Origin of the sequence: Chlorobaculum thiosulfatiphilum (genome assembly GCF_006265165.1) — a bacterium.
Classification (GTDB): Bacteria; Bacteroidota; Chlorobiia; order Chlorobiales; family Chlorobiaceae; genus Chlorobaculum; species Chlorobaculum thiosulfatiphilum.
The window spans coordinates 1-41,421 of sequence record NZ_VDCH01000022.1 but is presented as its reverse complement, the minus strand read 5'-3'; the positions used below and the strand labels follow the sequence as shown (position 1 = coordinate 41,421).

Below are 41,421 nucleotides of genomic sequence, written 5' to 3'. Positions count from 1 at the left end.
TTCTTTCTGGTCATAGTTTTGCTCCTTGTTTCATGAGTGGAATCTATGACCGTTTACACACTTTATCTCACTGACCCATTTCAGGCATTTTTCAAACTCTAACCGTTTGACGATTCACTCATAACGAGTCCACATTTTTGGAATTTGTACACCCCAATCCTCTTCAGAAAACTGATAACTATGCATCTGACAACTCTCCAGCTCACCAGTGCAACTCCTCGGAACAGTTTTCTATCGGAGTTTCCATCCCCTCCTTGATCGACTCGCGCATACTTGGAATCGACAGCAGATGCAGCATCTCCTGTATCGAGTTCCCGTCCTCTTCGGAACTCAGAATGCCATTCGACTACGCTTCGCTGACGGTCATTGTTGTCATCGTTACCTCCGTTTCATATCATGAAACTACGCAATCACGTACGCCCAATCAAGACGAGTTTAAACCAAATTCCCGCTATTACCCGATTCACGGACGGCCTGAAGCTCGAAGGCATTGCCTGCGTAAAAACTTCGGCCGCGAACAAGCGCCCAAAAGCCCGCTATCGGATATGCAAGAAGGAAAAAGGGGCCAAACCGTTCATATTGCTTCACATGCACCTGCTCGTGCGAACGCAAGGTAGCGAGCATTTCGTAACTCTGGCCGATAATGACATGGCCAAGCGTGATCGCCCCGAACGGGCATTTGTGTACCCAACGTGGCACCTGGGCCTGACCGTTGCGAATACCAACTTCGAGGGTGTGATCAACCCTGCGAACATTGCCTCCGAACGCAATGATAATCAAGCCGGGAAAAAGCGCAAGCACTGTACAGGGAAAAGCCCACGCAATCATCGCCAAGCGCGCAAAGCGTGTGCCAATACCGAAAATCGAGAGAATCTGCTTCATTACTCCCCTCCTTTTCCAGGCGAAACGTTTCCCTACTCAAACGCAAGGCGCTTAAGCAAAAATCCCGTCCATCGGCACAATCGGCAGCGGCGTCTGGCGGAGCGACTCTTTTGCGGCGATGGCGTTGGCGGCTTGCCTGCCCGTGAAGGCGGCGGCTTCCATCAGGAAAACCGGGGCGTTGGTGTTGACCCAGTCGCCCGCGAGATAGAGATTGGCGTAAGGCGTTTCGACGCCGGGACGTTTGGCGTGGTCGCCGGGGGCCCAGCGGGTGAAGTTCGACTGCATCATGAAGAGTTCGTGCCGGATCGTCGCCTGGCGGGTTTCCGGGAACATGGCGTGCAGCTCGCGCAGCATCGCGGCACGAATCTCCGGCTCGGGGCGAACGTCTTGCGGCGCGACGGCGTAGGCGTGCAGCTCCGCGACGCAGCCGCCGGTGCGCTTCGCCCAACTGATGAAGGGCTGCTGGAAGCTCGAATAAAAGGTGATCGAGTCGGTGTAGGTGTAGCCCGACACGGTGTAAAAGGGGTACGCCGCCGAAGGAACCGGCCGGTCGAGCCAGACACGCCACACCACGTAGGGATCGGCCTCGCCAAGCGCGGCCACGCGCCCGGCGAAGTCGCCGTTGCCGGGCTGGCTGCCCGCGATCAGCTCGCGAGCGCCGCGAACGTCCGAGGCCAGCACGCAGTAGTCGCACGGCAACTCCTCGTCGGCGACGACCACCGGCGATGAGCCGGCCGACGCCTGCTCGACGACGAGCATCTCGCCCTCTTCCCTCACGTTCAGCCTCGCGAGCGGCGCTTTCGGCGGGCCGCTGACCGGCACTCCGTCGGCGTCGAAGCGCCCGGCGTGGCAGGGGCAGAAGAGGCCCTCCGTGCCTGCCTCCGGGCCGACCGGGCAACCCATGTGGGTGCAGCGGCCATCGAAGGCGACCCACGCCGAATTCCGCCGCGCCACCACAACGGGAATGCCGCCGTCCGCCATGTGCTGCTTCCATCCCGATTCGGGCACGTCGCTCTTCGGAATCGACGCCACCACCACGCCGCCACCGGCTCCCACGCCAGCGAGACGCACCGCCGTGACTTTGCCGCCCTGCATCGCGAGGTTCCGCGCCTTTTGCCCTTTAAGCACCCGTACGCCCATCGCTTTCAGCTTGCGCTCCAGCGGATCGATGAGGGCGGTCATGCAGTCGCGCGTGGTGATTTTAAACGACAATCCCTCCGGGCTGCCCATGAAGTAGAAGTGAAAATAGCGCATCGCCTCGGCGGCGGAGAGCACCTCCATGCGGTTCATCGTGGCGTCGGAGAAGGGGTGCAGCACCGTGTCGATGAAAGCCGGAAGCACATCGCCCCGGCGGCAGTAGGTCATAAAATCGATGCTGTCCCAGTCGCGGAAGGTGCGGTCGTACTGGTAGCGGAACATGCTGATCACCGGCCACAGACCGGGAAACTCCTTCAGGAACGAGGCAATGTCGAGCCGTTTGGATTGTTCCACCACCGAGACGATGTTGAGCGGAAACCACTTGGACGTCTGGCCAAATACCTCGACCTGCTTGTCGCTGAAGATGATCGGATAGCCTGGCGAGGCGGTGAACATCTCGCTGCCGATGCCCGCTGAGGCGAACATTTCGTTCAGGTTGTAGTACTGGTCGAAAAAGCCGTGAAAACCGTGCTCCACCGGAAAGCGCTCGCCGAGCGCGTCGATCGGCCAGCCGGTCAGCTTGCCGCCGAGCGACGGAGAGGCCTCGACCAGCGTCACCTCGAAGTTCCGGCGGGCCAGTTCGAGCGCCGAGCTGATTCCGGCCAGGCCGCCGCCAATCACGACGGCCTTTTTCGGCGTCGTCAGCGTTTCGGGCAGCTCCGCGTTGTTCTTGCCGGAGGTGTCGAAAAACTCCTTGCGGGGTTGATAATAGCCGACAAAACCGGCGGTTGCGGCTGTCAGAGCGCCTGCCCCGATACCGGCGCGTTTGAGGAGATGCTGAAAAAATTCGCGTCGCTGCATGGAGAAATTGGTGGCGGTTCGAGTCGTTTCGGAACAACTACGTGAAGGTGACTCTTATATTTAAGCATAAATGCAGGCTAACGCAACCGCGAAGAACTCAACGATGCCCGAAACGCCATCCGGCCTGAAAGAGGCGATCCGGCGAAAAGCCCTCGACCTCGGCTTCTGCGCCGCCGGATTCGCCGCCGCCAAGCCGCTTTCCGGGGCGCTGGAGGAGTACCGGCAGATGCTCGCCGAGGGGCGGCATGGCGAGATGGGCTACCTCGAAACCGGCCTCGAAGCTCGCGCCAATCCGGAGCTGCTCCTGCCCGACCTCAAAACCGTGCTCTCCGTCGCCCTGCCGTGGCCAGCGCCCGCAACGGCTGGAGGAATCTCAGGATACGCCGTCATTCCGGACTACCACCGCGTAGTCGGCGAGTTGCTGACAGCGCTGCTCGACTTCATCCGGTCGATCAGCGAGCGACCGGTCAACGCGCGCGCGTGCGTGGACAGCTCGCCGGTACTCGAAAAAGCGTGGGCCGAAGCCGCCGGAATCGGGCGCGCCGGCAGGAACACCCTGCTCATCGCGCCCGGCCACGGCTCGCGCGTGTTCCTCGGCGAACTGCTGCTCGACATCGAACTCGAACCCGACGCGCCGCTCGACTGGAACCCGTGCGGCGACTGCACCGCCTGCCTCGACGCCTGCCCCACCGGAGCGCTCGCGGCCCCCGGCAAGCTCGACGCCCAGCGCTGCATTTCGTACCTCACCATCGAGCTGAAACGCGACTTCACGGAGGAAGAGGCGGCGACGACGGATGGCTGGCTCTACGGTTGCGACCGCTGCATCGACGCCTGCCCGCACAACGCAAGCGCCGAGCCGACGACATACCCCGGCTTCGAACCGAAAGATGAATTGGCAAACCTCAGCGCCGCCGAAATTCTGGCGCTGACCGGCTCGCAATTCCGCAAACTCTTCGCCGGAACCCCGCCCCTGCGCCTCGGCTTGAAGCGCCTGAAACGCAATGCGAGAGCCGCGCTCGAAAGAACCAACAAACAATAGCTCATCATGGACACCACCACCATCCTCTGGATAATCTCCGCAATCATGCTTATCACCGGCTTCGCCGGCCTGCTGCTGCCAGCGCTGCCGGGAGTGCTGCTTATCTTCGCGGGACTTGTTTTCGCTGCCTGGGCGGAAGGCTTTGCCTACGTCGGCTGGGGCACGATCTCGATCCTCGCCGCGCTCACCGTGGCGGCGTATATCATCGATTTCCTCGCCGGACTGCTCGGCGCAAAGCGTTTCGGTGCAGGCAAATACGGCGTGATGGGCGCAGCAATCGGCACCGTCATCGGCCTCCTTTTCAGCCTGCCAGGAATCATCATCGGCCCCTTCCTCGGAGCCGTCATCGGCGAACTCTACGCCAACAAAGACCTCCAATCCGCCAGCACCGCGGGTCTCGGAGTCTGGATCGGCATGGCGATCGGCATCGCCGCCCGTATCGCCGTGGCGTTCGTTATGGTCGGGGTGTTTCTGCTGGCGAGGTTTGTGTGAGGGGAAAGCAGAATGGAATCAATCAACTAAAATATCTCTGTATTTAGCACTTTGCTTACTGTCATTAAGATCAATTACAGCTACAGAATCTGATATATTCTGTTTAAATGCTTTATCCAGAGTAATCAAGTATGCGTTTTCAATTGCTGCAATGCAAGCAAAAATAAGATCAGCTCCTCTAAGACGATCGAATCCCGGCTTCGTGTATAATTCGCGGCTTTTCTGAATCAAAGACTTATCGACATCATATATCACCGCATTTTCATCCATCAAATAAAATTCTCGAAGTATTGACTTGCCCTCCCGATGCATTCGTGAAACCGATGCCGACACCTCAAATATCGCTATACTTGGAAATATGTTTTGATAAGGCCCAGAAATCCAGCCATCTGATAAATCTTTCATCAAGCTATACGCAGGCGAATAACAGTTTATATCTGGATCTTTTATATTTATTATTGCCGATGTATCCCAGACAAATTTTTTAATATTTTTACTCATCTTTCAGTAAAAGCTTTTTTGATTCAGAGAATGAAAAAGAATTATATATTAGCAACTAATTCCTTGAATGTTTATTATATAAAATTCAACACATACCCTTTCCCCATCAGTTCACCGCCCTGTAGGGATAATTTATCCCCATCTATGCCGCGAAAATCTGACCATCTGACGGAAGCTTGTTCAGCGTCAGCGTTTTGAGATTGACCTTCTTGCTCGCATTATCGATGTCAATACCTGTGAGTCGCCCTTCTGCATCGTAGTCCAAAACGATGCCCTCGGAAACTTCGCGGCTCTCGACACTCGGTTGCTCCGAAAGATCGATGTAAAGCGAGTCGGTGTCTGGATAGTAGCTGATTTTCATTCTTTAAATCCACTGCATTCAATTATTATCAACTCGTCACCCGCACATCTGAAACAAGCGGAAAGCGTTCCGGATGTTCTATAATTTCCTCAGTTAAATCAACATCCAAATCAGGCCAATAAAAATGACCAGGCGATTGTTCTTCGACATTGAGAATCGATTTTACCGTTTGATCCCTGAACCACGGGAAATCAGCATAGGAAAGAAACAGCTCTTTCCCGTGAGCAAGAAGCCAAATGCCGTATTGCGATATGTTCGATACCTCAACTTCTGAAATGCTTTCTCCATGCTTTAGCAAGTTCATCGCTATGCGCCTCCACTATTGATTCAATTTGCTTCAACTGAATTCTGGAATATCCATGATTTTTTGCAAGTTCAAGCTCAGGTTCAAGCCAGTATTTCGCCTCGCCGTCTCCCGAAATTACATGCACATGCATTCGGCTCTCTTCACGCGAAAAGAAGAAAAAGCGAAATCCCTGTTCACAAAACACGGTTGGACTCATACTCTCTCCGCCAGCTTTGGATTTCCTGATCACAGAACAATATAATATAACAATCCCCCTATACTCCCGCACCAAAAGCCAAAAAAGGCAGCAGGGACAACGCGCATCGCCCTGTCCCTGCTGCCTTTGCAGCTCTATGTCCTCTCGCCTACCTCAGTGCTTGAAGTGCCGCATCCCGGTGAAGACCATTGCCAGGTTGTTGGCGTCGGCGGCTTCGATGACTTCGTTGTCGCGGATCGAGCCTCCGGGCTGGATAACGGCGGTTACGCCTGCTTCGGCAGCGGCCAGCAAGCCGTCGGCGAACGGGAAGAAGGCGTCCGAGGCGACGACCGATCCCTTCAGGTCAAGGCCCACTTCCGAGGCTTTCCAGCGGGCGATCTTCGAGGAATCGACGCGCGACATCTGGCCTGCGCCCACACCGAAGGTCTGGCGGTTCTTGACGTAGAGGATCGTGTTGGACTTGATGTGCCGACAAATCTTCCAGGCAAACATCAGGTCAGCCAGCTCCTCCGAGGTCGGCTGGCGCTTCGTGACCACCTTCAGCTCTTCGGGGGCGACCATCTTGCTGTCGCGCTCCTGCACGAGCATCCCGAACGGCGTGGACTTGAACTCCCACCCTGCTTTCGGCAGCGGCTGTTTCTGGAGCACCAGACGACGATCCTTCTTCTTCATGAGCAGGTCGAGCACCCCCTCCTCGAAAGCCGGAGCGATGAGGATTTCGGTGAAAATTTCGTTGACCGCGCTCGCCGTCTCCATGTCGAGCGGGCGGTTAAAGGCAATGATGCCGCCGAACGGGGCCTGCGTGTCGGTCGAGAAGGCCTTGCGCCAGGCTTCGCAGAGCGTCGGGGCCTGCGCGACGCCGCACGGGTTGGTGTGCTTGACGATCACCACCGACGGCTCCTCGCCACGGAACTCCTCGACGATGCCGCTTGCCGCCGCAATGTCGAGCATGTTGTTGTACGACAACTCTTTACCGTGCAGCTTCTCGAAAATCGCGCCAAACGAGCGCACACCGTTGCCATCGTCCATTTTGTAGAGTCCGGCGCTCTGGTGCGGGTTCTCGCCGTAGCGCATCCCCAGCTCTTTTTCGAGCCGGACGGTCATCGTGTCACCAGCGCCCTCGATTCCGGCAGCCTTCGCCATGTAGGCTGCGATGGCCGTGTCGTAGCGCGAGGTGAGCGCATAGACCTTGGCGGCGAGCGTCAGGCGCGTGGCCCGCGTGGTCGCGCCGCCGTTCGACTGCATCTCGGCAAGCACGGTCGCGTAGTCGGCGGCATCGGTGAGCACCGTGACCGACTCGTTGTTCTTGGCCGCGCTGCGCAGCATCGACGGGCCGCCGATGTCGATGTTCTCGATGGCCTCCTCGAAGGTCACGTCCGCCTTGGCGATGGTCGCCTCGAAGGGATAGAGGTTCACCGCCACGAGGTCGATGAACCCGATGCCGTTCTCCCGCGCCGCCTGCTGGTGCCCGGGGTTCTGGCGCACGGCGAGCAGGCCGCCGTGGATTTTCGGGTGAAGCGTCTTGACCCTGCCGTCCATGATCTCCGGAAAACCGGTGATGGTGGAGATGGATGCGGCGGCGATACCAGCATCCTGAAGCGATTTCAGCGTACCGCCGGTCGAGAAGATTTCGACACCCATCGACGCCAGTTCGCGGCAGAAATCGACGATGCCGGTTTTGTCGGAAACGGAAACGAGCGCCCGCTTGATGACAGGATCGGACATGAGCAAAGAGTTGGATTTACGTTACGGATCATTTCGGGAAGCGGGAATTTACGAAAATCCGCGAGATAAATTTCCGCCCCCGGTTTCCGGCTTGAAAAACGTTGAGCGCAGGTGCATATTAGAGGAACTTCACGAAATCCTTTGTACGCGATCTGTATGAGTGACAACAAAAAACGACTGGCGGTCTTCTGCTCGGGAACGGGCACCAATTTCAAGGCGCTGTTCCACGCCATCATCGAGCGCGAGCTGCCCGCCGAAATCGTGCTCTGCCTGTCGAACCGCTTGCAGTGCGGCGCGGTGGATTTCGCCAGAGAGTACGGCATCGAAACAATGCTCCTTTCCGAAAAGCAGTTCGCCACGCAAGGCGATTTCGCCCGCGCGATGCTGGATGCGCTCCGGGAGCGCCGGATCGACATGATTTTGCTGGCCGGTTACTTGCGCAAGGTTCCGGACGAAGTGATCGCTGCTTATCCGGACAAGATCGTGAACATCCATCCCTCGCTGCTCCCGCAGTTCGGCGGGCACGGCATGTACGGAATGCGTGTGCACGAAGCGGTGATCGCGTCGGGCGAGAACCGGAGCGGCGCGACGGTGCACTTCGTCAACGAGGAGTACGACAAGGGACGCATCATCATGCAGAACCACGTGCCGGTGCTGGCGGGCGACACGCCCGAAACGCTGGCCAAACGGGTGCTGCGCTGCGAACACCGCCTCTATCCCGACGCGCTCGAAAAACTGCTCGCCGGAGAGTCATGAGCACGGAAACGACCCTCCGCGTCAGCGAAATTTTCCATTCGATCCAGGGCGAGTCCTCACTGGCCGGATGGCCGTGCGCCTTCGTGCGCCTGGCCGGATGCGGCCACGGCTGCCGCTACTGCGACACGGCCTACGCCAAAGAGGCGGGTACGGTGATGACGGTCGAACAGATCGTGCGCCGTGCGCTGGCGTTCGACGCGCCGTGCATCGAAGTGACCGGCGGCGAACCGCTGCTCCAGCCCGGCGCGTTCGAGCTGCTCTCCGAACTTTGCGACCGGCATCCGGTGGTGCTACTCGAAACCGGCGGCTTTCTGCCGGTCGAGCGCGTCGATCCGCGCGTTCACGCGATCATCGACATCAAAGCGCCGTCGTCGGGAGTCGCGGCAGAGAATTGCGCCACGAACTTCGCCCTCGCCCTCGACACGCCGGAACGCTTCGAGTTCAAGATCGTCGTGGCCTCGCGCGAAGATTACGAATGGGCGAAATCGTACATCGCCGGACACGGCCTTCCCGGCAAGTGCTCGATCATTTTCGGCCCGGTCTTCGGCCATCTCGAACCGCGCCTGCTCGCCGAGTGGATTCTGCGCGACCGGCTCCCCGTGCGGATGCAGCTCCAGTTGCACAAGTACATCTGGCAACCCGATGCGCGAGGGGTGTAAGTGACCAGCCTCTCCGTCATCGTGCCGCTCTACAACGAGCAGGAGTCGCTGCCAGAGTTCTGCGACAGCCTGTTCGCGGCGCTCGCGAGTGCTGAACTGAGGCGATGCTTTGAGGCTCCGTTCAGCTTCGAGGTCATCATGGTCGATGACGGTTCGACCGATGGCTCCGACTTGCTGATCGGCGAGTTGATGGCCGGGAGACCGGAACTACGCCTCGTCTCGTTCCGGCGGAATTACGGCAAGACCGAGGCGCTCTCGGCGGGATTCCGCGCGGCGTCGGGCGAAGTGGTGGTGACGATCGACGCCGACATGCAGGACGATCCGACGGAGATCGCGCCGCTCGTGATGAAAATCCGCGAAGGCTACGACCTCGTGAGCGGGTGGAAGCGGGAACGGAACGATCCCGTCAGCAAAACCGTGCCGTCAAAGCTCTTCAACCTGACGACGCGCCTGTTCAGCGGCATTGCGCTGCACGACTTCAACTGCGGCCTGAAAGCTTATAGTCGCGAGCTGGCCTCGGCGCTCGACCTGCACGGCGAGATGCACCGCTACATTCCGGTGCTGGCGCAGTGGAAGGGATTCCGCGTGACGGAAATTCCCGTCCGGCACCACGCCCGTAAATACGGCACGAGCAAATACGGCGTGGCGCGATTTTTTGCCGGGCTGTTCGATTTCCTGTCGGTCATGTTCATCACCCGCTATCTGAAACGCCCGATGCACTTTTTCGGCATGATGAGCCTCGGCAGCTTTTTCTTCGGCTTCTGCATCAGCCTCTACGTCACCATCGAAAAGTATATGTTCGACAAACCGGCTGGCAACCGGCCGATTCTGTTCCTCGGTATCCTGCTGATTATCCTCGGCGTACAGTTCTTCTCGACCGGTCTGGTCGGCGAGCTGCTTTCGACCCGCACGACACGCCAGGGCGGCTGGTCGATCCGCCGGACGGAAAACCTCCCGGACGAGATCATCGACAAACTGAGCGACTGAACTCCCGGCGGCGGATCGCCGTTACGGTATGCTCGATTCACGAAAACCTCCAAACCAGAATAGTATGAAACGGGTCGGCGCCCATGTCAGTATTGCCGGAGGCGTCGAGAACGCCCCGCTGAACGCTCGAAAGATCGGCGCGAAAGCGTTCGCCATGTTCACCCGCAACCAGCGCCAGTGGCACTCCGCGCCGCTCACGGCGGCCTCGATCGAGGCATTCCGGCTCCACTGCGAGGAGGCGGGATTCCTGCCCGGCCACATTCTGCCGCACGACAGCTACCTCATCAACCTCGGCGCTCCCGAAGCCGACAAGCTCGAAAAGTCGCGTCAGGCGTTCATCACCGAGATGCAACGCTCGGAAGCGCTTGGCCTCGCGATGCTGAACTTCCACCCCGGCAGCCACCTCAATCTGACCGGCGAGGATGCGTGTCTCGCGACCATCGCCGAGTCGGTGAACCGCTCGCTCGACGCGACGGCGGGCGTGACGGCGGTGATCGAAAACACGGCGGGGCAAGGCAGTAATCTCGGCTGGCGCTTCGAGCATCTGGCGCGAATCATCGAGCTGGTCGAGGACAAATCGCGCGTCGGCGTCTGCCTCGACACCTGCCACCTCTTCGCCAGCGGCTACGATCTGCGCACGTCCGAAGCGTTCGACGCGACGCTCGCGGAGTTCGACCGCGTAGTGGGAATTTCGTATTTGCGGGGAATGCATCTGAACGACGCCAAGCAGAAGCTCGGCAGCAAGGTTGACCGGCACGAGTGCCTCGGCAAAGGAATGATCGGCATCGACGCCTTCGCCCACATCATGCGCCATCCGGCGCTGGAGGAGATTCCACTGATTCTCGAAACACCCAACGCCGATGGCTGGGCGGAGGAAATCGCAATGCTTTACAGCTTCACGGAAGCGTAAAATCCGGCTCTGTCGGCCTTTTCTTTCAAGCCTTTCGCAGGAACCGCGCAACCGACCAGGCGCTGCCGAAAAAGCCCAGCGCGATGCCGAGCGCGACAAGCGCCGGATAGATCACGGTAGTCGAAGGGTGCAGAATCTGGTAGATCGCCGGTTCGTAGCGCAGAAGCGCCTGCTCGAAGACGAGCCAGAGGCCGAGCGCGGCCAGTCCACCCGACACCAGCCCCTGAATGATTCCCTCGAAGAGGAACGGCGCGCTGATGAACCTGCGGGTCGCGCCAACCAGCCGCATGGTCTTGATCTTGTCGCGGCGGGCGTACATGGCGAGCCGCACGGTGAAGGCGTTCAGAATGATGGTCGCCAGGGCGATCACCCCACCGACTCCGGCAGTGATGAGCGTGAACAGTCGCGCGTTCCGTTCGACGCCTCTCAGATACTCCTTGTTGTAGCGAATGTCGAGTCCTCCGCCGAGCGCCGCAATCTGCTTCTCGATGTGTGCAATGCTGTCCGGAGCGGTGTATCCCTGCTGAACGCTCACCTCGACGGAGCGCGGCAGCGGATTCGTGCCGAGAATGCCCACGACATCCGCACCGAAATCGCTGGCAAACCGTGAAGCAGCTTCGGTGCGCGAAATGAAGCGGGTTCCCGCGACCCCGGCAATCGACTGCATCCGTGCGTTGAGCGAATCGGCCTGAAGGTCGCTGATCCGGTCATCGAGAAAAACCTCCAGCTCCACGCGCGAGCGCACCTCGTGGATCAACTGGTAAAAGCTGAAGGAGACCGTCCCGAACAGCCCGAGCAACAGTAACGAAAAGAACCCGGTGGCGATGGTCACGCTTGCCGGAAGCTTGGCCCGGCCAATCCCCGCAAACCCCTCTTTTATACTGTAAAGCAGACTCATAACGTCAGTGTGTATTCAGCTTCTGAAAATTTTATCTCGAAGATTCAAAAAAAGCTGTTGGAAATCTAACTTTTTTTTCGGATAATTAGGCCATCACGATGGGGCTATAGCTCAGTTGGTAGAGCATTTGCATGGCATGCAAAGGGTCAGGAGTTCGAGTCTCCTTAGCTCCACAAAATATAAAATGAAAGAAGCGCAACCTCCCCCTGCGCTTTTTTCATTTTTGGCTTTTCAGCTCCCACGCTCAGTCGCGCTTCGGCTTCCGGCCGACACCTGAAACGAGAAAGATCATTCCCACAAACAGAGAGGCTCCGAGGCCGGCGGCGATGTTCAGTACGCCCGCTACCGCTACCGTCGCCACGTTCAGCCTGACGGACGCGCCGGTGACCGGAGCCGCCGCAAGATGAGCGCTCGCCGTCAGCACGGTGAACAGAAAGCTGCTCGCAATGCCGCCCGCGAAAGAGACAAAATAGCGCTCGCGCCTCCCCTCTTTGACCGCCTTCTGCCGTTCAAGCTGCTTCTGCGAACCGGGATCGAGCCGGTTCTTCACGGCCATCGCCACGAGCGCGATCACAATCAGCAGCGGCGCGTACAGCAGGTAAACGCTGATGGTTTCAGCGCGATCCGGACGAAAACCGCTGGCATCGAGCCAAGCGGAAGCCTTGCCGAGCATCCAGGTCGAGGTAAAAAAGAAAACGCTTCCCCAAAGCAGGGTGATCAGAATCCAGGTCCATACCGACTGAGGCGCAGACTTTTTTGTTGCAGCTTTCATTATGAGTCGCTTTGAGTGATTTTGCGGTTGATTACATCCATGGACACAAACGGTGCGACCAGCCATTCAATTCCTTACAGAAGAACATCTTAAAAAATAATGCTACGCTTCCGAAAGGAGCGACTCCTGAAAACTGAGGCGGTGAAAAAGCGGAGGCGAACGGTTTTGCCTTTCTGATTGTTTTTAATTCCGACCTTGATATATTAGCTTCACCTGCCTTTCAAAGGCGACGTTATTTTACACAATCTCAAGATTTCAATGATATGTGCGGAGTTTTCGGCGTTTTTAATTCAAAAACTCCCGCCGAAGATACCTTTTACGGTCTCTACTCGCTCCAACACAGAGGGCAGGAAGCCGCCGGTATCGTGGTAGCTGAATACAATAAAGCCAAGAAGAAAACGCTGTTCAAACAGCACAAGGGACCGGGCCTGGTCTCGGAAGTGTTCAGAGATGAGCAAATTTTCGAGAACCTGAGCGGCTACGCAGCCATCGGCCACAACCGCTACTCCACCACCGGTGCCTCGAAATCCAACAACAACATCCAGCCCTTCTCCCTCACCTATCGCTCCGGCAGCCTCGCCATCGCCCATAACGGAAACCTCACCAATTCGAGAGCGCTTCGCAAGGAGCTGACCGAGCAGGGAGTCATTTTCCAGGCATCTTCGGACACCGAAATCATTCCGCATCTGGCGGCCAGAAGCAAGGAAAAGGAGCCGCTCCACCAGATTTACGATGCGTTGCGGCAGGTCGAGGGCGCGTTTTCGATCGTCATTCTGGCCAACAACCAGATGATCGCCGCCCGCGATCCGTACGGCGTCCGCCCGCTGGCTCTCGGCAAGAAGATCGACCCGGCGACCGGCGAGATGGCCTACGTCGTGGCGAGCGAAACCTGCGCGTTCGACATCATCAAGGCCGAGTATATCCGCGACATCGCGCCGGGCGAAATTTTGCTGATCGACCATCTCTCGGTGGAGAACGAAAAGCCGGTCTCGCTTTACCTGCCGCCCGTGGAACGCAAGGCCCGCTGCATTTTCGAGTATGTCTATTTCGCCCGCCCCGACAGCTTCATTTTCCGGAACTCGGTGGACAAGGTGCGCCGGAACCTCGGCAAGAACCTCGCGCGGGAATCGACCGTCGAGCGCAAGGATAAAGAAAAGGAGCTGGCCGTGGTCAGCGTTCCCGACTCCTCGAACACCGCCGCCCTCGGCTTCGTGCGCGAGAGCAACAAGCTCGGCAAACCGGCGCGCTTCGAGCACGGCCTCATCCGCAACCACTACGTCGGGCGCACCTTCATACAGCCGGGCATTCAGAGCCGCGAAATCAAGGTTCGCTCCAAATACAACATCGTGCGCGGCGTCATGCAGGGACGACCGATCATTCTGGTCGATGACTCGATCGTGCGCGGCACGACGGCCAAAATGCTTATCAAGCTGGTGCGCGAGGCCAATCCCGCGGAAATCCATCTGCACATCAGCTCGCCGCCGATCACCAATCCCTGCTTCTACGGCATGGACTTCCCGACCAAGCGCCAGTTGCTCACCCACATGCTGGCCGATGCCGAGCACGAGCTGGGCAACGTCGAAAAAATCAGGGAGTACATCGGCGTGGACTCGCTGAAATATCTCTCCATGCAGGGGCTGCTGAACAGCGTACCAACGTTCGAAGGCGAAGAGTGCAGCTACTGCACCGCCTGCTTCAGCGGAGATTACCCGATCCCGATCACCGACGCCACGACCGACAAGGAGGAGAACGACTGAAGCGCTCCCGGTCTCGTCAGCAGATACATGTCAAAGCCATCCCGGAAGTGTTCGGGATGGCTTTTCTGTTTTTGGCTTGAACGGGGACTCATCAGTGAATGAAAAAAAGCAGCCCTGATCGCCTGTAAGTCAGAGCTGCTTTTTTTGTCAGTCACCTCATCGTTCTCCGACACGCGCCCGGCCGCGCAAAAGCCCGACGGTCATCTCCACTGCCGAAGAGGGCGATCAGGCATCATGGCCGAACAGATCGCGGGTGAATACCTTGCTGGCGACGTCCTCAAGTTCCGCCGTCTTGCGGTTGGCGATAATCACGTCCGACTGCTGCTTGAACGCCTCCAGATCGTTGAGCACCCGCGAGTGGTAAAACACCTCTTCGGTCATCACCGGTTCATAAATGATCACCTCGATGCCCTTGGCCTTGATGCGCTTCATGATACCCTGAATGCTCGACGCCCGGAAATTGTCCGACCCGGCTTTCATGATGAGGCGATAGACGCCGACCACCTTCGGACTCCGCTTGATGATGCTGTCGGCGATGAAATCCTTGCGGGTCGTATTGGACTCGACGATGGCGTGAATCAGGTTCTGCGGCACCTCTCGATAATTGGCAAGCAACTGCTTGGTGTCTTTCGGCAGGCAGTAACCGCCATAGCCGAACGAGGGATTGTTGTAGTGCGAACCGATTCGCGGATCGAGACCCACGCCTTCGATGATGTGGCGCGTATCGAGGTCATGCGTCGCGGCGTAGGTGTCCAGCTCGTTGAAGTAGGCCACCCTCATCGCGAGATAGGTATTGGAAAAGAGCTTGACCGCCTCGGCCTCCGTGCTGTCGGTGAACAATACCGGAATATCCTGTTTGATCGCCCCTTCGCGCAGAAGATTGGCGAAGGTCTCAGCGCGCCTGGAGCGCTCGCCGACGATGATGCGCGACGGATAGAGGTTGTCGTGCAGCGCCTTGCCCTCGCGCAGGAACTCCGGCGAAAAGAGCAGATTGTCGCACCCCATCTCCTGGCGGGTCTTGGCCGTATAGCCCACGGGAATGGTTGACTTGATGACCATCACGGCGTCCGGATTGATCGCCATGACATCGCGGATCACCGACTCGACCGTGCGTGTATTGAAGTAGTTGGTCTCGGGATCATAGTCGGTCGGCGTGGCTATCACCACAAAATCCGCACCGGCATAAGCATCCTCTTTATCGAGCGTCGCTCTGAGATTCAGGGATTTGTGGGCCAGAAAATCCTCGATCTCGGCATCGACAATCGGCGACTTGCGGTTGTTGATAAGCTCGACCTTCTCGGGAACAATGTCGAGCGCGACAACTTCATGATGCTGAGCTAAAAGGCAGGCGATAGACAAACCGACGTAACCGGTTCCGGCAATGGCTATTTTCATAAAAAAAGCGGATAAATATTGTATGTCCTTGGGAATTTCCGTCTTGGCGGCATGGACTCAACGAAGCAGAAAAAACTCACGACAAAACGCATAACCCGTTACGAAACAATCAGTATGCGAAAAATCACTTCACCAGACCACACAAGCTCAGCCTTTGAATATATAAAACGCAAAATAACCGTCAAGATGAGAAAAAGAAATCAGATAGTAAAACAATCAGATAAACGCTTTCGTCTGCCGAGCCAGCAACGCGAAAGGGCCGCCTTTTGAGGCAGCCCTTCTACGCTTAGTCAATGACCCGGAAAGAGAGTCTTCCGCTTTATTTCTTCGTCTGCTTGAACTCGATCCTCACCGAGGTGTGCGGCACGGCTTCGAGGCGCTTCTTGGGGATAGGCTTGCCCGATTTGGTGCAGATGCCGTAGGTTTTGTTGCGAATGCGGTCGAGCGCCTGGTCGATGTAGTGCAAGTATTTTTCGTCACGGGCGATGAACATGAAGCGCTGTTCGCGATCCATGGTTTCGGTGCCGTGATCGGCCATGTGCATCGAGTAGTTCGAGTTGATCGAGTCCTCGACGCTCTCTTCGGACAAGGATGAGCGCAGAATATCGAGGTCACGGAGAACTTCATCACGCCGTTTCAGCAGAATTTGCCTGAAGTGTTCGAGTTCGTCGTCGCTCAGGTAGGTCTTGGTCAATCTCGTCTCCTCCGCAGGCTCGACCGGGGTTTCCTTGACAGGGCTGGTTTTCTTCGACATGATGGTCATGGTTTAGAGGTTCCAACGGTAACCCAGCGGCAAACCGTAAAAAAACACGAAGTGATATAATACGATCATGAACCCGATTTTTCAAGCGACAACCGGCACAATTCATTGTTCACCTGCTCGGCCTCAGCCGGCTGCGAAGCGTCGAGCGGCAGCATCGTGATAGCCGTGGCGAGCGTTTCATCCATAATGTAGCTCTCGCTCTTCCTGGCCGCCGCCAGCAGCTTTTCGCTACCCGCGACCGTCAGCGCGATCCGGTCGGTGATTTCGAGGCCGCTCTCCTTGCGGAGGGTCTGGATGCGGCTCACCAGCTCGCGAGCCAGGCCCAGCATCTCCAGCTCCTCGGTGATCTCGGTGTCGAGCGCCACCATGATGCGGTGCTCCTCGTCCGCCGCCACGAGCCACCCTTCGATGTCCTCGTGCACGATATCGACGTCAGCCCGCTCGATTTTGAAAAGTCGTCCGCCAAGGTCGATCTCGATTTCGCCGACCTCTTCGAGCCGCGCGATCTGCTTGTGACTCATGATCCGAATCTCTTCGGCCAGCACCTTCATCTCCTTACCGAAACGTGGGCCGAGGGTTTTGAAGTTGGGCTTGGCTTTTTTGCTGATGACCGATCCCTCCTCGTCCTCGACATACTCGATCTTCTGGACGTTGACCTCCTCGCGGATGATGTCCGAGACCAGCTCGTAGGCGGCGCGGGAACCGGGTTCGGCGGCGGCGAGCAGGATGCGCCTGAGCGGCTGGCGCACCTTGATGGTGGCCTTTTCGCGCATGGTGCGCACCAGCGAGGTGATGATCTGCGCCTTCTTCATGCGCTCTTCGAGCGCCGAGTCGATGCAGGCTTCGTCCGTCACCGGCCAGTCGGCGAGGTGCACCGATTCGGCCTTCGCGTTTCCGCCGACGCTCTTCAGGTCGAGCCAGATTTTTTCGGCGATGAAGGGCGCGAACGGAGCCATCAGCTTCGAGAGCGTTTCAAGCACCGCGGCGAGAGTCTGGTAGGCCGAGAGCTTGTCCGGCCCCATCTCGCCCTTCCAGAAGCGCTTGCGCGAGCGGCGGATGTACCAGTTCGACAGGTCGTCCACCGTGAAGTCGCCGATCAGGCGGCTCGCGCCGGTGAGGTCGTAGCCCTCCATGCGGCGCGTCACTTCGGCGACCAGCGTGTTGAGGCTGGAGAGCACCCAGCGGTCAAGCTCCGAGCGCTGGGTGAACGGGATGGGCGCGTCGGCATTCGTGAAGCCATCGACGTTGGCGTAGAGCACGAAAAAGTTGTAGCTGTTGATGAAGGCGCGGAAGAACTTGCGCTGCTCCTCCTCGATCTCGGCGGCATTGAAGAGCTTCGGGCGCCACGGCGGGCTGGTGATCATGAGGTACCAGCGGATGGCGTCCGCGCCGTACTGCTCCATCGACTCGAACGGATCGACCACGTTGCCCTTCGATTTGGACATCTTCTGCCCCTTCTTGTCGAGGATGTGGCCGTTGACGACGAGGTTCCGGTAGGCCGGGCGGTCGAAGATGAGCGTGGCGATGGCGTGAAGCGTGTAGAACCAGCCGCGCGTCTGATCGACACCCTCGGCGATGAAGTCCGCCGGGAAGGTCTTCTCGAACAGCTCCTTGTTCTCGAAGGGATAGTGGAGCTGGGCGAAGGGCATCGAACCGCTGTCGAACCAGACGTCGATCAGCTCCGGCGTGCGGTTGAAGCGCTTGCCGTCGCGGATGAAGTAAATGCGATCCACGAAGGGCTTGTGCAGGTCGAGTTCGACGAACCCCTTGTCGAGCGCTTCGCCGAGCACCATCGCCTCGCCGTCGATGTCGATGAAGCCCTCGCGCAGCTCCGCGACCGAGCCGACAGCGAAGAGCTTGCCGGAGGCGGGGCCGTCGCCGATGGCGAAGTCTTCCGCGACCCACACCGGCAGCGGCGTTCCCCAGAAGCGCTCGCGGGAGAGCGCCCAGTCCTTGTTCTCTTCGAGCCAGTTGCCGAAACGCCCCGCGCCGATCTCCGGCGGATTCCAGTTGATCGTCTTGTTCAGCTCCACCATGCGCGGCGCGATCTCGGTGGTGCGGATGTACCACGACTCGCGGGCGTAGTAGATCACCGGCACGTCGTAGCGCCACGAGAAAGGATAGGTGTGCTGGATCGTCTCGCGGCGGTAGAGCTTGCCCTCCTCCTTGAGCCGCTGCATGATCGGCTTGTCGGCATCCTTGAAGAACATCCCCTCGTAGTCCGGAACCTCGGCGGTGAAGCAGCCGTTGCGCGCCACCGGCTGGAGCATCGGAAGCTGGTACTGTTTGGACAGCTCGTAGTCGTCCGCGCCGAAGGCCGGGGCGATGTGCACGATGCCCGTGCCGTCGCCGGTCGAGACGAACTCGCCGCAGGCCACGTACCAGGCGCGGCGTTCGGGCGAGAAGTAGTTGAAGAGCGGCTCGTAGTCGCGCCCTTCGAGATCGCTCCCCTTGCAGCGGCTGATCACCTCCCACGCCGACTCGTCGCCGATCTTCTCGACCAGCACCGACAGGCGCGATTCAGCCAGAATCAGCACCTCGCCGTTCTCGCGGTTGCGGACGCGCACGTAGTCGATGTCGCGGCCAACGGCGAGCGCAACGTTCGAGATGAGCGTCCACGGCGTGGTCGTCCAGACGAGCATGCTCTCCTCCGAATCCTTGAGGCGGAAGCGGACATAGACGCTCGGATCCTGCACCTCCTTGTAGCCAAGCGCCAGCTCGTGCGAACTGAGCACGGTCTCGGACTTCGGATCCTGCGGCACGATCTTGTAATCCTTGTAGATCAAGCCCTTGTCGAAAATGGTCTTCAGCGCCCACCAGACCGACTCGATGTAGTTGTTGTCGCAGGTGATGTAGGGGCTGTCCATATCGACCCAGTAGCCCATCCGCTCGGTGAGTTTGCCCCACCCCTCGCGGTTGTCGTCGATGTGGTGATAGACCAGCGAGCGCGCCTCGCGGTTGAACTCGCCCACGCCATACTCCTCGACATGCGACTTGTTCTTCAGGCCAAGCTTCTTTTCGACCGAAATCTCGACCGGCAGGCCATGCGTGTCCCAGCCAGCCTTGCGCGGCACCTCGAAGCCCTGCATGGCGTGGTAGCGACAGACCACATCCTTGATGGTGCGGCTGAACAGGTGATGCACGCCGGGCTTGCCGTTCACCGTCGGCGGGCCTTCGTAGAAGGAGTAGATGCCCTTGGGCGCATCCTTTTCGAGGCTCTTCCTGAAGATGTTCCGTTCGATCCAGAACTCGCGGATTTGCGCCTCCATGGCGCTGTACGAAAGGCTGGACGGGTACTCGGGATAGGTGTCGGGCATGGCGTAGAGAATGTCAAGCTGGAAAATCATGAGCGGAAGCGGGAAGCGGCCCCTCTTCGCGGAAAAGTCTGAATATACGAGAATCGGCAGGAAAAGAGAAAGGCAGCCCGATCGTGCTGAATCGGGCTGCCTTCAGATACTGTGCGCTGGAAAATCCCGGCGACTGATGGTCACTGCTGCTTATTGCCGCCGGTCGAGTTGCTGATGCCGTCGAGAATCTGTTTGGCCACGACGGTCATCGAATCGAGCGCCGAAGCCACGACCTTGCTCAGAGGTGTCAGCGCTCCGTCGAGCATCGTGCCCAGACCGACGAGAATGGTCGCGAAATCACCTTTCACGACGTCACCGACCTGCTGTCCCTGGTTGGGAGTTCTCATATCTTCAGCCATATGCTACCGGAATTTTTGATTGAAAATCGTCTGTAATGCCGCAAAACCGCAACAGGTCAATGTATCACAATAATCGGTGTCATACAAGGTGGCCGCGGCTTTCCGGGTCTGGGGCCTATAGGACTTATAAGTTCTATAACGCCAAACCTTGCACAGCGCTCACAAGCGCCCGTAGTGATCCTCGAACCGGACGATGTCGTCCTCGCCGAGGTATTCGCCCGACTGCACCTCGATGAGTTCAAGCGGCTCCTGGCCGCGATTTTCGAGCCGGTGACGCGCCTCGACCGGAATGTAGATCGACTCGTTCTCCGCAAGCTCCACCTGCCGCTCATCAAGCGTGACCGCAGCGGTGCCCGTCACCACGATCCAGTGCTCGGCGCGATGACGGTGCATCTGCAACGAGAGCGCCGCGCCGGGCTTGACCGTAATGCGCTTGACCTTGAAGTGCTCGCCCTCATCGACGGTTTCGTACGAACCCCAGGGTCGATAGACCCGCCGGTGAATCATCGGCTCCTGGCGCTTTTGCAACCGGAGCTGCTCGACAATCGCCTTGACCTCCTGCACCCGATCCTTCGAGGCGACGAGCACCGCGTCGGCGGTTTCGACGATCACGTGATCGTCCAGCCCGACCGCCGCCACCAGTCGGCTCGTGGAGTGGATATAGCTGTTCCGCACTCCGTGCGTCAACACGTCGCCCCGCTTGACATTGCCCTCGGCATCGCGCTCATGTACGCCCCACAGCGCCGACCACGCGCCGACATCGTTCCAGCCTGCCTGCATGGGCACAACCACGGCGTTGGAGGTTTTTTCCATGACCGCGTAGTCGATCGAATCTGAAGGGCAAGCCGCGAAAGTTTCGGGATCGAGCCGCAGAAAATCGAGATCGCGCCGGGCTTTTTCGAGGGCGTTCCGACAGGCGGCGAGCATCTCGGGCGAGTTCGCTTCGAGTTCGGCGAGATAGACTTCGGGCTTGAACAGAAACATGCCGCTGTTCCAGAAATAGTCTCCCGACGCCACGTAGCTTTCCGCCCGTTCGAGGGAAGGCTTCTCGACGAATTCGGCGACAGGACGGGCCTCCCCCTTGGAACTGGCAACCGCCCTGATGTACCCATACCTCGTTTCAGGTGCACACGGCACGATGCCGAAAGTCACCAGGCGGCCAGATTCAGCCGCGCTCCGGGCCGACTCGATCGAGGCGGCAAAGGCTTGCCTGTCGAGAATGACATGATCGGCGGGCAGAAGCAGCATGAGAGCGCCGGGATGGCTCCCGGCAATGGTCAGCGCCGCAATAGCGGCGGCTGGCGCGGTATTACGGCCGAAAGGTTCGAGAATGATAGCCCCTTCCGCATCGATCTGCCGGAGCTGCTCGGCCACGAGGAACCGGTGCTCGTCGTTGCAGACGCAGATGAGTGGGCCGGTTTCCGCCACCGCCGAAACGCGTTGCACCGTATCCTGAAACATCGTGTACTGCCCGAAAAGAGGCAGAAGCTGTTTGGGATACATAGCTCTCGACAATGGCCAGAGGCGAACCCCCGAACCTCCGCTCAGAATGACAGGTATGATCATCGACTCAAAACGTACGAGAAGTTATTTACATGCAATATATACATGCAATGTAACTGGCTCTCACCGTCCCGCATACATCTTTTCGTAATAATGCTGATAGGCTCCCGAGGTGACCTCATCGAGCCAGGCTTGATTGCCAAGATACCAATCGACGGTTTTTTCCAGCCCCTCCTCGAAGGTCACCGATGGCACCCAGCCGAGTTCGCGTTGCAGCTTCGAGGCGTTGATGGCGTAGCGCAGGTCGTGGCCCGCCCGGTCAGTGACGTAAGTGATGAGCTTTTCGGACGCTCCCGCCTCGAGACCAAGCTTGCGATCCATGATGCGGCAGAGCGCGCGGATGAGATCGATGTTGGTCCACTCGTTGTGGCCGCCGATGTTGTAGGTCTGGCCGACAGCGCCGCGATGGAAAATCTCGTCGATAGCGCGCGCGTGATCGACCACCCAGAGCCAGTCCCGAACGTTCAGCCCCTTGCCATAAACCGGCAGAGGCTTCTGAAGGCGAATGTTGTTGATGAAGAGCGGAATCAGCTTTTCGGGAAACTGATGCGAGCCGTAGTTGTTCGAGCAGTTGCTGATAACCACCGGCAAGCCATAGGTGTCGTGGAAGGCGCGGACAAAGTGATCGGACGAGGCTTTCGAGGCCGAGTAAGGACTATGCGGATCGTAGGGCGTTGACTCGCTAAACATCCCCTCGCTACCAAGCGAGCCATAGACCTCGTCGGTGGAGACGTGGTAAAAGCGCTTGCCCTCGAACTTGCCGTCCCACGTGGCCCGCGCGGCATTGAGCAGGTTCACCGTGCCGAGCACGTTGGTAATGACGAATTCCACCGGACTTTCGATGGAGCGGTCAACGTGCGACTCCGCGGCAAGATGAATGACCGCATCGAACTTGTGCTCTTTGAACAGGTCGAGCAGAAACGCGCCATCGGCAATGTCGCCCTTCACGAACCGGTAGCTCGGATTCGACTCGATATCGCACAGATTAGCCAGATTACCGGCATAGGTGAGCTTGTCGAGATTGGTGATCGTGTAGCCGGGATAGCGCTCCAGAAAATGCCTGACGACATGAGAGCCGATAAACCCCGCCCCGCCGGTGATGAGAATGTGCATGAAGAGAATGATGAATTATGAATGCTGAATTATGAATTGGTTCATCGTCTTTCGGTCTTCCCGACCCACAAGTCCCAATTGTCCCAACCGTCCCATGACAACCAGATTCACTGAGAGCTACCGCCACTCTCTCGCAGCTCTTCGAGCATCCGCAGCAGGCTGTCGTGCCAGTGCGGGATTTCGAGGCTCCAGGCTTCGCGGATTTTGCGTTTGTTCAGCACGCTGTATGGCGGCCTTGCGGCTGGCGTCGGGTAGTCGCTGGTTTCGATGGGCGATACCATGCACCGAAGCCTTTCGGCGTCCATGATCGCTTTGGCGAAGTCGTACCACGAACAAACGCCTTCGTTCGAGTAGTGAAAAGTTTCGGCATAGCGCCGCGCCGGATCGATCCGGTCGAGGATCGAAACGATGGCTCCGGCCAGATCCGCCGCCCAGGTGGGAGTGCCGACCTGATCGAACACCACGCCGAGCGACTCGCGCTCGCGTCCGAGACGGAGCATGGTCTTCACGAAATTTTGCCCGTGAGCCGAATAGAGCCAGGCGGTGCGGATAATCAGATGCGAGCATCCGCTCGCGCGAATCGCCTCTTCCCCTTCCCATTTGGACTGACCATACACGCCGCACGGCGCGACCGGGTCGTCCTCGCGATAGGGACGGCTGCTCGATCCGTCGAAAACGTAGTCGGTCGAAACGTGCGCCAGAAGCCCGCCGGTTGCCTTCGCCGCAGCAGCAAGCGCCGCCGCGCCGTCGCGATTCACCCTGAACGCCGCTTCCGGCTCGCTCTCGGCCCTGTCCACCGCCGTCCAGGCCGCGCAGTTGACGATGGCGTCGATCCGCCGGTCGCGGCAAAAAGCCTCGACTTGCCCTGCATCAGTGATGTCAAGTTCGGGCAGATCGCTGAAAAACCAGGTGTGAGCACCCGGCTTGTCCTGCATCTCATGCAGCATTCGCAGTTCCGAGCCAAGCTGGCCGCGGCTTCCGGTAACGAGAAGATTCATCGGGTTTTCACGACAGTTTTACAAAACAACATAACGAGTTATGAGGTCAGCTCTACAGGCTCGATTTCATGCAGCATCGGCTGACGTTGATCCTTGTCCGACAGACTCACGTCGGCCTCGGGCAACCGCCAGTCAATACCAATGGCGGGATCGTTCCACCGGACACCGGCGTCATGCGTCGGCGCGTAATAATCGGTGCACTTGTAACTGAACAGCGCCGTCTCGCTCAACACAGCAAAACCGTGCGCGAAGCCGGGCGGAATCCACATCATGCGATGGTTGCTTTCGCTGAGCAGTTGCGCGGTATGCTTGCCGAAGTCCGGCGAGCCTGTCCGGATATCGACCGCCACATCGAGCACTTCGCCCCGAATCACGCGAACAAGCTTGCCCTGCGCATGGGGCGGCTTCTGATAGTGCAGTCCACGAACCACTCCATAACGCGAAAAAGACTCGTTGTCCTGTACAAAACGATAGCTTCCGGCATGACGCTCGAAAATATCCTGCCGGAAAGACTCGAAAAACCAGCCGCGTTCGTCGCCGAACACTTTTGGCTCGAACAGCAAAACATCAGGAATTGAGGTCGGTGTGATCTGCATTGGTTACAAAGCGGCTGATGGATTGATGAAGATGCAATCGCCCGGTTCAGATTCTCCGTTCCAGCAGTTTGAGCAGATACTGCCCATACTGATTTTTGAGGAGCGGCCAGGCAAGGCGTTCGAGATCGGCGTCGCCGATCCAGCCGTTCCGCCAGGCAATCTCCTCGGGACAGGCGATCTTGAGACCCTGCCGTTTTTCGACGGTCTGGATAAAGCTGCCCGCGTCCTGAAACGATTCGTGCGTACCGGTATCGAGCCAGGCGAATCCGCGCCCCATGATCGAGCACGACAGCTCGCCACGTTCGAGAAAGGCCTGATTCACCGAGGTGATCTCGAGCTCTCCTCTCGACGACGGCCTCACTTCGGCGGCGATGCGAACGACATCGTTCGTGTAAAAGTAAAGACCCACGACCGCGTAGTTCGATTTCGGCTTCTCCGGCTTCTCGACGATGGAGAGCACCTGCCCCTCCGGATCGAACTCGACCACGCCGTAACGCTCCGGATCACTCACATAGTAGCCGAAAACCACCGCCTTTCTGCGGCTCTCGACGACGCGCACCGCCTCTTCGAGCATCCCGCTGAAGCCGTAGCCGAAAAAAATGTTGTCGCCGAGCACGAGACAGACATCGTCGTCGCCGATAAAATCGCGTCCGAGAATGAATGCCTGCGCCAGGCCGTCAGGACTTGGCTGGACGGTATAGGAAATCGAGATGCCCCATTCGCTGCCGTCACCAAGAAGCTTGACAAACGATGACTGATCCTCAGGAGTGGTAATGACGAGTATGTCCCTGATACCGGCAAGCATCAAGGTTGTCAGCGGATAGTAGATCATCGGCTTGTCATACACCGGAAGCAGTTGCTTCGATACGCCCCTGGTCACCGGATAGAGGCGGGTTCCGGAGCCGCCCGCGAGAATGATGCCTTTCATGATGGTTGGTGGTCTTTGGTCAACGAATGTTTACGATACGCAGCTTTCCGGGCCGTCAACTCTACGAATATAGATAAAATATCTTCTTTTTTATTCGCGCATTCAGGAAAACTGCTGGCCGAAAATTTGAGCGATATAACCACTTCGCGGACGGCTTTATTCAAGGGTTCCTCCTTAGCCGACTCCTGAAACCAGTGTTTCAGCCGGAACCAATTATTTTGCGTACCTTGCGTAATACCTACGAACCATCCCGAGCCTGACAGGCAAGTCTTATGAGCACCGACATCCGTACTTCCGCGAAAGAGCATTTTTACATCAGCAAAGCGGCCAGAAATCGCTTCCACCTCGACGATCCCGATCTTTTGTTGTTGCCGAATGAACGCCACGAAGCGATGGCGCTGGCCGAGCGGCAGACCGAAGCGCTCAACCAGCGGCGGCGGCTTGTTGAGGGTGAGGACGCCAAACCGCTCCTGCCCGCGCAGTTTCACGGCATGAAGCTGCTGCACGAGCTGCAACACCATATCATCGACAAGGTCTCCGGCTTGCAAACCGGAGCGCTCGCCGCGCTGGAACACGGAACCTCGAACTGGCACGCCATCGAGTATCTTGGCAAGTTCCTCGAACGGTTCCCTACCACGGAGATCTACCACGCGAAAACAACTTCCGAAGCCTGCCTGAAAAGCCGCTCCGGCCGGGCCGACGTGCTCGAAGAGGCGTTCCTCGTGTGGCTCAACAACAGGAATCCGGCGTTGAAGGAGTTTGCCGGACTGATTTCCGACCGCGAGCTGCACGGCGACGAGGCCTACCCGCAGCTCGTCAGGGCGATGCAGGAGGCCATTCGCGCTTCGGGGCCGGTCAGTAACGCGGGCGACCTGGAGGAGCTGCTCCTGAATCCTTCGCGGTACGCGCCCGGCTCGCTGCTCGACCAGCTCCGCTTCATCAGGCTGAACTGGGGAGAGATGCTCTCGGACTCGCCGTGGTGGCCGCTGCTCGACGAGGCGATCGTGCTGATCGAGGACGAGGATCGCTACCTCTTTTTTGAAAACGTGGCCCAGCAAGGGGGCGGACAGGCGCACGGCGCGTTCGGCGAAAAGGAGGCGCACGCGCCCTCGTATGACGACCTCGCCAACGCTCCGGCCCGCTACTCGCACGACTCGTCGTGGATGCCCGAAGTGGTGATGATCGCCAAGAGCACCTACGTCTGGCTCGACCAGCTCTCGCGCCAGTACGGGCGGCGCGTCACGCGATTGCAGGAGATTCCGGACGAGGAGCTCGACCTGCTCGCCGGGCGCGGCTTCACCTCGCTGTGGCTGATCGGCCTCTGGGAGCGCAGCTACGCATCGCGCAAAATCAAGCAGTTGCAGGGCAATCCGGAAGCCAAGGCCTCCGCTTACGCGCTCGAAAGTTACGACATCGCCCAGGAGCTGGGCGGCTACGACGGCTACGTCGATCTGCGCAACCGCGCCATGCAGCGCGGCATCCGGCTCGCCAGCGACATGGTGCCGAACCACACCGGCATCGACTCGGAGCTGGTGCGCAACCGCCCCGAGTGGTTCCTCTCGGCAAACGAACCGCCATACCAGAACTACACCTACAACGGCCCGAACCTCAGCGAAGACAGCCGCTACGGCATCCACATCGAGGACGGCTACTGGAACCGCTCCGACGCAGCGGTCACCTTCAAGCGGGTCGATCACCTGACCGGCGACACCCGCTACGTCTATCACGGCAACGACGGCACCACCATGCCGTGGAACGACACGGCTCAGCTCAACTTCCTCGACCCGCAGGTGCGCGAAGGGGTGATCCAGCAGATTTTGCACGTGGCCCGCATGTTCCCGGTGATCCGCTTCGACGCGGCGATGGTGCTGGCCAAGATGCACATCCAGCGACTCTGGTTCCCGCTGCATGGCCACGCGCCGGGCATCCCGTCGCGCGGGGCATGGTCGATGAGCATGGCCGATTTCGAGGCCGCCATGCCGCAGGAGTTCTGGCGCGAAGTGGTTGACCGCGTAGCGCAGGAGGCGCCCGACACGCTGCTGCTCGCCGAAGCGTTCTGGATGCTCGAAGGCTACTTCGTCCGTACGCTCGGCATGCACCGCGTTTACAACAGCGCCTTCATGCACATGCTCAAAAAGGAGGACAACGCGGGCTACCGGGTGCTCATCAAAAAGACGCTCGAGTTCGACGCGGAGATTCTGAAGCGCTACGTCAACTTCATGAACAATCCGGATGAGGACACGGCCATCGCGCAGTTCGGGCGGGGCGACAAATACTTCGGCGTCTGCATGATGATGCTCACCATGCCCGGCCTGCCGATGATCGGCCACGGGCAGGTGGAGGGCTTCACCGAAAAGTACGGCATGGAGTACGCCAAGGCCTACTACGACGAACAGCCCGACCACGAGCTGGTCGAGCGCCACTACCGCGAAATCTTCCCGGTCATGAAGCAGCGCTCGCTGTTCGCCGAAGTCGCGCATTTCCAGCTCTTCGACCTCTACGCGCCGGATGGACAGGTCAACGAAAACGTCTTCGCCTACACCAACCGGCACGAAGGCAAGCAGAGTCTCTTCATCTACAACAACCGCTACGAAGCTTCGGAGGGATGGATCAGGATTTCCGCCGCGCGGCTCGACAACGGCTCGTTCACGCATACCACGCTTGGCGACGCGCTCGGCTTGCCCGGCGAGCACGACCGTTACGTCATCTTCCGCGACCAGCGGAGCGGCCTGGAGTTCATCCGCTCGTGCGCGCTGGTACGCGAACAGGGCCTCTACGCCTCGCTCGGCGGCTACCAGTACAACATCTTCATGGAGTTCCGCGTCGTCCGCCCATCGAAGCTCAAGCCGTTCGACCGGGTCTCTGAGGAGCTGAACGGACGGGGCGTTGGCTCGATCGAAATCGAGGCGCTCTTGATGAGCCTGCGACCGATCCACCAGATCGTGGAAGCGGCAATCGGCGGCATCATAGGAAAGCCGGAGGCGCAATCAGCCAAACCGGAGCAACTCGCCGCCACGTTCGGCACTACTTGCCAGACAATGCTCGAAGCTGTCGCGGAACGCTTCGGCGAGCTCATGGAAACACCGCTGACCCTGCCTGACGGCATTGCCGACCAGGCGGCGAAGAGCTACCTCAACGCCCTGCGCTTCAAGACGGAGCTTGGAGGAACTGCCGGATCGAACCGGATCAAAGCCGTGCTCGGCATCAATGGAAAGAAGAACGACGCATTCCGACCAATGGCGAGAATCCTCATCGCACTCGAAAGCCTTCAGGAGATGCTGCGAGCCGACGGGCTTCTCGAAAAGCAGCTCATCGATCAGTGGATGCTCGGCGACACGCTTGAAACGGTGATAGCCGACCACCCCTCGTGGCCCGTGAGCGGCGCGGGAGCTGTCGATCTGTTCTCCTGCCTGCTCGCCCGGCGGACAGAGACCGGCAGCGATGAAACTCCGGATGAGCAGCTCATGAACTCGATCAGGGCACTCCACGAATCGGGCGACCGCCACTTCAAAGCCTTCATGCAGGTGCAGCACCTGCACGGCAAGGAGTGGTTCCGCGAACGCCAGCTCAGCCTTTTCGCCTACTGGATCATGGTGCAAGCGCTGATTGAAACCACCGAAGCACAACAAGCGGCGGCAAACGAACCAGCCATGCTGGGCACCTGGCTTGACACCATCGAACAACTCGAAATCACCGCCTTCCTCAGCGGCTACGAAATGGGAGCGCTGCTGGAAAAGAGCAGTTGAGCATTGAAATCTTATCCTATAGGACTTATACGACCTGTAAATACTCCCCCCCCCCAAAAAATCTCCAAACAGAAAAAGCCCGGAAATCCGGGCTTTTTCATTGTCCTATGAAACAGGAATCTTATTTGAGCATCGAATACTCGGCATAGACCCTGTAGGTATTGATGAGCAGGAAGGCCAGCACCAGAATACCGAATATGGTGAAGATGGGGCTTTTCTTCTCCTCCGAAGCCTGGCGATCGATGAAGGGCACAAGCAGCCAGACAACGCCACCGATGGTGAAGAGAATGATGGCCAGAAGCTCGCCGCCCTCAAACTTGAAGTCCTTGAGCAACTGGAACTGTGCCCAGAAGTACCACTCCGGCTTGATGCCCAGCGGAGCCGGGGAGAGCGGGTTTGCCTTAACGCCAATCTCCCAGGGGAACATCACGGCCAGATAGATAAGCAGGGCGAAGCCGATGAGCCAGCCGATGCCGTCCTTGGCAAGGAAGGTCGGGAAGAACTTGTCGTAGCCTTTTATGAGACCAGCCTCTTTGTAGCCGATCGGAGCGGAGGTGCCGAGAATCTGCACGAGGGTCAGGTGAGCGGCCAGCACCAGCATGACCAAGCCGGGAAGCAGCACGACGTGCAGCGAGAACATGCGGGTGAGGGTTTCGCCGCCGACCTCGGGGCCGCCGCGAAGAATCTCGACCAGGAACGCGCCGCCGGGGGCGACCTTCGGAACTTCGGTGCCAACCTGGGTGGCGAAGAAGGCCAACTCGTTCCACGGCAGGAGGTAGCCGGTGAAGCCGAAGCCAAGGCTGAGCAGAAGCAGCACGAAGCCGCTGACCCACATGAGCTCACGAGGCTTGCGATACGATTTCATGAAGAAGGTGCTGAACATGTGGATGAACAGCATCATGATCATCAGGTTAGCGCTCCAGGCGTGAATCTGGCGAAGCAGCCAGCCAAAAGGCACCTCGCCCTGAATGAACAGGAACGAAGCGAACGCATCGGTTTCAGTCGGTTTGTAGTACTGGAGGAGCAGAAGGCCGGTGAGAATCTGGATAACGAAGAAAAAGAGACCGAGACCGCCGAAATAGTACCAGAAGGAAAGGCGGTGCTTCGGCACCTCTTTGTGCTTCAGGTAATCGATGATCGGGTTGAGCACATAGAAGCGCTCCTGAAACCATCCGGCCACGGCGCTCATTTTGGAATCCTTGAAAGGATTCGGATCCGGACGATCTACCGGGGGTTTGTAAACGCCTGAAGGTGCAGCGGCAGCCGGAGCCGCCGGTTTGGCGGCAGGTTTCGCAGCGCCCGGCGCAGCAGCTTTCGGGGCAGCGGGTTTCGCCGCTCCGGGAGCCGCCGGTTTCGGCTTGGCAGGAGCGGTGCCTGCTGCCGGCTTTGGAGTATTTTCAGCCATATTGTTTTGACTCTCTTGATTTTCAGGTATTGATTCTTAAGCTTTTGAAATGATGATGCTGTCACCCTCGATCCTTGCCTTGTACTGCTTCAGCGGCAAGGGCTGCGGGCCGGAAATGATCTCGCCGGTAAGCTTGTACTTCGCGCCGTGGCAGGGGCAGAAATACTGGTTATCGGCATCAACCCAGTTCACCAGGCAGCCGAGGTGCGTGCAAACGGCGCTGACAGCGGTCAAGGCGCCACCCTTGTTGACCACGATGACCTTGTCTTCGTTGAACTGGAAAATCTTGCTCTTGCCGTCCGGAACTTCCGATGCCTTGCCGACGGTAAGTTCATCGACGTTCTTGATCTTCCTAGCCGGAGGAATGATGTACTTCACGACAGGATACAGTGTGCTGACGGCCACGACGGCACCCACTCCGCCGACAATCTTGTGCAGAAAGCCTCTGCGTTCGAAATCGACTCCCTTGAGTCCGCCCTCGCGAGGTTTTCCGCCAGTAACCGCACCAGATGAAGCGGGAGCGGCACCCTGACCCAGCGAACTCATTCTTGCCGGGCTTTTGAAATTACCAGTTTGCGCCATTTCTATCTATCTCCTTTAAATGACTTGAGTTGTATGAATAAAGCAGGCTTCCTCCGTCTGACGGTATCTCGTCAAAGATTTACCGGGGGCTCAATGGTGTTCCGGTATCACTACGGTTACCGGAAGTGCCGAGGGCGTTTACAGACTGACATTCAATTTAAAATTATTTCCTTTTTATACAATGCCGCCTTAAAAAGGCATCATAAGCAACCTGAGTGTTATCGAAATGTTTAATAAGTAGTTAGAAGCGCCGGAAATCAAACTGATGCTTGAAAAAATTGTACAGGAAATACATTGCTGACCGTTTTCCCTCTCGCCAGACGCGGCTTGCCGTAAAAAATTGCATCAGCTTTGAATTCAACGGCCCTGGATTCAGAAACTCGGAAATACCGCTGACCTCTTCCAGCCGCTCGTCTCCAATCGTCATCGAAAAACGGGAAGCGTACCGAAGGTAGAACGGACCGGCATCGAGCGCCTTGCGATGCCGGATATCAACGCTGACGCCCGCCGCCTCAAGCCGTAACGTTTGACCGTGAACCGGCGCGAACAGGCCTCTGCTGAAGCCGCTCTCGCTCACGCTTACCGCGTCGAACGCTGACGGGTTGCCGCTTTCGTGATCGCGAACCAGCATGAGCGCCTGCGGCGAGGATGAGCGGCCACGCAGGAACACCACATAATAGATCAGGTCGTAACGCGCCGAAAACGCCCGCCCCCAGTACCACCGGTCGATCGATTCATACATCGGCACGATGCCGAGATTGTGGTCGTGATAGCCCCGTCCGCGGAATTGCAGAACCTTGCGCTTGCCGGACGCTAGCATTTTGATGTCGAGAACGCCAAGCACCTCGGCTTTCGGTACGCTCAAAACCCACTGGTGGCGAAAATCGACGCCATCGTGCACGGCGGTGTCGAGGCGGTAGTCGAAACGGTGCAGTGGCCGAAAGGAGAACGAGGCGTGAACCGAGCGATCTCGCGCCGGAAAGGTGAAGTCGATGCCGAGGCGGTACTCGTCGCGCTGGGGGTCATAGACGAAGCGGTTCTCCTCGAACCGGACGCCGATGCCGCCATCTTCGGAGGCGAACAGCTCCCGCGGCCCTTCCTTGATGAAATTGATGACCTCGCGCCCGTCGCGGTAGAGCTGAAAGCTGAACCCGGCGTAATCCACCGGATTCGGCGGGTCGTCCCGGCGGCGGGCTTTCCACTCTTCGTAATGGCTGAGGTAGTATGGCGAGAAGGCGAAACCGGCAAACCAGATGAATACGACGGAGATTCCCTGCTCCTCGTCTTCGGCGTCGAAGTACCACCACTCGTAGGAACCGGGAGCATCGAGCCGGTGCCAGGCCTCCTGAAGCGGATCGGTCGTGATGTTCATGCCGAGCGCTGAGGATGAGATGACGAGCCGACGGAATCACCGCACGACGGGCGGAAAGGCCGAAAGGCCCACGCGAGGGAGATTGGAGGAGAGAGATGGAATCGGATGCGCATACGTCAAAAACTTCGCCAACGATCTTGTTAAACACACAAATACCGACATGAAAGTCAAAAAAATTTCAACCAAGATAGCGCTTTCCCGGCTTTAAATCACTACCGGCAAGAGTGAGTAAAAACTGCGTTCTTTTCTGTGGATCCTGCAAAGAAGTTCGCCGCAAGCTGTTTGATTTACCACAGGAGTGACGAGGAATTGACTGATAGTGATTCAAGATTCACTACGCCCCCGCCCAACCCCACAGGCGAACAGCAAACAGGCAAACCGGATCGCCAGAAAAGCAAAAACCCCGGGAGTTCCGGGGCTTGGGAGCGAGGTATGATTGGTGGACAGAGAGGGAATCGAACCCCCGACACAAGGATTTTCAGTCCTTTGCTCTACCAACTGAGCTATCTGTCCAACTGAAGTGAGGTGAATATAGCAATTGCACTTTTAACTCAAAACAGAAAAAACTTTTTTTGCTGCGGGACACCGGAATGCCCCGCAGTCGGACGGGTCAGGCCACGGGCGCTTCGATGCGCTCGATGGCGCGGCGGATGCGGCGGAGCACCGCTTCCTTGCCAAGCACTTCGAGCATGTGGTAGAGGCTCGGCCCGAAGCTGACGCCGGAGGCGGCGATCCTGAGCGGATGAATCAGCACGGCGGGCTTCAGCCCCTTCGGCGCCACGAACGCCTTGAGCTGCGCCTCGATGTTCTCGGCAGTGAAGTCGTCGCTCGCTTCGAGCAGCTCGGCAAACTCCTGGATAAGTGCCGGCACCTCGGGCGTCCAGCGCTTGGCCACGGCTTCTGCTTCGTAGCTCTCCGGCTCGAAGAAGAAGTAGCTGCTGAAGGTCACGAACTCGTGCTCGAAGTTGACACGCTCCCGCATCAGCTCGACCACCTTGCCAAGATAGTCGTCGGAGCTGATGCGCTCGACGGACATCTCCGGAGAGAATTCGGCCAGCTTCGCCTGGAGCACCGGCTTGATGCCCTCCACGATCTTTTCGATGGGCCGGGTCTTGATATACTGCTTTTCGAGCCAGGAGAGCTTTTCGACGTTGAACACAGCTCCAGCCTTGCCGACCCGTTCGAGCGAAAACTTCGAGATCAGCTCGTCCATGCTGAACACCTCCTGCTCGCTGCCTTCGCCTTCGTTCCAGCCGAGCAGCGCGACGAAGTTGACAATCGCCTCGTTGCTGTAGCCCTTGCGCATGTAGTCCTCCACGGCCACGTCGCCCTGGCGCTTGCTGAGCTTGGAGCGGTCGGGATTGAGCAGAAGCGGCAGGTGCGCGAACTTCGGCGGTTCCCAGCCGAAGAATTCATAGAGCAACAGATGCTTCGGCATCGACGGCAGCCACTCCTCACCGCGGATGATATGGGTGAACTCCATCAGATGGTCGTCGATAACGCTGGCGAAGTGGTAGGTCGGAAAGCCGTCGGACTTCATCAAAACCTGGTCGTCGATGGTGGCCGAATCGAACTCGATCGGGCCGCGAATCATATCCTCGAACCAGACCGAAATGTAATCGGGCACCTTCATCCTCACCACATAGGGAGCGCCCTCGTCGAGCTTCTTCTTGATCTCCGACTCCGGCATGTTGCCGCCCATCTCCTCGGGCAACCACTTGCGGTTGTACTTGGGCTGAAGCGCCTGCTTGAGCTGGAGCTGGCGGTTCTCTTCGAGCTCCTCGGAGGTCGAGAAGCAGTAGTACGCGTTCTTGTCTTCGAGCAGGCGGGTGCAGTAGTCGCGATAGATCGACAGGCGCTGCGACTGCACGTAGGGGCCGTAGTTGCCGCCGTGAATCGGGCTTTCGTCGGCGATGATGCCCGCCCATTCGAGTGTGCTGATGAGGTTCTTTTCGGCATCCTCGACCCTGCGGCTCTGGTCGGTATCCTCGATTCTGATGACGAAGTCCCCGTTCATTCTCTTGGCGAACAGATAGTTGTACAGCGCGGTGCGAAGACCGCCGACATGGAGATATCCCGTGGGAGATGGGGCAAATCGCGTTCTAACCTTTTGACCGGCCATAGTACGAAGATCCAGATTTTGTGATTTCGGCAAACTGTGACGGCAAGCGAACCCGGACATTCAGATGTTCTTGCAGCGCCGTCGAAACGCATGGAATTTAAAAAAATCTCGCTGCATTCGGCAATCGCAACCGAATTTGAACGACCGCGAAACAAAAAGCTCACCGGGCGCTCGACGGCAGCCATATCTCCGGCTGCGGCAAGAAAATAACATATAAAAAAACGTGCCGGAGAAGGCTCACGATAAACTTTTTGGTTTCCACCAAAGTTTTACTTTTAATTACTTATTATTCCGTAAGTTATCTTGCATCATACGAACAACAGCCGATGCAGTCAAATAAAAGCAGCGACAAGGCTCCGAAAACCAGGCCCGGCAACCGCTTCATGCCGCCAGACAAAGGCTCGGATCCAGATGAGCGTTTTCCCGGAAAAGATGGCCGTGAGGGAAGGTTTCCCAAGTTCATCCTTTTCCTTATGCTGGCGCTGCTCGGTCTGTTTGTATTCCAGCGCTTTTTCTCCCAGGAACTCTCCCCGGAAATTTCCTATAACGAATACCGTTCGATCCTCGACAGCGGCTCGCTGACCGAAGTGACTGTCAAAATAAGCCAGGATCGCTCCGCGCTCCTTACAGCAAAACTCAAGGCGGCTGACAGCCTGCGGCTGACCAGCGGCAATACTATCCTCTCCGACCGCTTCATGGTCAGGCTTCCGGGCTTCGACCGCGTTCAGGCCGACAGCCTCTCGGCAAGCAGCGTCCAGCTCAAGATCGTGCAGGGCAGCGACGAATTTTCCAATATCCTGTTGCTCCTGCTGCCGTGGGTGCTTTTTGGCTTTGCCTACTTCTTTATCTTCAAGCGCATGTCGATGCAGAACGGTGCGCAGAAAAACATCTTCAGCTTCGGCAAGAGCCGCGCCAAGCTCGTCAGCGAATTCGACGTCAAGGTGACTTTCGATGATGTGGCTGGAGTTGACGAGGCAGTCGAAGAGTTGAAGGAGACCGTCGAATTCCTCATGAACCCGGAGAAGTTCCAGAAAATTGGCGGCAAGATCCCCAAAGGTGTGCTCCTGCTCGGCCCTCCCGGCACGGGCAAGACGCTGCTCGCCAAAGCGATTGCCGGCGAGGCGAAGGTGCCGTTTTTCTCGATCTCCGGCGCGGATTTCGTCGAGATGTTCGTCGGCGTCGGCGCGGCCCGGGTGCGCGACCTGTTCGAGACCGCCAAGAAAAACTCGCCGTGCATCGTCTTCGTCGATGAGATCGACGCCGTTGGCCGGAGCCGTGGCGCGGGTCTCGGCGGCGGCCACGACGAGCGCGAGCAGACGCTGAACCAGCTTCTCGTCGAGATGGACGGCTTCACCGCCAGGGATAACGTGATTCTCATCGCCGCCACCAACCGCCCCGACGTGCTCGACACCGCGCTGTTGCGCCCCGGCAGGTTCGACCGACAGGTGGTCATCGACAAGCCCGACATCAGGGGGCGCGAGGCGATCCTGAAAATTCACACCCGGAACACACCGCTCTCCGGCGACATCGATCTGGCGCTCATCGCCAAGAGCACACCTGGCTTTTCGGGCGCGGATCTGGCCAATCTGGTCAACGAGGCAGCGCTGCTGGCGGCAAGAAAGGAGCAGACGGAGATCACCGGCCAGAATTTCGAAGATGCGCGCGACAAGGTGCTCATGGGGCCGGAGCGGAAGAGCATGTTCATCTCTCCCGACCAGAAAAAGCTCACCGCTTACCACGAGGCGGGGCACGTGATCGTCTCGAAGTTCACCAGCGGCTCCGACCCGATCCACAAGGTGACGATCATCCCGCGGGGCCGGAGCCTCGGCCAGACCGCCTATCTGCCGCTCGAAGACCGCTACACGCAGAACCGCGAGTACCTGATCGCCATGATTACCTACGCTCTCGGCGGGCGGGCGGCAGAAGAGCTGATCTTCGACGAGGTAAGCACCGGGGCGGCCAACGACATCGAGAAGGCGACCGAGATCGCCCGCAAAATGGTCAAGAACTGGGGCATGAGCGACAAACTCGGCCCGATCAATTACGGCGACGGGCACAAGGAGGTGTTCCTCGGCAAGGACTATTCGCACGTCCGGGAGTACAGCGAGGATACCGCGCTTCAGATTGACGTCGAGGTGCGCAGAATCATTACCGAATGCATGGACAATGCGCGCAAAATTTTGTCGGCGCATAGCCGGATATTGCACGAGATGGCTGCCCGGCTGATCGAAAAGGAGTCACTCGATTCGGCTGAAATCGACTCGATCGTCAATTCGGAGGGGGCCATTGAAGGCTCTCCGGCATGAGCAGCACTGACAAGTCAACAACGGAACATCATTTCGAAAACCATCATGCAATTGCTCATTCTGTTCATCACGGGAATCGCTGCCGGACTGCTCTCCGGCATGTTCGGCGTCGGTGGCGGAGTGATCATCGTTCCGGCGCTGGTGTTTTTTTTCGGCATGAGCCAGCAAACCGCCAGCGCGACTTCGCTCATGGCGCTCTTGCTGCCGGTCGGACTGCTCGGGGTTTACGAATATTATCAATCCGGCAAGATCACGACCGAGCACGTCTGGTTCGGGCTGGTCATCGCCCTGGGTCTTTTCGCCGGAGCTTTCTTCGGAGCAAAGCTGGCCATCGAACTCTCAAGCGATCTGTTGAGACGGATGTTCGCTGTTTTTCTTGTTTTAGTAGCAATCCGCCTTTGGTATTAATCAGAAGTATTGGCAAACCTATAACCCCAAAGCACACACTACCATGGGACAGACAACCACCAAAGCCGACCTGGTGAACGTTATCGCCCAGCGCACAGGTCTGACCAAGAACGAAACAGAAGCAGTCGTTGACTGCCTGTTCGAAAGCATCATCGACTCGCTCAAGGCCGGAAAACGCATCGAGATTCGCGGCTTCGGATCGTTCAACATCCGCTACAAGAATCTCAGGCAGGCCAGAAACCCCAGAACGGGCGAGAAGGTGACCGTCGAACCGAAAAACGTGCCGACGTTCAAAATCTCCAAGGAGTTCAAGCACGCGGTCAGCGAAAGCCTGAAATCCGATGAATAACCGCCCTGGCGGCACATCCCGCGCGGCGACGATCTTGATGAAAGAAAGCGCCAGCGCACAAGGGAGTGCGCCTGTTTCAGGATAACTGAGGAATGAAAAGGTTTCGTCACTCTTGTCATTGAGTACCGGATGAGAGTGGCCACGCGTTTTCCGGCTTTCGATCCTGCCGTTTACTCTCTGAAACGGCAGGTGTCATGGTACGCCTACCAGTTGAACATGACAAACCAGATGATCCCGAATACCGGCAGCAGCACGGGAATCGAATAGCGGTAAATATATTCCACGAAAGAGGGGACGTCAGCGTCCGTCTGTTCGGCGATGTTCTTGACCATGAAGTTCGGAGCATTGCCGATATAGGTCATCGCGCCAAAAAAGACCGCCGCCACCGAAATAGCCATCAGGTACAGAGAGGACTCGACATCTCCCTCGACCGATGAAGAGATGCCGTGCGCAAATCTGGCAATGTCCGCAGAACTTCCGGCATCGAGACCGAACTTGCCCATCGCGCCCGCGAGGAAATTCAGATAGGTCGGCGCATTGTCGAGCACTCCGGACAAGAGTCCGGTGAACCAGTAAAACTTCGTGACGGTGAAGTCGGCTGCATGGGACTGCGCATAAGCGCCGATGAGCTGAAGCGCCGGGATCATGGTGGCGAAGATGCCCACGAAAAGAAACGCGACCTCCTTGATCGGCTCGAAGTTGAACTCGTTGCCCTTCAGCGCGTTCTGGTTTGCTGTCTTGTATGCCACGACCGCGATCGTCAGCATGATGACCTCCCTGATGCCAAACGGCACATGCAGCGTCTCCTGGAGACTCGGAAATCCGTCAATCACGGCGGGATCGAGAAAGATCGACCCGATAAGCGGAATCAGGTAGATGAAATTTCTGCGGCCCGTCAGCGTGATGCGGCCCGAATAGGCCGCGTCGCTCTTGCTCCGTCCAGTCTTCACATCGAACGCGAAAAAAATCGCGACCAGCAGAACGACCGTCGCCAGCCAGGGCAGCCAAAGGTGTTCGAGCACCCAGAAAAACGGTACGCCGCGCAGAAAGCCGAGAAAAAGCGGCGGATCACCGATAGGCGTCAAGGCGCCGCCGATGTTGCTGACGATGAAGATGAAAAAGACGATATGGAACGGCTTCAGGCGGCCTTCGTTGACCCTGAGATAGGGCCTGATCAGCAGCATCGAAGCTCCGGTCGTTCCGACCAGATTCGACAGCACCGCGCCGAACAGCAGCAGCAGTGCGTTGAGCGCCGGGGTTCCCCGCCTCTCGATCCTGATCAGAATACCGCCCGCCACGACGAAGAGCGAGGCGATCAGGGCGATGAAGGAGATGTACTCTTCGAGCGTATGCTCGAGCTGACGCAACCCGCCCGCCACGGCAACCGCATAATAGAGCGAAACGCCGCCGCCAAGCAAAAGAGCGATCTTCTGATAGTTGTGCTCCCAAAATTTCGGATAAAAGAGAGGGCCAGTGGCGATCATCAGCAGCAGCAGCACAAACGGAAGGGCCAGCCATACCGGAGGAAGGAAGGAGTGCTCCCCACCTCCGGTCGCGCAAAAGGCCACGGACGGCGCGGCACAGAACAATGCCGTCATTGCCGCCGTGGCCATGCCACCTTTCAAAAAGCCAGCGTGAGGCTTCATGAATCAGTCAGTTTTCGAAAAGACTCAATCCCCTTCGAACTCGGTCAGGGAGTAGATGTCATATCCTTTTTCACGAATTTTCTTTTCACCACCGATGTCGGGCAGATTGACGATAAAAGCCATGCCAGCCACGACGCCGCCCAGCTTCTCGACCAGTCCGGCAGCGGCAAGAGCCGTGCCGCCCGTGGCCAGCAGGTCATCGACCAGAAGCACGCGCTGCCCCTCGACCAGAGAGTCGGTATGCATCTCGATCTTGTCGGTGCCATACTCGAGTTCGTATTCGAGCTGCACCACATCCGCCGGCAGTTTGCCTGGCTTCCTGACCGGCACAAATCCCTTGCCGAGCGTGTAGGCAAGCGCGCCGCCAAGAATGAAACCCCTTGCCTCGATGCCCACGATCACATCGAAATCGACTCCGTTGGACAGATAGTGCTGGGTCATGTTGTCGATCACCAGACGGAAGCCAACCGGATCCTTGATGAGCGTGGTGATGTCACGAAACATGATCCCTTTTTTCGGATAATCAGGAACGGTGCGAATTCTGGATTTGATGGGCATGGCTGTGGAGGTTTTTCGGAATTGATGAAAACTGCCGGATGCGGAACGCCTCCGAAGCGAGGCCGCGGAAAAACGCCCGTTCCATGCAAAGTGTTTAAGATAAGAGTCTGCCCTGTAATTGCCAACCCTCGCCAAAGCCATCGACGAGCACTTCGCGGACCTGGCCTCTCAACTCCCCGGCACTGAATTCCGCGCCGACCTCGACGCTTACCCGAAGGTAATTCTCGCTGTACCCGCTCCAGCGCATCGCTCCTCCGGAAAGCGCCTCGGACTCTTCGAACAGTATCTTCAGGCGGCTGCCGATGAATGCCCCGGCAAAACGGCGCTCGATCGTTTCGCCGATCTCACCAAGCCGGGCCGCTCTCGACGACGCTTCGGCTGAAGGTACGCGAATCAGCTTCTTTTCGGCGATCTCCGCGAAAAGCCTGGTGCGAGGCCGCGGCGAACATTTAAAAACATGCAGGTACGCAACCGGCAACTCATCGATGAAACGGCACATCTCTTCGAAGTCCCGATCGCTCTCGCCGGGATAACCGACCATCACATCAGCGCCAATGGCGCACCCTTTGATCGACGAAACCGCTTTCATGAGCCGCTCGCGATAGAACGCCGTATCGTAATGCCGCCCCATCGCCCGAAGCACTGTGTCGGAGCCGCTCTGCAACGGCAAATGGAAATGAGGCATGATTTTGGTGGAAGCCGCCACGATGTCGATCAATTCGTCATCGAGCAGTTGCGGTTCGACCGAGCTGACGCGAATCCGGCTGACATCGATGGCTTCGAGTCGCCTGAGCAGCGCGGCGAGCCGGGTATCACCATCCCGGTAATCGCCAATATTGATGCCGGTCAGCACGATTTCACGATAACCGGCATCGGCAATTTTTCGCGCCCTGTCGAGCACCTCAGGAAGCGTTACCGAACGAGAACGCCCTCTGGCGAGCGGAATCGAACAATAAGCGCAACCAAAACTGCAACCATCCTGTATTTTCAGGAAAGCTCTGGTTCTGCCCGTTTCAGGCCGGGAAAGTATCGAACAGGCCGGATGAGCGATTTTCGCCTGATCGGAAGGAGAGACCTTAACCAAGGGGACGGGATCATTCGGCAAGGGTTCATATCCGTACCATTCAGTTGCGAATTTGTCGGATGTGCCAAGCACGAATGAAACCCCCTCGATAGCGGCAATCCGTTCCGGATCGAGTTGCGCATAACAACCAATCACCCCAACCTTGCATCCCGGATGATTTCTTATAATTTTCCGAATCTGTTGCCTCGACTTCCTTTCCGCTTCACCGGTAACGGCACAGGTATGAATAATAATAACATCAGCTCCGTCATCGATTGCATTCAATTGCCATCCTGCCGAGACCAGCATATCGATTATGGAGGATGATTCAGCATAATTCACTTTACAACCAAGAGTTACAGCAGCAACACTTTTCTGCTTCATAAACACAAGTTCCTTTTAATCAATAGAATAATAAAAAACAGACCTCAAGTTAAACACGCATTTTATATACATTCATAATACAGCATTCATATTACAAATTTAGGGCATCTCTAAAAAGTCAGTACTGACATAAGGTATTGAAATCTATCGATTTAACTGAAATATCCATATCTTGACG

The 41,421-nt window shown here is 57.9% G+C and carries 38 protein-coding genes, 2 tRNA genes and 1 pseudogene; 13 read left to right on the top strand and 28 right to left on the bottom strand.

Going from position 1 to position 41,421, the window contains the following annotated elements; genetic code table 11:
• Positions 1-202: 202 nt before the first annotated feature.
• From FGF66_RS13155 to FGF66_RS09630, 3 genes and pseudogenes are all read right to left on the bottom strand, one after another.
• A pseudogene (locus tag FGF66_RS13155) lies at positions 203-343 on the bottom strand (type II toxin-antitoxin system prevent-host-death family antitoxin); the annotation flags it as partial.
• A 92-nt stretch (positions 344-435) separates the two neighbouring features.
• Complete coding sequence (locus FGF66_RS09635; protein ID WP_139457433.1) at positions 436-882, bottom strand: signal peptide prediction; 447 nt, start codon at positions 880-882, stop codon at positions 436-438.
• 51 nt (positions 883-933) lie between these two features.
• Positions 934-2,880, bottom strand: coding sequence for an FAD-dependent oxidoreductase (locus FGF66_RS09630; RefSeq protein ID WP_139457432.1), 1,947 nt, complete (start codon positions 2,878-2,880; stop codon positions 934-936).
• 103 nt (positions 2,881-2,983) lie between these two features.
• Here FGF66_RS09630 and queG point away from each other — a divergent pair, with 103 nt between their 5' ends.
• Complete coding sequence (gene queG, locus FGF66_RS09625; RefSeq protein ID WP_139457436.1) at positions 2,984-3,919, top strand: tRNA epoxyqueuosine(34) reductase QueG; 936 nt, start codon at positions 2,984-2,986, stop codon at positions 3,917-3,919.
• A 6-nt stretch (positions 3,920-3,925) separates the two neighbouring features.
• Positions 3,926-4,411 carry a DUF456 domain-containing protein gene (locus tag FGF66_RS09620; RefSeq protein ID WP_139457431.1) on the top strand — a complete coding sequence of 162 codons (486 nt, stop codon included), beginning with the start codon at positions 3,926-3,928 and terminating at the stop codon, positions 4,409-4,411.
• 18 nt (positions 4,412-4,429) lie between these two features.
• Here the strand turns inward: FGF66_RS09620 and FGF66_RS09615 are convergent, their stop codons facing one another.
• The 5 genes from FGF66_RS09615 to purH form a co-directional block, all read right to left on the bottom strand.
• The gene (locus tag FGF66_RS09615) at positions 4,430-4,912 is read right to left on the bottom strand and encodes a type II toxin-antitoxin system VapC family toxin (protein WP_139457430.1); all 483 of its coding nucleotides are present in this window, start codon (positions 4,910-4,912) and stop codon (positions 4,430-4,432) included.
• Positions 4,913-5,054: 142 nt separating this feature from the next.
• A complete protein-coding gene (locus FGF66_RS09610) occupies positions 5,055-5,273 on the bottom strand; it encodes a DUF2283 domain-containing protein (protein WP_139457429.1) in 219 nt (72 codons plus the stop codon).
• A 28-nt stretch (positions 5,274-5,301) separates the two neighbouring features.
• A complete protein-coding gene (locus FGF66_RS09605) occupies positions 5,302-5,577 on the bottom strand; it encodes a DUF2442 domain-containing protein (RefSeq protein ID WP_139457428.1) in 276 nt (91 codons plus the stop codon).
• Entirely contained in the window at positions 5,537-5,776 is a 240-nt protein-coding gene (locus tag FGF66_RS09600; RefSeq protein WP_139457427.1) for a DUF4160 domain-containing protein, read from the bottom strand. Before FGF66_RS09600 ends, FGF66_RS09605 begins: the two co-directional genes overlap by 41 nt.
• A gap of 153 nt (positions 5,777-5,929) precedes the next feature.
• Positions 5,930-7,501 carry a bifunctional phosphoribosylaminoimidazolecarboxamide formyltransferase/IMP cyclohydrolase gene (gene purH, locus FGF66_RS09595; protein WP_139457426.1) on the bottom strand — a complete coding sequence of 524 codons (1,572 nt, stop codon included), beginning with the start codon at positions 7,499-7,501 and terminating at the stop codon, positions 5,930-5,932.
• Between the two features lie 156 nt (positions 7,502-7,657).
• Between purH and purN the strand changes: the two genes are divergently transcribed.
• The 4 genes from purN (at position 7,658) to nfo (ending at position 10,813) form a co-directional block, all read left to right on the top strand.
• Positions 7,658-8,257 carry a phosphoribosylglycinamide formyltransferase gene (purN, locus tag FGF66_RS09590; RefSeq protein WP_139457425.1) on the top strand — a complete coding sequence of 200 codons (600 nt, stop codon included), beginning with the start codon at positions 7,658-7,660 and terminating at the stop codon, positions 8,255-8,257.
• On the top strand, positions 8,254-8,916 hold the full coding sequence (locus FGF66_RS09585) for a radical SAM protein (RefSeq protein ID WP_139457424.1): 663 nt from the start codon (positions 8,254-8,256) through the stop codon (positions 8,914-8,916). The genes purN and FGF66_RS09585 overlap by 4 nt, the downstream gene beginning before the upstream one ends.
• The gene (locus FGF66_RS09580; protein WP_139457423.1) at positions 8,917-9,903 is read left to right on the top strand and encodes a glycosyltransferase family 2 protein; all 987 of its coding nucleotides are present in this window, start codon (positions 8,917-8,919) and stop codon (positions 9,901-9,903) included.
• A 64-nt stretch (positions 9,904-9,967) separates the two neighbouring features.
• A complete protein-coding gene (gene nfo, locus FGF66_RS09575) occupies positions 9,968-10,813 on the top strand; it encodes a deoxyribonuclease IV (protein ID WP_139457422.1) in 846 nt (281 codons plus the stop codon).
• Between the two features lie 25 nt (positions 10,814-10,838).
• Here the strand turns inward: nfo and FGF66_RS09570 are convergent, their stop codons facing one another.
• Complete coding sequence (locus FGF66_RS09570; protein WP_170181317.1) at positions 10,839-11,711, bottom strand: cell division protein FtsX; 873 nt, start codon at positions 11,709-11,711, stop codon at positions 10,839-10,841.
• A gap of 100 nt (positions 11,712-11,811) precedes the next feature.
• Between FGF66_RS09570 and FGF66_RS09565 the strand changes: the two genes are divergently transcribed.
• A tRNA-Ala gene (locus FGF66_RS09565) sits at positions 11,812-11,884 on the top strand.
• Positions 11,885-11,955: 71 nt separating this feature from the next.
• On the opposite strand, the gene FGF66_RS09560 is transcribed toward FGF66_RS09565, so the two are convergent.
• Entirely contained in the window at positions 11,956-12,483 is a 528-nt protein-coding gene (locus FGF66_RS09560) for a hypothetical protein (protein ID WP_139457421.1), read from the bottom strand.
• Between the two features lie 263 nt (positions 12,484-12,746).
• Between FGF66_RS09560 and purF the strand changes: the two genes are divergently transcribed.
• Positions 12,747-14,240, top strand: coding sequence for an amidophosphoribosyltransferase (gene purF / locus FGF66_RS09555; RefSeq protein WP_139457420.1), 1,494 nt, complete (start codon positions 12,747-12,749; stop codon positions 14,238-14,240).
• Positions 14,241-14,465: 225 nt separating this feature from the next.
• On the opposite strand, the gene FGF66_RS09550 is transcribed toward purF, so the two are convergent.
• Positions 14,466-15,635: a nucleotide sugar dehydrogenase gene (locus FGF66_RS09550; protein ID WP_139457419.1), complete on the bottom strand. Its 1,170-nt coding sequence runs from the start codon at positions 15,633-15,635 to the stop codon at positions 14,466-14,468.
• Between the two features lie 51 nt (positions 15,636-15,686).
• Here FGF66_RS09550 and FGF66_RS12675 point away from each other — a divergent pair, with 51 nt between their 5' ends.
• On the top strand, positions 15,687-15,905 hold the full coding sequence (locus FGF66_RS12675; protein ID WP_170181316.1) for a hypothetical protein: 219 nt from the start codon (positions 15,687-15,689) through the stop codon (positions 15,903-15,905).
• Positions 15,906-15,954: 49 nt separating this feature from the next.
• Here the strand turns inward: FGF66_RS12675 and FGF66_RS09545 are convergent, their stop codons facing one another.
• The 9 genes from FGF66_RS09545 to FGF66_RS12670 form a co-directional block, all read right to left on the bottom strand.
• Positions 15,955-16,398 carry a TraR/DksA family transcriptional regulator gene (locus FGF66_RS09545; RefSeq protein ID WP_139457418.1) on the bottom strand — a complete coding sequence of 148 codons (444 nt, stop codon included), beginning with the start codon at positions 16,396-16,398 and terminating at the stop codon, positions 15,955-15,957.
• 65 nt (positions 16,399-16,463) lie between these two features.
• Complete coding sequence (gene ileS / locus FGF66_RS09540) at positions 16,464-19,715, bottom strand: isoleucine--tRNA ligase (protein ID WP_139457434.1); 3,252 nt, start codon at positions 19,713-19,715, stop codon at positions 16,464-16,466.
• A 170-nt stretch (positions 19,716-19,885) separates the two neighbouring features.
• A complete protein-coding gene (locus FGF66_RS09535; protein WP_139457417.1) occupies positions 19,886-20,104 on the bottom strand; it encodes a hypothetical protein in 219 nt (72 codons plus the stop codon).
• 159 nt (positions 20,105-20,263) lie between these two features.
• Positions 20,264-21,670 carry a mannose-1-phosphate guanylyltransferase/mannose-6-phosphate isomerase gene (locus FGF66_RS09530; RefSeq protein ID WP_139457416.1) on the bottom strand — a complete coding sequence of 469 codons (1,407 nt, stop codon included), beginning with the start codon at positions 21,668-21,670 and terminating at the stop codon, positions 20,264-20,266.
• 60 nt (positions 21,671-21,730) lie between these two features.
• On the bottom strand, positions 21,731-22,780 hold the full coding sequence (rfbB, locus tag FGF66_RS09525) for a dTDP-glucose 4,6-dehydratase (protein ID WP_139457415.1): 1,050 nt from the start codon (positions 22,778-22,780) through the stop codon (positions 21,731-21,733).
• Between the two features lie 107 nt (positions 22,781-22,887).
• Entirely contained in the window at positions 22,888-23,778 is an 891-nt protein-coding gene (gene rfbD, locus FGF66_RS09520) for a dTDP-4-dehydrorhamnose reductase (RefSeq protein ID WP_139457414.1), read from the bottom strand.
• A gap of 38 nt (positions 23,779-23,816) precedes the next feature.
• Positions 23,817-24,374: a dTDP-4-dehydrorhamnose 3,5-epimerase gene (gene rfbC, locus FGF66_RS09515; protein ID WP_139457413.1), complete on the bottom strand. Its 558-nt coding sequence runs from the start codon at positions 24,372-24,374 to the stop codon at positions 23,817-23,819.
• A gap of 46 nt (positions 24,375-24,420) precedes the next feature.
• Complete coding sequence (gene rfbA / locus FGF66_RS09510) at positions 24,421-25,302, bottom strand: glucose-1-phosphate thymidylyltransferase RfbA (RefSeq protein ID WP_139457412.1); 882 nt, start codon at positions 25,300-25,302, stop codon at positions 24,421-24,423.
• Complete coding sequence (locus tag FGF66_RS12670) at positions 25,299-25,466, bottom strand: hypothetical protein (protein WP_170181314.1); 168 nt, start codon at positions 25,464-25,466, stop codon at positions 25,299-25,301. Before FGF66_RS12670 ends, rfbA begins: the two co-directional genes overlap by 4 nt.
• Positions 25,467-25,574: 108 nt before the next feature.
• Here FGF66_RS12670 and FGF66_RS09505 point away from each other — a divergent pair, with 108 nt between their 5' ends.
• Positions 25,575-29,048, top strand: coding sequence for an alpha-amylase family glycosyl hydrolase (locus FGF66_RS09505; protein WP_139457411.1), 3,474 nt, complete (start codon positions 25,575-25,577; stop codon positions 29,046-29,048).
• A gap of 121 nt (positions 29,049-29,169) precedes the next feature.
• Here FGF66_RS09505 and FGF66_RS09500 read toward each other — a convergent pair whose 3' ends face one another.
• The 5 genes from FGF66_RS09500 to gltX all read right to left on the bottom strand — a co-directional run bounded on the left by FGF66_RS09500 (position 29,170) and on the right by gltX (position 34,529).
• Complete coding sequence (locus FGF66_RS09500) at positions 29,170-30,453, bottom strand: cytochrome b (protein WP_139457410.1); 1,284 nt, start codon at positions 30,451-30,453, stop codon at positions 29,170-29,172.
• A gap of 36 nt (positions 30,454-30,489) precedes the next feature.
• The gene (locus FGF66_RS09495; protein ID WP_139457409.1) at positions 30,490-31,035 is read right to left on the bottom strand and encodes a QcrA and Rieske domain-containing protein; all 546 of its coding nucleotides are present in this window, start codon (positions 31,033-31,035) and stop codon (positions 30,490-30,492) included.
• Between the two features lie 241 nt (positions 31,036-31,276).
• Positions 31,277-32,407 (bottom strand): carotenoid 1,2-hydratase, encoded by a 1,131-nt coding sequence (locus FGF66_RS09490; protein WP_139457408.1) that lies wholly within the window; start codon positions 32,405-32,407, stop codon positions 31,277-31,279.
• A 437-nt stretch (positions 32,408-32,844) separates the two neighbouring features.
• A tRNA-Phe gene (locus tag FGF66_RS09485) sits at positions 32,845-32,920 on the bottom strand.
• Between the two features lie 97 nt (positions 32,921-33,017).
• Entirely contained in the window at positions 33,018-34,529 is a 1,512-nt protein-coding gene (gene gltX / locus FGF66_RS09480; RefSeq protein WP_139457407.1) for a glutamate--tRNA ligase, read from the bottom strand.
• A 326-nt stretch (positions 34,530-34,855) separates the two neighbouring features.
• Here gltX and ftsH point away from each other — a divergent pair, with 326 nt between their 5' ends.
• From ftsH to FGF66_RS09465, 3 genes are read left to right on the top strand one after another with little or no spacing between them, the layout of a single operon-like run.
• Positions 34,856-36,835 carry an ATP-dependent zinc metalloprotease FtsH gene (gene ftsH, locus FGF66_RS09475; protein WP_139457406.1) on the top strand — a complete coding sequence of 660 codons (1,980 nt, stop codon included), beginning with the start codon at positions 34,856-34,858 and terminating at the stop codon, positions 36,833-36,835.
• Positions 36,836-36,880: 45 nt separating this feature from the next.
• Positions 36,881-37,243 carry a sulfite exporter TauE/SafE family protein gene (locus FGF66_RS09470; RefSeq protein WP_139457405.1) on the top strand — a complete coding sequence of 121 codons (363 nt, stop codon included), beginning with the start codon at positions 36,881-36,883 and terminating at the stop codon, positions 37,241-37,243.
• A gap of 43 nt (positions 37,244-37,286) precedes the next feature.
• Entirely contained in the window at positions 37,287-37,592 is a 306-nt protein-coding gene (locus FGF66_RS09465) for an HU family DNA-binding protein (RefSeq protein ID WP_139457404.1), read from the top strand.
• 203 nt (positions 37,593-37,795) lie between these two features.
• On the opposite strand, the gene FGF66_RS09460 is transcribed toward FGF66_RS09465, so the two are convergent.
• The 3 genes from FGF66_RS09460 to mtaB all read right to left on the bottom strand — a co-directional run bounded on the left by FGF66_RS09460 (position 37,796) and on the right by mtaB (position 41,243).
• Positions 37,796-39,238 (bottom strand): sodium:proton antiporter, encoded by a 1,443-nt coding sequence (locus tag FGF66_RS09460; protein WP_139457403.1) that lies wholly within the window; start codon positions 39,236-39,238, stop codon positions 37,796-37,798.
• A gap of 24 nt (positions 39,239-39,262) precedes the next feature.
• Positions 39,263-39,796, bottom strand: a complete 534-nt coding sequence (locus FGF66_RS09455) for an adenine phosphoribosyltransferase (RefSeq protein ID WP_139457402.1) — start codon at positions 39,794-39,796, stop codon at positions 39,263-39,265.
• Positions 39,797-39,890: 94 nt separating this feature from the next.
• Positions 39,891-41,243: a tRNA (N(6)-L-threonylcarbamoyladenosine(37)-C(2))-methylthiotransferase MtaB gene (gene mtaB, locus FGF66_RS09450; protein ID WP_139457401.1), complete on the bottom strand. Its 1,353-nt coding sequence runs from the start codon at positions 41,241-41,243 to the stop codon at positions 39,891-39,893.
• Positions 41,244-41,421: the final 178 nt, after the last annotated feature.

Bases quoted from the DNA above. Each gene is read 5' to 3' on its own strand.
- FGF66_RS09535 (WP_139457417.1), bottom strand. From the start codon at position 20,104: ATGGCTGAAGATATGAGAACTCCCAACCAGGGACAGCAGGTCGGTGAC.
- FGF66_RS12675 (WP_170181316.1), top strand. From the start codon at position 15,687: ATGGACTCAACGAAGCAGAAAAAACTCACGACAAAACGCATAACCCGT.
- rfbD (WP_139457414.1), bottom strand. From the start codon at position 23,778: ATGAATCTTCTCGTTACCGGAAGCCGCGGCCAGCTTGGCTCGGAACTG.
- FGF66_RS09465 (WP_139457404.1), top strand. From the start codon at position 37,287: ATGGGACAGACAACCACCAAAGCCGACCTGGTGAACGTTATCGCCCAG.
- purH (WP_139457426.1), bottom strand. From the start codon at position 7,501: ATGTCCGATCCTGTCATCAAGCGGGCGCTCGTTTCCGTTTCCGACAAA.
- purF (WP_139457420.1), top strand. From the start codon at position 12,747: ATGTGCGGAGTTTTCGGCGTTTTTAATTCAAAAACTCCCGCCGAAGAT.
- ileS (WP_139457434.1), bottom strand. From the start codon at position 19,715: ATGCCCGACACCTATCCCGAGTACCCGTCCAGCCTTTCGTACAGCGCC.
- FGF66_RS09550 (WP_139457419.1), bottom strand. From the start codon at position 15,635: ATGAAAATAGCCATTGCCGGAACCGGTTACGTCGGTTTGTCTATCGCC.
- FGF66_RS09455 (WP_139457402.1), bottom strand. From the start codon at position 39,796: ATGCCCATCAAATCCAGAATTCGCACCGTTCCTGATTATCCGAAAAAA.
- gltX (WP_139457407.1), bottom strand. From the start codon at position 34,529: ATGGCCGGTCAAAAGGTTAGAACGCGATTTGCCCCATCTCCCACGGGA.
- nfo (WP_139457422.1), top strand. From the start codon at position 9,968: ATGAAACGGGTCGGCGCCCATGTCAGTATTGCCGGAGGCGTCGAGAAC.
- FGF66_RS09615 (WP_139457430.1), bottom strand. From the start codon at position 4,912: ATGAGTAAAAATATTAAAAAATTTGTCTGGGATACATCGGCAATAATA.
- purN (WP_139457425.1), top strand. From the start codon at position 7,658: ATGAGTGACAACAAAAAACGACTGGCGGTCTTCTGCTCGGGAACGGGC.
- FGF66_RS09495 (WP_139457409.1), bottom strand. From the start codon at position 31,035: ATGGCGCAAACTGGTAATTTCAAAAGCCCGGCAAGAATGAGTTCGCTG.
- FGF66_RS09500 (WP_139457410.1), bottom strand. From the start codon at position 30,453: ATGGCTGAAAATACTCCAAAGCCGGCAGCAGGCACCGCTCCTGCCAAG.
- queG (WP_139457436.1), top strand. From the start codon at position 2,984: ATGCCCGAAACGCCATCCGGCCTGAAAGAGGCGATCCGGCGAAAAGCC.
- FGF66_RS09460 (WP_139457403.1), bottom strand. From the start codon at position 39,238: ATGAAGCCTCACGCTGGCTTTTTGAAAGGTGGCATGGCCACGGCGGCA.
- FGF66_RS09610 (WP_139457429.1), bottom strand. From the start codon at position 5,273: ATGAAAATCAGCTACTATCCAGACACCGACTCGCTTTACATCGATCTT.
- FGF66_RS09470 (WP_139457405.1), top strand. From the start codon at position 36,881: ATGCAATTGCTCATTCTGTTCATCACGGGAATCGCTGCCGGACTGCTC.
- FGF66_RS09490 (WP_139457408.1), bottom strand. From the start codon at position 32,407: ATGAACATCACGACCGATCCGCTTCAGGAGGCCTGGCACCGGCTCGAT.
- rfbC (WP_139457413.1), bottom strand. From the start codon at position 24,374: ATGCAGATCACACCGACCTCAATTCCTGATGTTTTGCTGTTCGAGCCA.
- rfbA (WP_139457412.1), bottom strand. From the start codon at position 25,302: ATGAAAGGCATCATTCTCGCGGGCGGCTCCGGAACCCGCCTCTATCCG.
- rfbB (WP_139457415.1), bottom strand. From the start codon at position 22,780: ATGCACATTCTCATCACCGGCGGGGCGGGGTTTATCGGCTCTCATGTC.
- FGF66_RS09585 (WP_139457424.1), top strand. From the start codon at position 8,254: ATGAGCACGGAAACGACCCTCCGCGTCAGCGAAATTTTCCATTCGATC.
- FGF66_RS09600 (WP_139457427.1), bottom strand. From the start codon at position 5,776: ATGAGTCCAACCGTGTTTTGTGAACAGGGATTTCGCTTTTTCTTCTTT.
- FGF66_RS09635 (WP_139457433.1), bottom strand. From the start codon at position 882: ATGAAGCAGATTCTCTCGATTTTCGGTATTGGCACACGCTTTGCGCGC.
- FGF66_RS09560 (WP_139457421.1), bottom strand. From the start codon at position 12,483: ATGAAAGCTGCAACAAAAAAGTCTGCGCCTCAGTCGGTATGGACCTGG.
- FGF66_RS09620 (WP_139457431.1), top strand. From the start codon at position 3,926: ATGGACACCACCACCATCCTCTGGATAATCTCCGCAATCATGCTTATC.
- FGF66_RS09505 (WP_139457411.1), top strand. From the start codon at position 25,575: ATGAGCACCGACATCCGTACTTCCGCGAAAGAGCATTTTTACATCAGC.
- FGF66_RS09605 (WP_139457428.1), bottom strand. From the start codon at position 5,577: ATGAACTTGCTAAAGCATGGAGAAAGCATTTCAGAAGTTGAGGTATCG.
- FGF66_RS09530 (WP_139457416.1), bottom strand. From the start codon at position 21,670: ATGATCATACCTGTCATTCTGAGCGGAGGTTCGGGGGTTCGCCTCTGG.
- mtaB (WP_139457401.1), bottom strand. From the start codon at position 41,243: ATGAAGCAGAAAAGTGTTGCTGCTGTAACTCTTGGTTGTAAAGTGAAT.
- FGF66_RS09630 (WP_139457432.1), bottom strand. From the start codon at position 2,880: ATGCAGCGACGCGAATTTTTTCAGCATCTCCTCAAACGCGCCGGTATC.
- ftsH (WP_139457406.1), top strand. From the start codon at position 34,856: ATGCAGTCAAATAAAAGCAGCGACAAGGCTCCGAAAACCAGGCCCGGC.
- FGF66_RS09570 (WP_170181317.1), bottom strand. From the start codon at position 11,711: ATGAGTCTGCTTTACAGTATAAAAGAGGGGTTTGCGGGGATTGGCCGG.
- FGF66_RS09545 (WP_139457418.1), bottom strand. From the start codon at position 16,398: ATGACCATCATGTCGAAGAAAACCAGCCCTGTCAAGGAAACCCCGGTC.